Origin of the sequence: Nocardia vulneris (genome assembly GCF_001613425.1) — a bacterium.
GTDB classification, from domain to species: domain Bacteria; phylum Actinomycetota; class Actinomycetes; order Mycobacteriales; family Mycobacteriaceae; genus Nocardia; species Nocardia vulneris.
The window spans coordinates 571,136-628,695 of record NZ_BDCI01000002.1; the positions used below are offsets into that span (position 1 = coordinate 571,136).

Annotated in this window: 49 protein-coding genes (1 of these 49 cut by a window edge); 23 read left to right on the forward strand and 26 right to left on the reverse strand. The window is 66.5% G+C overall.

Annotation, left to right across the window (positions count from 1 at the left end):
• From NVU01S_RS04205 to NVU01S_RS04230, 6 genes are all read right to left on the reverse strand, one after another.
• Positions 1-904: the 5' portion of an FAD-dependent monooxygenase gene (locus NVU01S_RS04205; RefSeq protein WP_043665054.1), read on the reverse strand. The gene continues 539 nt to the left of window position 1, outside the view; 904 of the gene's 1,443 nt are visible here — the first part of the coding sequence; it begins with the start codon at positions 902-904; the stop codon falls past the left edge of the window.
• Between the two features lie 21 nt (positions 905-925).
• On the reverse strand, positions 926-1,582 hold the full coding sequence (locus tag NVU01S_RS04210) for a response regulator (protein ID WP_043665056.1): 657 nt from the start codon (positions 1,580-1,582) through the stop codon (positions 926-928).
• Complete coding sequence (locus NVU01S_RS04215; protein ID WP_052280219.1) at positions 1,579-2,721, reverse strand: sensor histidine kinase; 1,143 nt, start codon at positions 2,719-2,721, stop codon at positions 1,579-1,581. The genes NVU01S_RS04210 and NVU01S_RS04215 overlap by 4 nt, the downstream gene beginning before the upstream one ends.
• The gene (locus tag NVU01S_RS04220; RefSeq protein ID WP_063775928.1) at positions 2,718-3,497 is read right to left on the reverse strand and encodes a hypothetical protein; all 780 of its coding nucleotides are present in this window, start codon (positions 3,495-3,497) and stop codon (positions 2,718-2,720) included. Before NVU01S_RS04220 ends, NVU01S_RS04215 begins: the two co-directional genes overlap by 4 nt.
• A complete protein-coding gene (locus NVU01S_RS04225) occupies positions 3,494-4,408 on the reverse strand; it encodes an ATP-binding cassette domain-containing protein (protein WP_043665058.1) in 915 nt (304 codons plus the stop codon). Before NVU01S_RS04225 ends, NVU01S_RS04220 begins: the two co-directional genes overlap by 4 nt.
• Positions 4,409-4,499: 91 nt before the next feature.
• Entirely contained in the window at positions 4,500-5,384 is an 885-nt protein-coding gene (locus NVU01S_RS04230) for a hypothetical protein (RefSeq protein ID WP_218023625.1), read from the reverse strand.
• A 225-nt stretch (positions 5,385-5,609) separates the two neighbouring features.
• On the opposite strand from NVU01S_RS04230, the gene NVU01S_RS04235 reads away from it, so the two are divergent.
• The 3 genes from NVU01S_RS04235 to NVU01S_RS04245 all read left to right on the forward strand — a co-directional run bounded on the left by NVU01S_RS04235 (position 5,610) and on the right by NVU01S_RS04245 (position 10,280).
• Positions 5,610-5,987, forward strand: a complete 378-nt coding sequence (locus NVU01S_RS04235) for a hypothetical protein (RefSeq protein ID WP_043665062.1) — start codon at positions 5,610-5,612, stop codon at positions 5,985-5,987.
• Positions 5,984-6,646, forward strand: coding sequence for a hypothetical protein (locus tag NVU01S_RS04240; protein WP_156161434.1), 663 nt, complete (start codon positions 5,984-5,986; stop codon positions 6,644-6,646). Before NVU01S_RS04235 ends, NVU01S_RS04240 begins: the two co-directional genes overlap by 4 nt.
• Positions 6,647-6,797: 151 nt before the next feature.
• Positions 6,798-10,280 (forward strand): WD40 repeat domain-containing protein, encoded by a 3,483-nt coding sequence (locus NVU01S_RS04245; RefSeq protein ID WP_043665066.1) that lies wholly within the window; start codon positions 6,798-6,800, stop codon positions 10,278-10,280.
• A gap of 37 nt (positions 10,281-10,317) precedes the next feature.
• On the opposite strand, the gene NVU01S_RS43125 is transcribed toward NVU01S_RS04245, so the two are convergent.
• Positions 10,318-10,761, reverse strand: coding sequence for a hypothetical protein (locus NVU01S_RS43125; RefSeq protein WP_156161435.1), 444 nt, complete (start codon positions 10,759-10,761; stop codon positions 10,318-10,320).
• A 106-nt stretch (positions 10,762-10,867) separates the two neighbouring features.
• Between NVU01S_RS43125 and NVU01S_RS04255 the strand changes: the two genes are divergently transcribed.
• Together NVU01S_RS04255 and NVU01S_RS04260 are read left to right on the forward strand one after the other, a co-directional pair.
• Positions 10,868-12,124 (forward strand): sensor histidine kinase, encoded by a 1,257-nt coding sequence (locus NVU01S_RS04255; RefSeq protein WP_052280222.1) that lies wholly within the window; start codon positions 10,868-10,870, stop codon positions 12,122-12,124.
• Positions 12,106-12,768 carry a response regulator transcription factor gene (locus NVU01S_RS04260; protein WP_043665068.1) on the forward strand — a complete coding sequence of 221 codons (663 nt, stop codon included), beginning with the start codon at positions 12,106-12,108 and terminating at the stop codon, positions 12,766-12,768. The genes NVU01S_RS04255 and NVU01S_RS04260 overlap by 19 nt, the downstream gene beginning before the upstream one ends.
• A 15-nt stretch (positions 12,769-12,783) precedes the next feature.
• On the opposite strand, the gene NVU01S_RS04265 is transcribed toward NVU01S_RS04260, so the two are convergent.
• Positions 12,784-13,425, reverse strand: a complete 642-nt coding sequence (locus NVU01S_RS04265; protein WP_043665070.1) for a DUF6461 domain-containing protein — start codon at positions 13,423-13,425, stop codon at positions 12,784-12,786.
• Positions 13,426-13,651: 226 nt separating this feature from the next.
• Positions 13,652-14,377 carry a helix-turn-helix domain-containing protein gene (locus NVU01S_RS42265; RefSeq protein WP_082031851.1) on the reverse strand — a complete coding sequence of 242 codons (726 nt, stop codon included), beginning with the start codon at positions 14,375-14,377 and terminating at the stop codon, positions 13,652-13,654.
• Between the two features lie 512 nt (positions 14,378-14,889).
• Between NVU01S_RS42265 and NVU01S_RS04270 the strand changes: the two genes are divergently transcribed.
• From NVU01S_RS04270 to NVU01S_RS04290, 5 genes are read left to right on the forward strand one after another with little or no spacing between them, the layout of a single operon-like run.
• The gene (locus NVU01S_RS04270; RefSeq protein ID WP_082031852.1) at positions 14,890-15,915 is read left to right on the forward strand and encodes a DUF1702 family protein; all 1,026 of its coding nucleotides are present in this window, start codon (positions 14,890-14,892) and stop codon (positions 15,913-15,915) included.
• An 8-nt stretch (positions 15,916-15,923) separates the two neighbouring features.
• Positions 15,924-17,891 carry a CRTAC1 family protein gene (locus NVU01S_RS04275; RefSeq protein ID WP_082031853.1) on the forward strand — a complete coding sequence of 656 codons (1,968 nt, stop codon included), beginning with the start codon at positions 15,924-15,926 and terminating at the stop codon, positions 17,889-17,891.
• On the forward strand, positions 17,888-18,943 hold the full coding sequence (locus NVU01S_RS04280; protein WP_043665072.1) for a hypothetical protein: 1,056 nt from the start codon (positions 17,888-17,890) through the stop codon (positions 18,941-18,943). The genes NVU01S_RS04275 and NVU01S_RS04280 overlap by 4 nt, the downstream gene beginning before the upstream one ends.
• Positions 18,944-18,946: 3 nt before the next feature.
• The gene (locus NVU01S_RS04285; protein WP_082031854.1) at positions 18,947-24,874 is read left to right on the forward strand and encodes a type I polyketide synthase; all 5,928 of its coding nucleotides are present in this window, start codon (positions 18,947-18,949) and stop codon (positions 24,872-24,874) included.
• Positions 24,875-24,877: 3 nt separating this feature from the next.
• Entirely contained in the window at positions 24,878-25,357 is a 480-nt protein-coding gene (locus NVU01S_RS04290) for an acyl-CoA thioesterase (protein WP_043665076.1), read from the forward strand.
• Between the two features lie 32 nt (positions 25,358-25,389).
• On the opposite strand, the gene NVU01S_RS04295 is transcribed toward NVU01S_RS04290, so the two are convergent.
• The 6 genes from NVU01S_RS04295 to NVU01S_RS04320 form a co-directional block, all read right to left on the reverse strand.
• Entirely contained in the window at positions 25,390-26,088 is a 699-nt protein-coding gene (locus NVU01S_RS04295) for a winged helix-turn-helix transcriptional regulator (protein WP_043665078.1), read from the reverse strand.
• Between the two features lie 399 nt (positions 26,089-26,487).
• On the reverse strand, positions 26,488-27,402 hold the full coding sequence (locus NVU01S_RS04300; RefSeq protein WP_043665080.1) for a homocysteine S-methyltransferase family protein: 915 nt from the start codon (positions 27,400-27,402) through the stop codon (positions 26,488-26,490).
• Positions 27,402-28,529: a trans-sulfuration enzyme family protein gene (locus NVU01S_RS04305; protein ID WP_043665082.1), complete on the reverse strand. Its 1,128-nt coding sequence runs from the start codon at positions 28,527-28,529 to the stop codon at positions 27,402-27,404. The genes NVU01S_RS04300 and NVU01S_RS04305 overlap by 1 nt, the downstream gene beginning before the upstream one ends.
• 5 nt (positions 28,530-28,534) lie before the next feature.
• Entirely contained in the window at positions 28,535-29,407 is an 873-nt protein-coding gene (locus tag NVU01S_RS04310; protein WP_043665084.1) for a class I SAM-dependent methyltransferase, read from the reverse strand.
• Positions 29,408-29,420: 13 nt separating this feature from the next.
• The gene (locus NVU01S_RS04315; RefSeq protein ID WP_043665086.1) at positions 29,421-30,740 is read right to left on the reverse strand and encodes an aminotransferase class V-fold PLP-dependent enzyme; all 1,320 of its coding nucleotides are present in this window, start codon (positions 30,738-30,740) and stop codon (positions 29,421-29,423) included.
• A gap of 32 nt (positions 30,741-30,772) precedes the next feature.
• Complete coding sequence (locus tag NVU01S_RS04320) at positions 30,773-31,471, reverse strand: crotonobetainyl-CoA--carnitine CoA-transferase (RefSeq protein ID WP_244467121.1); 699 nt, start codon at positions 31,469-31,471, stop codon at positions 30,773-30,775.
• Between the two features lie 66 nt (positions 31,472-31,537).
• Between NVU01S_RS04320 and NVU01S_RS04325 the strand changes: the two genes are divergently transcribed.
• A complete protein-coding gene (locus tag NVU01S_RS04325) occupies positions 31,538-32,188 on the forward strand; it encodes an NHL repeat-containing protein (protein WP_043665090.1) in 651 nt (216 codons plus the stop codon).
• On the opposite strand, the gene NVU01S_RS04330 is transcribed toward NVU01S_RS04325, so the two are convergent.
• Both NVU01S_RS04330 and add read right to left on the reverse strand, forming a co-directional pair.
• Positions 32,175-33,473 (reverse strand): ABC1 kinase family protein, encoded by a 1,299-nt coding sequence (locus NVU01S_RS04330; protein WP_043665092.1) that lies wholly within the window; start codon positions 33,471-33,473, stop codon positions 32,175-32,177. The two genes, NVU01S_RS04325 and NVU01S_RS04330, sit on opposite strands and share 14 nt — an antisense overlap.
• Positions 33,474-33,491: 18 nt before the next feature.
• Positions 33,492-34,568 carry an adenosine deaminase gene (gene add / locus NVU01S_RS04335; protein WP_082031855.1) on the reverse strand — a complete coding sequence of 359 codons (1,077 nt, stop codon included), beginning with the start codon at positions 34,566-34,568 and terminating at the stop codon, positions 33,492-33,494.
• 348 nt (positions 34,569-34,916) lie between these two features.
• On the opposite strand from add, the gene NVU01S_RS04340 reads away from it, so the two are divergent.
• The 9 genes from NVU01S_RS04340 (at position 34,917) to NVU01S_RS04380 (ending at position 44,663) form a co-directional block, all read left to right on the forward strand.
• Positions 34,917-36,245: an aminotransferase class V-fold PLP-dependent enzyme gene (locus tag NVU01S_RS04340; RefSeq protein WP_043665094.1), complete on the forward strand. Its 1,329-nt coding sequence runs from the start codon at positions 34,917-34,919 to the stop codon at positions 36,243-36,245.
• Positions 36,242-37,999: an ABC transporter substrate-binding protein gene (locus NVU01S_RS04345; RefSeq protein ID WP_052280224.1), complete on the forward strand. Its 1,758-nt coding sequence runs from the start codon at positions 36,242-36,244 to the stop codon at positions 37,997-37,999. The genes NVU01S_RS04340 and NVU01S_RS04345 overlap by 4 nt, the downstream gene beginning before the upstream one ends.
• 13 nt (positions 38,000-38,012) lie before the next feature.
• A complete protein-coding gene (locus NVU01S_RS04350; RefSeq protein WP_043665096.1) occupies positions 38,013-39,638 on the forward strand; it encodes a sensor histidine kinase in 1,626 nt (541 codons plus the stop codon).
• Positions 39,639-40,322 (forward strand): response regulator, encoded by a 684-nt coding sequence (locus NVU01S_RS04355; RefSeq protein WP_014985448.1) that lies wholly within the window; start codon positions 39,639-39,641, stop codon positions 40,320-40,322. It begins immediately after the preceding gene.
• Positions 40,312-40,686 (forward strand): hypothetical protein, encoded by a 375-nt coding sequence (locus tag NVU01S_RS04360; RefSeq protein WP_043665099.1) that lies wholly within the window; start codon positions 40,312-40,314, stop codon positions 40,684-40,686. Before NVU01S_RS04355 ends, NVU01S_RS04360 begins: the two co-directional genes overlap by 11 nt.
• 340 nt (positions 40,687-41,026) lie before the next feature.
• Positions 41,027-41,560, forward strand: coding sequence for an EF-hand domain-containing protein (locus NVU01S_RS04365; protein ID WP_014985450.1), 534 nt, complete (start codon positions 41,027-41,029; stop codon positions 41,558-41,560).
• Between the two features lie 308 nt (positions 41,561-41,868).
• Positions 41,869-42,309, forward strand: coding sequence for an SRPBCC domain-containing protein (locus NVU01S_RS04370; protein ID WP_043665103.1), 441 nt, complete (start codon positions 41,869-41,871; stop codon positions 42,307-42,309).
• Between the two features lie 231 nt (positions 42,310-42,540).
• Positions 42,541-43,365, forward strand: a complete 825-nt coding sequence (locus tag NVU01S_RS04375) for an SAM-dependent methyltransferase (protein WP_043665105.1) — start codon at positions 42,541-42,543, stop codon at positions 43,363-43,365.
• Between the two features lie 41 nt (positions 43,366-43,406).
• Positions 43,407-44,663, forward strand: coding sequence for an MFS transporter (locus NVU01S_RS04380; protein ID WP_082031856.1), 1,257 nt, complete (start codon positions 43,407-43,409; stop codon positions 44,661-44,663).
• 43 nt (positions 44,664-44,706) lie between these two features.
• Here the strand turns inward: NVU01S_RS04380 and NVU01S_RS04385 are convergent, their stop codons facing one another.
• Complete coding sequence (locus NVU01S_RS04385) at positions 44,707-45,678, reverse strand: NAD(P)/FAD-dependent oxidoreductase (protein ID WP_043665107.1); 972 nt, start codon at positions 45,676-45,678, stop codon at positions 44,707-44,709.
• A gap of 106 nt (positions 45,679-45,784) precedes the next feature.
• Between NVU01S_RS04385 and NVU01S_RS04390 the strand changes: the two genes are divergently transcribed.
• Positions 45,785-46,327 carry an EF-hand domain-containing protein gene (locus NVU01S_RS04390; RefSeq protein WP_043665109.1) on the forward strand — a complete coding sequence of 181 codons (543 nt, stop codon included), beginning with the start codon at positions 45,785-45,787 and terminating at the stop codon, positions 46,325-46,327.
• 3 nt (positions 46,328-46,330) lie between these two features.
• Here the strand turns inward: NVU01S_RS04390 and NVU01S_RS04395 are convergent, their stop codons facing one another.
• From NVU01S_RS04395 to NVU01S_RS04410, 4 genes are all read right to left on the reverse strand, one after another.
• Entirely contained in the window at positions 46,331-47,683 is a 1,353-nt protein-coding gene (locus NVU01S_RS04395; protein WP_043665111.1) for a cytochrome P450, read from the reverse strand.
• A gap of 33 nt (positions 47,684-47,716) precedes the next feature.
• Positions 47,717-48,256, reverse strand: coding sequence for an SRPBCC family protein (locus NVU01S_RS04400; protein WP_043665113.1), 540 nt, complete (start codon positions 48,254-48,256; stop codon positions 47,717-47,719).
• A gap of 77 nt (positions 48,257-48,333) precedes the next feature.
• Entirely contained in the window at positions 48,334-48,822 is a 489-nt protein-coding gene (locus tag NVU01S_RS04405) for an SRPBCC family protein (RefSeq protein WP_029903449.1), read from the reverse strand.
• A 99-nt stretch (positions 48,823-48,921) separates the two neighbouring features.
• On the reverse strand, positions 48,922-50,649 hold the full coding sequence (locus NVU01S_RS04410) for an ABC transporter substrate-binding protein (protein ID WP_082031861.1): 1,728 nt from the start codon (positions 50,647-50,649) through the stop codon (positions 48,922-48,924).
• Positions 50,650-50,748: 99 nt separating this feature from the next.
• Here NVU01S_RS04410 and NVU01S_RS04415 point away from each other — a divergent pair, with 99 nt between their 5' ends.
• Both NVU01S_RS04415 and NVU01S_RS04420 read left to right on the forward strand, forming a co-directional pair.
• A complete protein-coding gene (locus NVU01S_RS04415) occupies positions 50,749-52,461 on the forward strand; it encodes an ABC transporter substrate-binding protein (protein ID WP_043665116.1) in 1,713 nt (570 codons plus the stop codon).
• Positions 52,458-53,717, forward strand: coding sequence for a DUF885 domain-containing protein (locus NVU01S_RS04420; protein ID WP_043665119.1), 1,260 nt, complete (start codon positions 52,458-52,460; stop codon positions 53,715-53,717). Before NVU01S_RS04415 ends, NVU01S_RS04420 begins: the two co-directional genes overlap by 4 nt.
• Here the strand turns inward: NVU01S_RS04420 and NVU01S_RS04425 are convergent.
• The 4 genes from NVU01S_RS04425 to NVU01S_RS04440 all read right to left on the reverse strand — a co-directional run.
• On the reverse strand, positions 53,704-54,342 hold the full coding sequence (locus NVU01S_RS04425; protein WP_043665122.1) for an NHL repeat-containing protein: 639 nt from the start codon (positions 54,340-54,342) through the stop codon (positions 53,704-53,706). The two genes, NVU01S_RS04420 and NVU01S_RS04425, sit on opposite strands and share 14 nt — an antisense overlap.
• On the reverse strand, positions 54,342-55,202 hold the full coding sequence (locus tag NVU01S_RS04430) for a class I SAM-dependent methyltransferase (RefSeq protein ID WP_043665125.1): 861 nt from the start codon (positions 55,200-55,202) through the stop codon (positions 54,342-54,344). The genes NVU01S_RS04425 and NVU01S_RS04430 overlap by 1 nt, the downstream gene beginning before the upstream one ends.
• 141 nt (positions 55,203-55,343) lie before the next feature.
• Positions 55,344-56,546 carry a DUF6004 family protein gene (locus NVU01S_RS04435; protein WP_043665128.1) on the reverse strand — a complete coding sequence of 401 codons (1,203 nt, stop codon included), beginning with the start codon at positions 56,544-56,546 and terminating at the stop codon, positions 55,344-55,346.
• Positions 56,547-56,750: 204 nt separating this feature from the next.
• Positions 56,751-57,560 (reverse strand): AAA family ATPase (locus NVU01S_RS04440; RefSeq protein ID WP_156161436.1); only part of this gene is annotated, 810 nt, incomplete at its 5' end.

Genomic DNA, 57,560 nt, shown 5'->3' on the forward strand with positions numbered 1-57,560 from the left:
CGGTGTTGAGTCCCTGCCCGCCGGTGGGCGGATGGACGTGGGCGGCGTCGCCGGCCAGCAAAACCCGGCCGGACCGGAATCGTCTGGCCAGCCGGATGTTCGGGCGCCACACGGTGCACCAGGTCAGGTCGGTCAGGCGGATATCGGAGCGGCCGGCGCAGGTGTCGACGGCAGTTTGGAGGAGGCCGAGGCCGGGTTCGATCCCGGCGGGTAGCGGCATGCCGACTTGGAAGTGCGGTCGCCCGGGTAGCGGGGAGAAGACGATCCCGGTGGCGGCGTCGGCGGATGCGAAACAGTGGCCGTGCGTGTGATCGAGGGCGTCGGCGCGAACATCGCCGAGCAGCAGACGCGTGGATTCGTCTGTGGAACCGTCGAATTCGATCCCGAGCGTGCGGCGCACGAGGCTGTGCGCGCCGTCCGCGCCGATCAGATAGTCGGCTCGGACGGTTTCGGTGGTTCCCGCGTGTGCCAGAGTGACCGTGACTCCACTGTCGTCCGCGGCGAAACCTGCTGTTTCCGTGGCGATTTCGACCTCGACACCGAATTCGGCCAAGCGTGCGCGCAGGATCGCCTCGGTGTCGGCTTGGCCGAGCGTCCACGGATTCGGGTAAGGCACAGCAGAACTCGGCGGTATCGGGTCGGTCATCCGCAGTTCGCGCTCCGGGGCACCGGCCCGGTAGGCGAGGACGATCGGCTGCGGCGCACCGGCTCGCAGCACGCGGTCGATGATGCCGAGGTCGTCGAAGACCTCGAGGGTGCGTGGCTGGAGGGTGTCGCCCCGGGAACCGGTCGGATGCCGCACCGCCTTGTCGACGATCCGGACCGGGATACCGCGGCGGGCGAGGTCGACGGCCAGGGTGAGGCCGGTGGGTCCGGCCCCGCTGATGAGGGTGTGGATGCGCATGACAATGTCTCCGAGGACGGGTCAGCCCGGTGTGACCAGACCGGTTTCGTAGGCAGCGATCGCGGCCTGGGTGCGGTCACGCAGCCGGAGTTTGGCCAGAATCCGGCCGACGTGGGTTTTCACGGTTTCCTCTGCGATGCCGAGGGTTTCGGCGATTTCGGCATTGGACAGACCGCGGGCGATCAGGGTCAGCACCTGGGTTTCGCGGTCGGTGAGGGCCTGTAGACGCGCATCGTCCGGTCGGTGCCGGGCGGGTAAGCGGGCGAACTCGGCCAGCAGCCGCCGGGTGACCGACGGCGCGAGCATCGCGTCCCCCAGCGCGATCGTACGGATGCTGTCCACGATCACGAGCCCACTGGCGTCTTTGAGCAGAAAGCCGCTGGCGCCGACGCGGAGCGCGCGGAAGACATATTCGTCGAGATCGTAGGTGGTCAGCACGATCACCCGGGCGGGTGCGCCGGAGGCGACGATGCGAGCGGTGGCTTCGAGCCCGTCGAGTCGCGGCATCCGGATATCCATCAGAACCACGTCCGGTCGGAGGTCGGCCGTCAGACGGGCCGCTTCGACGCCGTCGGCGGCCTCGCCGACCACCTCGAGATCCGGCTGGGCGGTCAGCAGCACCGAGAGTCCGTCGCGGATCAGGGCCTGGTCGTCGGCGATCAGCACGCGAATCGTCATGGCGCGTTCCGCTCCGTCAGTGGCAGGACGGCCCGGACGGAGTAGCCGCCCTCCGGTGTCGTCATGGTCTCCAGACCGCCGCCCAGGACGGCTACTCGTTCGCGCATTCCGATCAGCCCACGACCGCCGCTTCGCGACGGCGCAACGGCGCCCCCGGGCCCGTTGATCACCGATATCTCCAGTTCCGCAGTGCGATAACACAGTTCGATTCGAATGTCGGCGCCGGGCGCGTGGCGTACCGCATTGCTCAGCGCTTCCTGCACGATGCGGTACGCACAGATCTCCACGCCCGGCGCAAGCTCCCGCACCGTCCCCTCGCGGCCAAGGAGCACCTGCCGTCCGGCCGCATGGATGCCCTCGACCAGGCCGTCGATATCGGCGATGCGAGGTTGCGGCTGGGTGGGTTCGTCGGCTTCGGCGTGCAGGACACCGAGAATGCGCCGCATCTCGGTCAGGGCCGCCGCGGCTCCGGTGTGGATCGCGGACAGACTCGTCAGCAACTCCGGCGGCGGGTCGGCGATCCGGTAGCGCGCGGATTCGGCCTGGATCGCGATCACAGACATGTGGTGGGCGACCACGTCGTGCAACTCGCGCGCGATCCGGGCCCGCTCCTCGAGCAACACGGTGCGTTGCTGCTGGTGCGCCGATTCCCGCGCCTGCTCGTACGCGGCGCGGCGGGCGTCGATCACCGCCCGCACCGCCGCCGCGGCCACCAGTACCAAACCCGCCAGCACCGCGGACCCGACGATATCGGTCCACCGCGCGTGCGGCATCACCACAGTCAGCACCACGCCCATACCGGTGGTGGCGGCCCATACCACCGCGGCGGTGCGCCAGGGCACCCGAACCGCCAGCAGGGCGAGCACCACCAGGTAGCTGTTGAACATCGGCTCCACCCACGACGGCCCGCCCACCGCGACCGACGCGTACCCGACCGCTACCGCACTGACCAGCCAGCCGAGCACGGCGAACCGCAGCTGCAACACGATCGCCAGGGCTTGCAGCAACGCCAACCCGGTGGACTGCCGCAGGCCGAGGTCCGTGTCGGACACCAGCGTATGGTCGACCACCACGAACACGAACACCGCGACGACCAGCACCGCCGGCACCAGCCACCGCTCCCCGATCCGAATCGTCATACGTCCCTGCGTTCCAGCGCGCGACGCGCCGAGTACAGCGCCGACACCGCGGTGGCGGCGACGAGGGCCAGCCGTGGCCAGCCGCCGAGCGAACCCATGAGCTCGGGGGCGGCATCGGCGTTGTGCGACAGTTTCGCCACCACGGCGCTCGGCGCGGCCACGGTCGCCCACTTGTGCAACTCCCCGAACGCCTGTGCCGCCGTCAGCTGTGGCACCACGACATGTGCCGCCACCATCGCCACCGCAGCCACCGAACCGCGCAGCAGTACCCCGGCGCCGACGCCGAGCAGCGCGACCAACGGGAAACAACACCAGATACCGATCAGGCCCGGAAAAACCTCGCCGACTGGATATTTCGCCGCATCGATGGTCGCCAGTCCGATCAGCAGCGACGCCGAGGGCGACAGCACGCCCACGACGGCGGCCACCACGGCGACCACGATCGCCTTCGCCGCCAAGACCACGGTCCGCTGCGGCGTGGCGGCCAATACCGGGCGGATCGTGCCCGCGGAATACTCGGTCGTCACCACCAGCGCACCCCAAGCCGCGACCACCGCCAGTGCTGCCGACACTCCCGTCAGCGCGCCGCCCATCAGGGTGTCGCCCGGCGAGAGGCTGCCGGTCACCCCCACCAGCACCGCCGACACCGGGCCCAGCACCGACGCCGTCACGGGCAGCAGTGCCAGCGCCCGTGCCGACCTGATTTTGACTGTCTCCGAACGGATCTGGTCACCCAGCAGCGACCGGTACGGCACGGCGACGCGCACCGCGCTCATGCCGCCCACCCCGCGTCGCCGTGCGCGAACTGCTGATGCTGCTCGACCAGTCCGGTGAACACGTCCTCCACCGAAGCGTGTATCGGCGTCAGCTCATCGAGCACGATGCCGTTCCGCGCCGCCAACCGGCCGATCGCGCGCGACGAGATCCCGTGCACCACAGCGGAATCGCCATGCAGCTCGACCCGCGCTTCGGCGCCGATCGTCTCGACCAACACCGGGAGCTCGGCTGCGCGGACCCGCACCACCGGATCCGCATGCCGCTCGATGAACCGCGTCATCGGCTCGTCCGCGAGCAACGTGCCCGCGCCGATCACCAGCAGATGATCGGCGACCAGCTGCATCTCGCTCATCACATGGCTGGACAGCAGCACCGTGCGGCCCTGGTCGGCCATCGAGCGCAACAGTCCGCGAATCCACCGGATGCCCTCGGTGTCCAACCCGTTGACCGGTTCGTCCAGCACGACGATCGCCGGATCGCCGAGCAATGCCGCGGCGATACCCAGCCGCTGCCGCATCCCCAGCGAGAATTCGCCGACCCGTCGTCCGGCCACCTCGGCCAAACCGACCGCACCGAGCACCTCGTCCACGCGCGAACGGCGAATCCCGTTCGCCGCCGCCAGCACCCGCAGATGCGCGACCGCGGTCCGCGATGCCAGTACGTCACCGGCGTCCAGCAACGCGCCGACGACATGCAGCGGACGGACGAGTTCGCCATAGCGTTTGCCCGCCACCCGCACCTCCCCGCTCGACGGGGTAGCGAGGCCGAGAATCATCCGCAGTGTCGTCGTCTTGCCCGATCCGTTCGGCCCGAGGAACCCGGTCACCCGGCCGGGCGCCACGGTGAACCCCACGTCCCGCACCGCGACCATCCGGCCATAAGCCTTGGTCAAGCCTCTTGCTTCGATCACCTCCCGACCATAAGCGGCCTCCCCCACCACCCACATCCCACTGCAGAGCCCACTTCCGCGTAGCTCGCAGGAGCGACGAGCTGCCGTGCGCTCAGCGGGCGAATTCGTGATAGAGGCGGATGAGCTCCTCGGCGAGGGTGTTGGCGGCGGCGCAACCGCTGCGGGCGATGACTTCGACGGTCTCGGTTTGGACGCCGCTCTCGGTCTCGGGCGGGTCGGTCGCGATATAGATCGCGCAGGTGCCCGGTTCCGAGTCGATGGGCTTGGGGTCCTCCAAGGCCTGGAATCCGCCGATCGTCAACTCCCGCTGTCCGCGCAGCGGTTTCATGTGGCTGTAGCTCCGATACACGTAGTGGATCGCCTGGAAGCTCGACTCGTCTCCTTCGTCCAGGCGGAAACCACACCAGAACAGGAAGTCGTCGAAGTCCGGCTCCAGCACGGGGCGGTGTCCGGGGCCGACCTTGCCGAGCACGGCGCACGGGTCGATGACGGACAATCGCGAATTCATCTGCGGGTACTGCGATTCCGCGCGCAACGGGCGATCGGTGCGCCGGGCGGCAGGCGCTGCGGCGAGGTCTGCCGCCATGTTGCACGCTTCCACCGGCGTCGGCGGATCACCGATGTTCCGGCGCAGTGTTACACCGAAATCGACGCCATAGCTGTCATTCAGGCGCTGCTGGGCATAACACGAGTTGCCGGACTCGTCCGCGTGGTGGATCCACACCGTGGTGCCGCCGACCACGCGCGGCACGGCGTCGGCGACCACCTTGCCGATGTCGATCGTGATCCGCGGACCGTCGAACCAGATCTCGCACGGCCCGAAGACGAAGCCCGACGCACCGCTCATCACCGGCTTCCCGATCCGGCTCAGTGCCACGGCATCGACATACGCACAGGGATCCAGCGCTCGAATACTGTTGCGGAAGTTGATCTTTTCCCGGTCCGCCGCCGACAACTGATCCGTGTACGACGGCAACTCCGGCAGTTCCGGCCGTTTCTGGGGCGTTGCCGTGGCACACGAACACAGCGCCGCGGTAACAACACAGGACAACAAGATCGCCACAACGAGAACGATTCTCCGCTGAATGCGCGTCAACTCACGCGCGGGGATGAACATGCGGCAAAGGTAGTCGGTGGCCGATCGGGTCAGAAGACTGCTGTGCCGAAGATCGGCCCGCTGCCGTGGCTAGGTGGGGTAGCTTTGGACACCGTGAACCTGACTCTCGTCGCGGCCAGCGCGATCATCGCTGCGGTGACCGCGTTCGGTGCGGCGATGTACGAGTTGTGGCAATTCACCAGTAAAGAAGGCAGATGGCCGTGGCGGTCCGAACAGGAGTCCGCCGCAGGGGATCTCACTCGCCCGCCACCAGGTTTCTGGTGGTGTAGCAATGTCGGCCTGCGCATGCTCGCGACAGCCGTGCTCGCCGGCACCCTGGCCGGCGCAGGCTGGATAGCCGATGCCAAAGCCGGAATCGCGGTCGGACTCACCGGCGCACTGTCTTTGAGTTCCCTCGCGGGCGCCAAAGACACCGGCGTTGTCCCCGCGACACCAGCGCAACCAGCCGAGGGGGAGATATGAACTCCATCCTGAGCACTTGGCGGCGCCCTGCCGGACGTACGCTCGCCAGGCCTGCCACCTTCCTCGACCGGGTTGCGGCCGCCATGTCCAACCGTCCGCTTCCCAGCGCGTCCCCCACCTCACCCCCGGACATCGGCCGATCGCCGCACAACGATCGTCATGCGGGCGATAGATCCGAATACTCCGCACCGCTGATGGTAATTCCCGCCTGGCGCAGTGAACTTCAGGATGCGTCCACCACCGATGACCCAGAGCTGCCCACACATCACGTCCACCAGGACGGTAAAGACTTCGCCTGGGCACCATTCGACAATCGCTACCTGCTCACCGTGTCCCTGGCCCCGGGCTCGATCGATGCCGATCTCCTCAGAATTCACGCCGTCGGTCAGCCGACGACAGCCGACCTGCTGCTCGTGCTGCATCCTGGTCCGGACAACCGGCGCATCGGCCGGATCATCACCACCATCGCCGGTTACGACGAGCTGACACTCACTGCGATCCTGGCCACGGAACTCAACGCCGAGTTTCGCGAGCAGATCATCGCCGCGATCGGTGCGTCCCTCACCGGTGAACGCAACGCCTGGCGGCGAATCGCGCGCAACCTTCATGCCGACGACCCCGTTCGGCGCGCAATCGTCGACGGACTCGAGCAGACGTGAAACCCCGGCCGCGCTGTGCTCGCGTCCACTCCGGCGAAATCCCTGTGACACCAGCGGTCGAGATCACGGTGGCGTCGCCGAAATCGACGTGACTTCTTCACCTTTCATCGATTGACGACCGCCTCGTCGAGTCACGAGCGGGAAGGCACTGATGGTGGACCCAGAGCGGGCGCCCGACTATGACGAGCGAGCGTTACGTGAGCTCTATGAAAAGCTCACCGGCTCACGGGCACAACCGACTTGGCCAGGGCAATGCCGACATGCGTTCTCGGACAGCACGACACGCGATCTGCTCGACCCCACCACGCGCGAAGCGCATGCCCTGACGCGCTATTCACGGCAGTGGCGGACCGACCCGCTCCGGGACGAGGCCGAGACACCGAACCAGTCCGATAGTGTGCGTACTGCGTTCGACTACTCCGCCGCATTGGCGGTCGCGCATCTCACCGGCGCGATCGCCGGTACCTGTGACCCCGCTCAGGGTGTCCGGACATTCCTGGACCACTTCGCTGCCAGCGGACTCTGCTCGGTGGGCACCCCCTTCGTCGCCGGGCCTCGACCACCCGGTCCCGCCACACTGGTGCAGGTCTTCGCACAGCTGTGGCGCGATGCGCCGGCGCAGCTGCGGGGTTTCGCGATCCTGACCGCCCTGGAGGTCGCCGGAGTCCGCCCGGCCGGACGACGCACGACCGAAATCCCCGTCCTGCTCGTCGCCAGCGATCGCGACAGCAATGGCAACGAAAAGGGCGAGGTCGGCCGACTGACTCTGCACCTACTCGAATCCGGCCCCAGCGGAATGCATCCCGACCCGGCCTGGAGCGGATTCACCCAACCCGACCCCGAATTCATCCGAAGCCTGCACACCGCCTGGAACAGCAGCACACTCACGGACACCGACGCGTGCGTGGTCTGGTCGGTCACCGGTGAACACGGCGGTCCCTACGCGAGGCTGCGCGGCGCGTCGATGAGCGTCGCGATAGCGATAGCACTCAACGACCTCGCGCCCCGCCACCCGCGACTGCGCGCACTCAGGCCACACACGCTCGACCCCAAAACCACAGCCACTGCCGATCTGCACGCCGACGGCACACTCGCCCATGTAACCGGCTACGCGTCCAAACTCCCGGCCGCGAACAGCAAAGGCCTGCGGATCATCGTCCCCCTCGATGACCACGACGAAGCCAAAGGCTCTGTACCCCAAGGCTTCTGTCCGCAACTCGTACCTGCCCGCACACTGGCGGACGCAATCGCCGAGGCGAGAACCAGGCCCAACCCCACCCGACGGCTCGTGGCGCTCGCCATCGCGATGGTGGCTGTCCTGGTGGGCGCATGGACCTGGGTACTCGACGCGAACCACCGCACCGAACTCGAGGTGACGCGCTCGCGGCAACTCGCGGACACCGCGCGCACGCTGCGCGAGGTCGATCCCGCCATCGCCCAGCAACTAGCGCTGGCGGCGCTGCGCATCGCCGACACCCCCCAAGCGCGCACGGAGTTGCTCAGCTCCTCGGCGGGCGATGTGCCGTACCGCATCATCGAGGCCGGAACCATGCTCACCACCGCCCCGAACACCGACCGACTCGCCGCCGCCACCCCTGACGGCCGGGTGACATACGCAACGATCACCGCCAGCGGAATCAACGAATTGTATATATTCCCAATAGGTTTCGAGGTATCGGGCATCTCGCTCAGTCCCGATGGGCAGCGACTCACCGCCTGGCATCAGATCGATCGGAAGCAGTGCACGCCATTCGGCAACGATGCGGTCAGCTGTGCCGCCGTCCCGGGCACCGCGCGCGTCCAAGTGTGGGATATGAACGGTCGACCACGCCCGATCTATGACCTTCCCGTCGGGGACGACGAAGTCGTCTCCGCCGCGACCGCCGCGAACTCGCGCGAGATAGCCGTAGGGATGCGAAACGGCAAGATCCTGCGATGGGACATCAGCAGTGACGCCGCACCGGCGCCGCTCCCCACCCTCGAGCTGCCCAGTGGCTACCCCATAGTGGCGTACAGCCCGGCCGGAACACTGCTGGGTGCAGCCGGGACCGTGTCACCAGGGCAAACCAACCAGGTGCGCATCTGGGACACCACACGAGTCCGCACCGACGGCGCGGTCCCGGATTTCGATCGTCCGCCGACCGGCATCGCCGTCATGACGAACCAGACGCGCCGACTGATGTTCAGTCCCGACAGCCGAGCTTTGATCCTCCGTAACTCGAAACTTCCCGGTCTGGAATTCTTCGACCTCAGCAACGGACCAGCCCACGCCGAACCCACCAGCGTCGTCACATCGATCGGAACCAGCACCGACCGACAACCGCTGCAGGATCTGGACTACTCCAGCGACGGCGCTTACCAAGCCACCGTCGAACAAGGCCGAGTCGTCACTGTGAACTCCAGCGACGCAGACAAAGGCCGAACCCTGCACACACCCGCAGACATCTCTTCTGTGCACTTCTTGCGGCAAGGGCGCTCACTCGCAGCCGCAACCAGCGACGGAACGGTCTGGATATGGTCGTTACCGACGCAGCGCACAGACTTCGGCATTGCCATCGACGCTCTTTCGAACACACCGGGTCCGGGGAACTCCGTGAGTGCGCCGCTGCTACGTCAATGGAACTCCATCGGAGCGGGATTTCTTTCCGGCCGGCAACTCGACGCAGCGATCATCACCCGAGACATGGACGCTTGGAGGTCTGCCGAAACAGAAAAGAACTTCGATGGACTGCACACCGCCGTGTCGGCCAACGGCCGCGTCGCAGCGATCAGCGATGGCAGTAGCGGCGTATACCTATGGGATCCCGGAGCGCCCGGTCGGGACGCCGCACCCACGCCATGGCGCGCGACCCGGCGGCTACCCCCGGTCGATGGCCTATCGAGCGGAAGCGGTTCTGTCGTGATGAATCCCAGCGGGACGCTCCTCGCTGTCGCATCGCCTTCGAAGATAGCAATCTGGAACCTCGAGGAGGTCGCCGACGCGTCGACAAGCCCTCGCGTCCTGGACAACGGCAACCCGCTCGACCAGCCGGGCAGCTATCCTGAGCATCCGACCATGGCCATCACCGACACCGGCGTCCTGGCCGTACTCACCCGCGGCAACGATATCGATGTGTGGGATCTCCGTGGTTCTCCCGTCCCCCACAAGAAGACCATTGCGCGCAATGACATGACCACAGATCCGCGGGTGATGGCCCTCAATCATCAAGGTGTGCTTGCTGTTTCGAACGGCGCCGCAGTGGAGATCCGTCGCACCGACGGAAGCCGAGCAGTGACCACCATTGCGGGACCGTCAGGTGATCGAGCAAACATATCCGCTCTCGCTTTCGCAGCCCATGGCACCGAACTCGCGATCGGTCGCGACGGATCGATCGAGATATGGGACGTCGCGAACCCCGCATCACCACACGTGATGCTGGAGTTGCACACGGTTGACGACGGTCCCCGGCATGTCAGCTTCGCGGGAACTCCCGGCTATCTCGCGACCGCCACCAGCAATGCCTTCCCGGCCCGCGTCTACACCCTTCGAACCGAGGAACTCGCCGCAGCCATTTGCGAGAGTAAGACGGCACTCCTCACTGCGGCGGAATGGCAAACCTACGCCAAGGAAGTCCCCATGCCGGCCTTGTGCTGAGCGACAGCTCCACCCGTTCAGACTGTGCCGCCGTAGGTCAGTGGGCCGAGGCGGGGGTTTCGGAGGCCGGGGTGGCTGCGCGGGATCTGCGGTGGGCGGCGAGGAGGAGGGTGAGGATCGACAGCCAGGCGAGCAGGAGGGGGCTCGGGCCGCCGAGTAGGTCGCAGGCGGTGATCCAGAGGGCGAGGGTGCAGGTGAGGAGCGGGGGTGGGATCAGGTTGTGGTGGCCCATCCGGGTGATGGCCCAGCCGGTCAGGAGCAGTGGGATACCGAAGCTGGCCACCGAGACGAAGAAGGCGCCCAGGATCGGTTGGGGCGCTCGCAGATCCAGGGAGCTGTCCCAGAGATCGCCGGCCAGCCAGTCGTCGAGGAAGCCGCGGGTGAGGATGAGGGCGCCGACGGTGTGGCCGGCGCCGAGCAGGGTGATCAGACGGCCGGCCCAGACTACTGAGCGGGCGTTGTCGAATGTTTTGATTCTCATGGTTCGACTGTTCTGCACGGCGGCGTGCACCACTTCCCGCCGGAGAGTGAATCGACTCCCCCATTCGAGTGAATCGCCGTATCCGTTGTTCTGGGATGATCGACGTGTGCAATTCCGGCAGACGCTGCGCTCGGCGACGGGCCCGCTGGTGCGGCCGTCGACCTATCTGCGCGGCGTCTATCTGGCGCTCGGCGGGGTCGCGGCCATCCCCTACGTCGGCCTCGCGGCGACCTTCGTGATCGGTTTGCGGCGCGAGGGGGCCACCGCGGGTGACCTGGCCCTCGTCCTCGCGCTCGCCGCCGGTACGGCCGCGGTCGCCGTGGGCGTGACGCTGCTGCCGGCGGTGCGGGTGCTCGAAATCGTCGTTGTCCGAGCACTTTTGGGGGTCTCGCTGCCGGACCCGGACCCGTCGTCGAGTCGTGCGTGGGAGTCGCGGACGCGTGGAGCCGTCTGGTACTTCCTGACGCTGATCGTCGGTGGTTGCGCGACGAGTGTGTTCATTTGGGCCGTCCCGACCGCCGCGACGATGCTCGTCGTGCCGTTCGCCGGTTCACACGAGGCGACGCTGCATCTGACCGAGCGGTTCACGGTGTCGGCTCCCGACCTGCCGACGGCAATCCTGACCGGTTGTGCTGGTGCCGGGTTACTGGCTGTCGCGCTGTACGTCGTCGCGGGGGCCGGTTCGCTGCTGGTGTGGCTGGCCCCGACCTTGCTCGGACCGACCCAGGCCGATCAGATGGCCGCGCTGCGCCGCCAGGAGCGCAAGCTCGCCGCGGGCAACCGGCTCGCCCGCGAACTGCACGATTCGGTCGGCCACGCGTTGACGGCGATGACGATGCAGGCGGGGGCCGCCGGCCGGGTGCTCGACGCCGATCCGGAGTTCGCCCGGCACGCGCTGCGACAGATCGAGGTAGTCGGACGAGCCGCCCTGGACGAACTCGACCAGGCGCTCGGGATGCTGCGCCGGGGCGTGGACGCGGAGCTGTCCGGCTCGACCCTCGCGGGTCTCGAGCAACTCACCGCCGGCTGCCACGGCGCGCGGATCGCGACGACCATAGTCGGTGATCTGAATACCGTGCCCGACTTGATATCTCGCGAGGCTTTCCGGGTGCTGCAGGAAGCACTGACCAATGCCGTGCGGCACGGTGACGGTGGCGCAATCGATCTCGTCGTTCGTGCGGCGCCGCCCGTCGTTCAACTCGAGGTGTCGAACGGTGTGGCTCGTGGGTCGTCGGCCGGTCACGGCCGCGGCTTGATCGGCATGCGGGAACGGGTTCTGGTGCTGGGCGGTGAGTTACGCGCCGGTGCGACCGGTGAGCGATGGTCGGTCGATGCCACCCTGCCGTGGGTGGTGACGCCGTGATCGCGGTGCTCGTCGTGGACGACGATCCGCTGGTGCGCACCGGCTTACGCGCGATCCTGGATGCCGAGCGCGATATCGAAGTGGTGGGCGAAGCACAAGACGGCAGCGAGGTGCTCGACCGCGTCCGCGCAACGCGCCCGGACATTGTGCTGATGGACGTCCGGATGCCGACCGTGGACGGCATCGCCGCCACGAGAAATCTGTTGGCCGCCTTGACCATCCCCCCGAAGGTAGTGGTGATCACCACCTTCGAGAACGACTCGTACGTCTACGACGCACTGCGCGTCGGCGCGACGGGCTTCCTGCTCAAGCGGGCTCGGCCCGAAGAATTCGTGCAGGCCGTCCGCACCGTCGCGACCGGCGACTCGGTGCTGTTCCCGAGCGCGATCCGCGCGCTGGTCGCCGCCCGCCCACCGCTGCCGAACAACGTTCTGGCACAGGCGAAACTGACCGACCGCGAAACCGAAGTCCTCCACGCCATGGCGCGCGGCCTGACCAACGCCGAGATCGCAACCTCGATGTTCCTCGGTATCGAAACCGTCAAAACCCACGTCCGCAACGTGTTGATGAAACTGCGCGCACGAGACCGCACCCAGGCGGTCATCACCGCCTACGAATCCGGTTTCATCACACCCGGCCGCTGACCGGCGCAGTCCACCTCAGCCGAAAGGGGTGAGCAGCAACGGGATACGGCGGAGGTCGGCGAGGGTGGGTGGGAGGGCGGCCAGGGCGGTGACGGCGCGCATGCAGATGGCGTAGTCGGCGTCGCCCGGCTCGAGGTAGTCGAATTCGAGGGTGCCTGCGGCTTCGAAGGCCGCGCGGAGTTCGGCGGGGAGTTCGGCCAGATCGGTGTCGAGTTCGAGGTCGTCGACGTTGATCCAGGCGATCTCGTCGCCGTCGGCGCAGTAGGTCAGACTGGCGTCGGCATTGATGGAGTAATAGCTGGTCGCCGCGACTCGCCCGGCGGCCGACAGGGCTGCCACGTCGTCGGTGGCCCCGGCGTCGTCGTAGACGAAGGTCCATTCGCCGATCCGGCCCGCCAGCAGCGTCGCGGCGGCGTCGCCGCGCTCGCCACCGAGCGCCGCCGCGGGCAAGGAGGTCCACTCGTCCGGCTTGCCGACCGGTAGTTCGCACTGACGGAACAGCGGCGTCTTGGCCCCCAGCGCCTCCAGCGCCGCGGCGGGTTCGAGCCCACGGACGACGTGCACGCAATGATTGGGGTCGTCGTTCGCCAGCTCGCTGATCCACAGCGGGAAGCCTTCGGCATCAAGCGTATTCGGCGGGAAGCCGGGTGTTGCCATACATCCCTCATCTACCGGTGATCTTACGATGCGCTGTCGGTGCCACGGCACGACCGCGGTCTCGACCCAGTGAACATAGTTCACCTGATCTTTGTTCGCCAGGCCACGCCGGGGGTGCCGAAGCCGCCCGCGCCGGGACCGCAAGACGATTCGCCCCAGCACGATCAGTCCGGCCGGACTGGCGGGCCGGACTGAACGCGATCTTGCTGGGGTGCGGGTAGGAGGTTCAGAGCTGCGGCAGCGCCAGCAAGAATGGGGCACTCCGAATCGTCTGTTCGCTCAGGGTGATACCGATTTCGAGTCGATCGTTTTCCCGGAGCCGGAACTCGCAGATTCCCGTGCGGACATCTCTGGCTATTCGACGATTTCTGTCGTCACAAACGGTGGAGACCGCGATCGCGCGCGCGACCCATTTCCCTGGTGGTAGGCAGCTGATACTGAACGCTCCCCGATCCGGGACATTGAGTAACGCCACGGCGGATGTCAGCGGGTTTGCCGCGGAGTATATACTCATATACCTGCGGCTGGCCATGATTCCGCCCGGATCGGTCAATTTCCCACACAGCAACGGCCTGCTGGATTCTCTGCCACAATATGTGTGTTGCTCGGACCATCTCAGCGGAACATGTTCGCCGCGGATGTAGCGCCGATACTGCGACGGACTGAGTCCGACCGCTTCGGTGAATCGTGACGTGAAGGTCCCGTAACTCAAATACCCGACAGCATATGAGATCTCAGAAACTTTCATCGAAGTGGACGCCAATAATTTCTTGCTGCGCGCCAGCCGGATCGCCGCGAGAAACCGGACCGGCGACCAGCCGGTTTCTACGCGAAACCGTCTGACGAAGTGAAACTTACTGCATTTCGCCACGTCGGCGAGGTCGTCCAAGGAAACTTGCTGCCCACAATTTTCCCACATGTACTTGATGCTGTCAGCGATATGATCGGACACGAACTCTCCAAACTCATAACAATCCAGGATGCCCGAGCCGGCAGCAGAATCAAGCCTTCCGCAGCCGTACGGCTGCGGAATAGCTGCAAAATAGCGTCTTTGCTGGGACAGCGAAACGAGGCCGCTGCCGCTGATTTTTCACTGACCGGCCGCCTCCGGCACCGAGGTCGAACCATTCAGGTGTCGCTCCCAAGACCGCACGCTCATTACGAAAATGTCGGTGACCCATCGGCCGTGGGATGAATGCTTGATAAGTGAAGCCGTCGATTCCGCAGTGGCGGTTGCACTTCCGCTCGGTACCCCCTTGCCCCGTAGCCCCGACGCAAGCCCCACAGCCCCGATGCAGCGAGGCAGCGCGCGGAGTGCCGCTGGTGGCTCAGTTCGCCACCATCATTGTTAGATGTAACTGGACGGTAGAATACTTCTATTTTGTAGATTGAGCAACGAGGAAGAAGCCCCAGACGCGGCCGGATGGCAATCTTGAGTACAGGTTCCGCGAGGGAGGACTTCGGATGGTCTCCGCACTGGGAAAGCTTCGCCGGAAGATCTTTACGCCGGACACGCGGCAAGCATCGTTGAGGGTTCGGGGATTCCCCGCTCGCAATCCACACGCCGCATCCTGCCTGGAGACGGCCGGCTCGACGTTCCTCGAAGGGTTCGGGGTGGCCGCGGAGTGTGGCACAGCAGCCGAGGCTGCGCGGCGGTTATCCGAAATAGAAAGCAACAGAAGAGGTTTCGCATTCGAAGGCGCTGCGATGGCGCTGGCGATCCGCGACGGGCTGCCGTTCGGCCACAACCATCACGTGACAGATTTCATCGCGGCCGCCGACGAGCATCTCTACATGATCTACGTCGGCGTCGGCTGGGCGCTGGCCAGACTCCCCCGGCCGCTGCACCGGGCGGCGCTGACCGGCGCGCCGGATCCGGTTCTGCTGTGGCTGGCGCTCGATGGTTACGGGTTTCACCAAGCCTATTTCCACACAGATCGCTACGTGAAACAGCAGTATGTTGACGCGAAGCCGCCCGTCGTGTCGAACCGGCATCCGGGCTATACACCGCGCGCGATCGATCAGGGCATCGGGCGCGCACTGTGGTTCGTCTCGGGCGCCGATCCGGCGGCCGCGTGCACGCTGATCGAGGGGTTCGCGGCGGTCCGGCGCCCGGACCTGTTCGCCGGCCTCGGCCTGGCGGCGACCTACGCCGGCGGCGCCACCGCGGCCGAGCTCGCCATGTTGCGCGAGCGCAGCGCGGCCTACCGCCGAGACCTCGGGCAGGGTGCGGTCTTCGCCGCCGAAGCGCGTGCTCGCGCCCGCATCGTGCAGCCGAACACCGAGACCGCGCTGGCGGTACTCACAGGTCAGCGCGTCGCCGACGCGTCCACGATCGCGATCGAAGCCCGGCCCGTGGTGCACACGATCAACGGCCGCCCCGGTTTCGAACTCTGGCGCGAGCGGATCCGGCGCCGGTGCCTGACCGCGGAGCCACCCGACCCGACCGCTTCCGCAGAGCCGGAAACAACCGCAAAGGCCGAATCATGAACTCCCGCATGAGAGCCCTGGTACCCACCATCTGCGCGGTGGTGGTGCTGCTGGCCGCCTTCCTGATCGCGCAGGCACAGGTGGCCACCGATGATCCGGCCGACGTGGCCCAGGACTACGAGTTCGAGTCCATGTCGATCGCGATGCCGCCCGGATACGACCAGCTGCCTGCGAAATCCGTGCGCGAGGTGAACCCGGCGTATCAGAACATCCGCTCCTGGATCTCCTCCGTGGGTGCGTCGATCGCCATCAACGATCTGGTCGGACACGGGCGATCCAACGGCATGTGCATCGTCGACACGCGCACCGACTCGGTGATCGTGACCCACACACCGACCGCACCGCAGGCCGATCGGTTCACCCCGTTCCTGCTCCGGCCGGACCCGCTCATCATGGATTCGACGATGGCGCCGATGGGTTGCGCCCCCGGTGATTTCAACGGCGACGGCGGCATGGATCTGCTCGTCTACTACTGGGGACGCACCCCGATCATGTTCCTGCACAGGGACAATGCCGCCGATCCGGCCCCGGCGTACGTTCCGGTCGAGGTGGTCCCGCCGGGCAACACGCGCGGTCAATACAACGGTGAACGGTGGAACACCAACGCTGTTTCGATCGCGGACTTCGACGGTGACGGCCATCCCGACATCGTTTTCGGGAATTACTTCCCGAACTCCGGCGTCCTCGACCCGAACGGACGGCCCGACGTCGTCATGAACGACTCGATGTCGAATGCGCGCAACGCCGCGGGCGAGCGCGTACTGCGGTGGAACGGCAACGACCCCAACGGAAGCCCGATCTACACCGAAGAGAAGCAGGCCGTCCCGTATGCCCAGGCCACCGGCTGGACGTTGGCGCTCGGCGCCGGTGACCTGACCGGTGACCTGCGGCCCGAGCTCTATATCGGCAACGACTTCGGCCACGATCATCTGCTGTACAACCAGTCCACACCGGGCACTATCCGCTTCGGCATCGCGCGCGGACAGCGCACCTGGACCGATCCCAAATCCTTTGTTCTGGGCGCTGATTCGTTCAAAGGCATGGGTGTCGATTTCGTCGACCTGTACAACCGCGGGAAATTCGACATGCTGGTCAGCAACATCACGACCCCGTGGGGCATCCAGGAGAGCAACTTCGCCTGGCGCAACGACACCGCCTCCCCGGAGGACATGCGCCGGGAACTCGCCGACGGCCGAGCCCCGTTCTCCCAGCAGGCACAGCAACTCGGCCTGGCGTGGTCGGGCTGGGGCTGGGATATCAAGGCGGCCGACCTGCGCAATTCGGGAAACCTCAACGTGCTCCAGACGACCGGGTTCGTGAAGGGCAGCGGCGAGAACCGGTGGACCTGGCTGCAGGAGCTGGCCACCAGCAACGACGTCCTGGTACACGACCCGCGGGCGTGGCCGCGGGTCGCACCCGGCGACGACATCGCCGGTGATCACACCATGGCGTTCTATGCCAAGGGCACCGACGGTAAATACGTCAACATCACCGAGCAGCTCGGCACCGACGCGCCGATACCGACCCGCGGCGTCGCGATCGCCGACACCACCGGCACCGGGACCCTCGACTTCGCGGTGGCCCGCCAGTGGGGACCGCCCGCGTTCTTCGCGAACCGCTCACCGAGTATGGGAAATCCGTTGCAGCTGAGCCTTTATCGGCCGGCACCGCAGGCGAGCAGCGGGTCCGCCGCGGTCATCGGCCAGCCCGCGTACAACGCGACCGTCACGGTGCGCACCGCCGACGGCCGGACCATGCACAGCCAGCTCGACGGCGGCAGCGGCCACAGCGGTAAGCGCAGCTTCGACGTCCATTTCGGACTCGGCGCGAGCACCGGCCCGGTCACCGCCGAGATCGCATGGCTCGACAACAACGGTGTCCCACGGCACCAGACACTCCAGCTGAAGCCCGGCACGCACGCGCTGATGCTGACCGACACGGCCACCGAGATCGCCGAGGGGATCACCGCACCATGACTCTGCTCAACCGTAAACGAATCCAGCGCGATCATCCGTCGGTGACCACGGTCGCGGCGCCGACCACCAACGGTGCGGCGCCGAGCGACCGGCAGCGCGACCCCCAACCACCCAAGAAAGATGTGCGATACCTGGCGCTCCGCAATTTCGCCATCTCGCTCAGCGTCCTCAATATCATCGGCTACACCCTGCTCGGCTTCGAACAGCCGCCGTTATGGCCCATTCTGGCGCTCTTATCGGCTTACGTGCTGGATCTGGCCTTCGAAGCGATCACCGCGTGGTCGCGGCACGCGACCCCGCGGTTCCAGGGCCGCGGGGCCCGCGGCGTGTACGAGTTCCTCCTGCCTGCGCATATCACCGCGCTGGCAGTGAACATGCTGCTCTACGCCAACAACCAGTTCTGGCCGGTGCTGTTCGCCGTCGCGGCCGCGATCACCGGCAAGTATGTGTTCCAGGCCCCGTTCGCCGGGCGGATGCGGCACTTCATGAATCCGTCCAACTTCGGGATCACGCTCGCGCTGCTGTGCTTCAGCGCCTGGGTCAGCATCGCGCCGCCCTACGAATTCGGCGAGAACATCAACACCATGTTCCGGGTAGCGGTCCCGCTCGTGCTGCTTGTCGCGGGCTCGGTGATCAATGCGACGCTCGTCGGCCGGGTGCCGCTGATCGTCGGCTGGCTCGGCGGGTTCGTGATCCAGGCCCTGGTCCGCGACGGACTGTTCGATATCGCGCTCGTCGCCGCGCTCGGCACGATGACCGGTACGGCGTTCATCCTGTTCACCAATTACATGATCACCGACCCCGGCACGACACCGTTCCCGGCCCGACTGCAATTCATGTTCGGCGCCTCGGTGGCGACCGTGTACGGGGTGCTGATGGTCTTCAACGTGGTCTACACGTTGTTCTTCGCCCTCACGCTCGTTTGCGCGATCCGTGGCTGCTACGCGTGGTTCACCCACTGGCGCAAGGCCGCTGCGGACCGCGGTGCCGAACGCCGGCGCGGCGAACGAGTTCCGGCGCTGTCCCCCGGCGCCCCCACGCAGCGAGCATGACCGATGCCTCGGCTAGCGATCGTAGGTATGGCGTGCCGGTTTCCCGACGCCGCGACTCCGGCTCAGCTGTGGGACAACGTCCTTGCCCGCAGGCGCGCATTCCGGCCGATCCCGTCCGTCCGGTTGAACGCGGCCGACTACTACGCGAGTGATCCCGCGGCGGCGGACCGCCATTACGCGACGCATTCGGCGGTCATCGAAGGCTGGACCTTCGATCGAGCCCGGCATCGCGTCGCCGCCGGCACCTTTCGGGCCACCGACATCGTGCACTGGCTCGCCCTGGACACCGCCGCGGCGGCGCTCGAGGACGCGGGCTTTCCCGCGGGAGAAGGCTTGGACCGCAAGCGGATCGGCGTGATCATCGGGAATACCCTCACCGGCGATATGACCCGCGCTTCGACCATGCGGCTGCGGTGGCCCTACGTCCGGCGCACGCTGGCCGGGGCACTGCAACGCAAAGGCTGGCCCGCGGCGGAGATCGCCGTCTTCCTCGACGAATACGAGGCCGACTACAAGGCACCGTTTCCGGCGATCACCGAGGACAGCCTGGCCGGCGGGCTGGCGAACACGATCGCCGGGCGGATCTGCAACCACTTCGATTTCGGCGGCGGCGGTTTCACCATCGACGGCGCCTGCTCGTCGTCACTGTTGTCGATCGCGCAGGCCGGTGACGCCCTGAGCGCCGGGCATATCGACGCCGCGGTCGTCGGTGGCGTCGACCTGTCCATCGATCCGTTCGAACTGGTCGGGTTCGCGAAGACCGGCGCGCTGTCGCGGTCGGAAATGCGCGTGTACGACGAGCGCTCGAACGGCTTCTGGCCGGGTGAGGGGTGCGGGATCCTCGTGTTGCTGCGCGAGCAGGACGCGATCGCCCGGGGCGCGCGCAGTTACGCGACGATCGCGGGCTGGGGTATCTCCTCCGACGGGCGCGGTGGTATCACCAGACCCGAACGCAACGGCCACCTGCGGGCCATCGAACGCGCTTACCGGATGGCGGGATTCGGGATCCATACCGTCGACTATCTCGAAGGCCACGGCACCGGTACGGCGGTCGGCGACCGAACCGAGCTCGAGGTGTTCAACACGGCCGTCGCCGCGCGGGATGCGGGCAGGCCGCCGGTGGCGATCGGATCGATCAAGGCGAACATCGGTCACACGAAGGCGGCGGCCGGCGTCGCGGCGCTCATCAAAGCCGCACTCGCCGTGCACCACGGCACCATTCCGCCGATCACCGGAACCGATCGGGCCCATCCGGTCCTCGCCGGTGCCGAGAACCGACTCCGGCTCCCCGACCGGGCACTCGAATGGCCCGGTGCGCCACAGCTTTCCGCGGCCGCGCTGCCGTCCGACCCGGGCACCGTGCCGCCGCGCCGGGCCGGTATCTCGTCGCTGGGTTTCGGCGGCAGCAACGCCCATGTCGTGCTGGAGAGCCGGATGCCGCCGCGCGCGCTGTCGCGCACGGCCGGTACCCGGCTGGCACGCAGCGCGCAGGACGCCGAACTGTTCATCGTGTCCGCGGCGACACCGCTGGAGCTGGCGGACAAACTGCGCGCGGCCGCCGCACTCGCCGCGCGCTGTTCGTTCGCCGAACTCGGTGATCTCGCCGCCGAGCTGACCCGGGTCGACTCCCGGCTGCCGAGCAAGGCGGCGGTGGTCGCCGCCGACCAAAAACAAGCGGCGGACCGGTTGACCGAACTGGCCGACGCGCTCGCTGCCGGTGAACGGCACCGGTTCGCGCCGGGCACCGGCCAATTCCTCGGCGCGGACCTCGGTTCCGCGCCGCGCATCGGACTGATGTTTCCGGGGCAGGGTGCGCCGGGGCACGGCGACGGCGGCCGGCCCGCACGCCGCTTCGCGGGCATCGCCGACCTGTATCGACAGGTCGGCGTGCACGCCGAAGGCGAAGCCACCGAGGACGCGCAGCCGCGCATCGTGACGGCCTCGCTCGCCGGCCTGCGGATGCTCGATGCCGCCGGCGTGCACGTCGTCGGCTGCGTCGGGCACAGCCTGGGCGAATTGACCGGGCTCTACTGGGCCGGCGTGTTCGACGAAACCGAACTGGTGCGCGTCGCGGCGTTCCGCGGCCGGGCGATGCAGGCCGCGGCCGTCGACGAGCCCGGCACCATGGCGACGATCTTCGCGGCCGCCGATCATGTCGCGCCGCTGCTGCACGACAGCCCCGTGGTGATCGCCGGATACAACAGTCCCAAGCACACGGTGGTCGCGGGCCCGGCCCATGCCGTCGACGCGGTGCTGGTGAGCGCGCGCGCCGCCGGCCTGCGCGGCCACGCGCTGCGGGTCTCGCACGCGTTCCACTCACCGCTGGTCGCGCCGGCCGCGCACGCCTTCCGCCGCTACCTCGACGAACTCGATCTCGGCGAGATCAAACGATCCGGCCTCTTCTCGACCGTCACCGCGGGTCCGCTGGAGGCGGGCTGCGCCGTGGCCGATCTGCTCGAGCGCCAGGTGCACGCACCCGTCCGGTTCGCCGACGCGCTGTCCCAACTCGCGCAGACCTGCGATCTGCTCGTCGAGGTCGGTCCTGGTGCGACGCTGTCGGCCCTCGCCGCCGAGGTCTGCCCCGGAGTACCCACGCTCGCCATGGAAACCGACGGCAACTCCGTCGCCGGGATCCTGCGCACGCTCGCCGCGTGCTACGTCCTCGGCGCCCGGCCCGATCTGGACGGATTCGCGGCCGAACGTTTCACCCGCTCGCTGCCGCTCGACAAACAGTTCGTTTTCCTCGAAAGCCCTTGCGAGCAAGCACCGAACGACTCGTTCCTCGCCCAGGCCCGGTCCGCGGCGCACGCGGAAGTCGCACCGGCTGTTGCCGAGCAAGCGGATGCGGTAGCGGTCGACGACACCTCGACCTTGCAGACGCTGCGGCGGTTGATCGCCGAGCGCGTCGAACTTCCCGTCGAAGGCATCACCCCCGAGACCCACCCGCTCGACGATCTCCATCTGAGCAGCATCACGATCACCCAATTGGTCGCCGACGCACTGCAATTGCTCGGCACCGAGATCCCGGAGCCGACCACCAATGTCGCCACCGCGACGATCGCCGAACTCGCCGAGGCGATCGACGAGATCGTGCACGCCGCTCGCGACGACGCACCGCCGAAGCCGGCCGACGATCTCACCGGGGTCGATATCTGGGTGCGGCCGTTCACGATCGACCTGGTCACCACCTCGGCGCCGGCCGCCGTCCGTGGCGACGAGCCGGGACAGTGGCGGGTGTTCGCCCCACCGGACGACGAACTCACCGCCGCCCTCCGGCACCGGCTCGACACCGCCCACCTCGGCGACGGTGTGCTGCTCCGCCTCGGCGCGGCAACCGCGGAATCAACCGAAATCGCCATCGACAGAATGCTTTGCGCGGCCCGCGCAGCGATCGACACCGGATCTCGCCTGGTCGTCGTCGTCGACGACGGCCGCGATGCGGCCGCACTGGCCAAGACGGTGCATCTGGAGGCGCCTGCGGTCCGCACGACCGTCGTCCACCCGGCCGCCGAACTGACGCCCGCGGACAGCGCGCGGCTGATCTGCGCCGATATCGCGGCGACCAGCACCTTCCGGGAAGTGCACTACGACCGGGCGGGCATCCGGACCGAACCGGTCCTGCGCGAGTTGCCGATGGTCGGTGCCCGCCTGCCGCTCGGCGCGAGCGACGTGGTCGCCGTGACCGGCGGGGTGCGCGGCATCGCCATCGAATGCGCGGTCGCGCTCGCCAGACAGACCGGATGCGTGCTCGCGGTCATCGCGCGCACCCCCGCCGACGATCCCGATATCGCCGCGAACATGGTTCGGCTACGCGAATCCGGTTTGACCGCACACTATTACACCGCCGACGTCACCGACCGGAACCAGGTCGCCGACGCGACCGCCACGATTCGACGCGAACTCGGTGCGATCACCGGCATTCTGCACGGCGCCGGCATCAACGTTCCCGCGGCGATCGGATCACTGACCGAGGACCATATGGCGCGAACCATCGCGCCCAAGGTCGACGGCCTGCGCAACCTGCTCGAATCGCTGCACCCGGCCGAACTGCGTCTGGTGGTCGGCTTCGGCAGCATCATCGGCCGGGCCGGTCTGCGCGGTGAGGCGCATTACGCGATCGCCAACGACTGGTTGCGCTCGGCCATCGATACCCTCGCGGGCGAACTGCCGGAGTGCCGGTGCGTCACCATCGAATGGTCGGTCTGGGCGGGAACCGGGATGGGCGAACGGCTCGGCGTGCTGGATTCGCTGGTCCGCGAGGGTATCGAGCCGATTCCGACCGACGTCGGCGTCGAACTCATGCTGGATCTGCTGCGCACTCCGGCCTGTCCGAGCAGTGTGGTGGTGATCGGCAGAACCGGCGGCTTGCCGACGATCCGGTTCGACGAGATCGAACTGCCGCTGTTGCGCTTCCTGGAACGCCCACGCCTGCATGTCCCCCGGATCGAATTGCTCGCCGACGCCGACATTTCGACGGCGACCGACCCCTATCTCGCGGATCATCAATTCTCCCGCGACGCACTGTTCCCCGCGGTGCTGGGGATGGAGGCGATGGCGCAGGCCGCCACCGCCCTTTTCGGCGAACAGCATCCGGTGCAGTTGCACGACCTCGAATTCCTCCGGCCGATCGTCGCGGCACCGGACCGGGTCACCACGATCCGGGTCGCCGCGTTGCGATCGGGAGATACGGTCCGCGTGGCCATCCGGTCGAACACCACCGCATTTCAGCTCGACCATTTCCGCGGCGTTTGCCGACAAGCCAGGCAGCGCAACGACATTGCCGCCGGCGCGACGCCGTCCATGCCGGCGGCGGCGACCGAACCGCTGCAGCGACTTGTCGAATTCGCGCACACCGCGCGCACGGCGACCGCCGGCCTGGGGATGGCCGTCGACACCGACTTCTACGACCGAATCATGTTCCACGGACCGATGTTCCGATCCATCGAGGATTATCACCATCTGTCCGCGCGACAATGCGTGGCCCGGATTCGCGTGCGCGACGAACGCTGGTTCTCGCCGATGCTGCCGGGTGCGCTCGTGCTGGACGATCCGGCGGCGCGCGACGCGTTCATGCACGCCATCCAAGTCTGCGTACCCGATTCCACCCTGCTGCCCTCGAAAGTCGCACGCGTGCTGTCGTTACCGGTGGCGCCCGACGTCCGGACCGTCGTATTGGCCGCCCGCGAACGGTCCCACGAACAATCGACCTATATCTACGACGTCGTCGTGCACGACGAGAACGGCGCGGTCGTCGCGATCTGGGAGGCGCTGGAACTCACCGCGGTCGCGCCTATCTCGTCGCCGTCCGGGTGGACGCCCGAATTGCTCGGCCCGCACCTGCAGCGGCGTCTCGAAACCCTGCTGCCCCGGCCTGTTCAGCTGGCGATCGTCCGGGATCAACCGCGGCCGGTCACCGACGACGACACCGACCCGCGGGTCCCGGGACGCCGTGCCGCAACCCGGCGCGCGCTGGCCGCCGCCCTCGGACGCGCGGCCGTCCTGCGGCACCGCCCCGACGGACGCCCGGAGATACCGGACGGCTACGCGAGCTTCTCGCACGGCGCCGGACTCACCGTCGCCGTGGTCGCCGCCTGCCCCGTCGGCTGTGATATCGAACCCGTCCAGGCGCGCACACCGGCGCAATGGACCGGCCTGCTGGGCAATTCGGGTGTCTCGCTCGCCCAGCTGTGCGCCCGCGCCACGGGTCAGTCCTTCGATACCGCCGCGACCCGGGTGTGGAGCGCGCGCGAGGCCGTCACGAAACTCGGCGTCACGGTGAGCCGGGCGCGACTGACCCTGGACAACCGGTCCGCGGCCGACGGGTGGCTGGCGCTGCGGCACGGTACCGATGTCATCTGGTCGTTCAGCACCACCCTGGCGTTACCGGCATTCCAGCAATCGATGGTGTTCTCGGTGACCGAGAAAGGTTGATACGTGCGCGCTTACGAGATCTCCCATATCGTCGGCTTCGAGGAGACCAACCTCGTCGGCAACGTCTATTTCGTGCACTATTTCCGCTGGCAAGGCCGCTGCCGGGAAATGTTCCTGATGGAGCACGCCCCGGACGTGCTCGACGAGATAAACCGGGACCTGAAGCTTTTCACGATCAGGTGCGAATGCGAATACTTCGCCGAACTGACCGCGTTCCAACACCTCACCATTCGGATGACCCTGGTCGACCTCACCCAGACGCAGATCGAATTCGAGTTCGCCTACCTCGACATCGACGACCAGAGCGCGGTCGAGCACCTGGTGGCCCGCGGACGGCAACGGGTTGCGTGCATGCGCGACAACGGAACTCGGGTCGAGCCGACCCGGGTGCCGGAAAGCCTGCGGCGCGCGCTCGAGCCCTACGCCGCATCCGACCACCTGAGAAGCGGCGTGCGCGTCCCGGCCGGTCGTCGCGCCGACTGAATCATGGTCGGTCAGTCGCGCGCGGAACGCGGTCAGGACACGTCGGCGTGGGCCTCGGCCGGCTGCGCCTTCGAGGTGAGCTCGAGGTCGAGCAGGCGCAGGCAGCGCGTCAACGAGGTGGTATCGCCGCTGACCGTCAGATTGCCGGACAGCATCGCGTCGAGAATACCGATCTGCTCGGTGCCGATGCGGATGAACGTCTCCGGGTCGGCGGTGACGACGAGCGCCGGTTCGTCCGGTGGGGTTCCGTCGACGACGCGCGCCGTGTGCTCCTCGCACCGCACGTGGAACACCTCGTCGCCGATCCGGAACTCGTACGCCTCGTCGACCTCGGGCGGCGGCCCGACCGAGATCATCGCTTCCAAGGCCAAGCGTCCCCACTCGGAGCGGACCAGCCCGTCCTGCTCGTAGGAGGAGATGTGGGTGAGACCCCACGACGCCAACCCGATGATCACCGGCCGGAGCGCTTCGCCACTGGCCGTCAGCCGATACTGGACGCCGCGGCCGTCGCCGGAGACCGGCTCGCGCTGGATCACCCCGTGTTCGGTGAGCATTTGCAACCGCGCGGCCAGCAGGTTCGGCCCGATGCCGACCAGCGTCTCTTCGAGCAACTGGTTGTACCGCTTCGGACCTGTCGTGAGATCGCGAATTATCAGCAGGGTCCAGCGCTCGCCGACCAAGTCGAGCGCGGCCGCTACTGCGCACATCTGCGCGTAGCGCTTCGTTCCCATGTGGGCACCTCGGGTGTCGGGTCACTACAACTTACTAGTGACATAGATACTACGTTAAGTGTTTCCCTTCGGTAGCTGCGGCCGACCCGCCGACCGCCAGTACCTTCCGAGCTAACGGGGTGGCAACGGCGGTGCCGGACCGGTCCGCAGGCTGTGCCACGAGAACTGATCCATCCGGAAATAACACTTCGACGCGGGGGCCGAAGCGCGAGCGGCCGGCCCGGACCGCGTCCGCACCGGCCCCGGGCCGCAGTCCTCGACCGACTGTCGGACGCGCGCCCGACAGCCCGCAGCACATCTCCCCGATAAAAATATCTTAATATATAGTTATCTATGCTAAGCCTACGCCTCGGCGCAGGCTGTGACCGATCGAGCCGAGATCGCCGTCGAACCGAGACCTCACGTCGTGACAGCCGCGCTCAGCAGCCCTTTCGCCGCCGCGAGGTGCGCGGGCGAAGTGCCACAGCAGCCGCCGACGATGTCCAGGCCGTAGTCGGTGCGCCACCGCGCGATCAGTTCCGCGTACTCCTCGGGAGACAACGCCGCGGGCACGGCGCGATCGACATGTTCGTAGGGCGGCAGGCCGGTCCGGTCCTCGATATTCGGATAGGCCCCGATCAGCCCCGCCCGCCCGCGGCACAGCACCCGCAGCGCGACCTCCGTGCCGTGCGGTGAGGTGCAGTTGATGAGCACGGCCTCGGCGCCGTCGCGCTGCACCGCGTGTACCGCACCGGTCAACGGCTCCCCGGACAGCAGCGTCGCATCGTCCGCGCAGACGAACGACACCCAGGCCCGCCCGCCCGCGGCGAGCACCTGCGCCAGCGCGATCCGGGCCTCGCGGATGGTGTTCATCGTCTCGATCAGGAACAGGTCCACACCGGCCCGCGACAGCTCGCGCACCAGCCAGCCGTGCTCGGCGCGCAACTCCTCGTCGGAGGGCACCAGGTCAGGTCGATAGCAGTCTTCGACCGGGCCGATCGAGCCCGCGATGCGCGCCTCGGGCACGCGGGCATGTTTGCGGGCGGCCCCGGCCACCCCCACGGCCGCATGCACCATCCAGGCCCGGCCCGCGTCGTCGAGCTTGGTCCGGCTCAGCGCGCGCAGGTTCGCCCGGAAGGTGTTCGCGGTGATCACCTGGGCGCCGGCGGCGAGATACGCCTCGTGCACCGATTGCAGCACGCTCCGGTTCGCGTCCGTGAGCATGGCCCGCGCCGTCCACCACGGCGGGCGCACCGACAATCCGGCGCGTTGCAACTCGGTCGCGCTGCCGCCGTCGAGCAGCACGACCCCTTGGCCAGCATAGGAATTCGTCATCAGTCACCCTCCAGCGCAGTCGTCAGATCCTCGACCAGATCGGCCGGATCCTCGATCCCGATCGAAAGCCGAATCAGGTCGTCGGTGATGCCGGCGGCGTTCCTGATCGCGCGCGGTATCGGCCGGTGCGTCATCAATGCCGGGCACTCGATCAGCGAGCGCACCCCGCCGAGACTCACCGCGCAGGCGAACAGCTGCGTGCGCGCCATCAGTTTCTCGGGATCGCCGCGGTAGCGGAAGCTCACGATCGAACCCGGTCCCGACATCTGCCGAGCGGCCAGCCGATACCCGGGATGCGACGGGAGGCCGGGATAGCACACGCCGACGACGGCGGGATGTCCGCACAGCTCCTCGGCGATCGACCGCGCGGTGGCGGTCTGGCGATTCACCCGCAGGGACAGCGTTTTCACGCCGCGATGCACCAGATAGCAGTCCAGGCCGCCGGATACGGCACCGGTCACGGTCCGATGCTCGACGAATCGGGCATGCAGCGCTTCGTCGCCGCACACCAGCGCACCACCGAGCACATCGGCATGCCCTGCAATGAATTTTGTTGTGCTGTAAAGGCTTACATCAGCGCCCAGCTCCAATGGCCGCTGCAGGGCCGGGCTCGCGAACGTGTTGTCGACGACCACCACCGCACCCCGCGCACGGGCCCGCCGGCTGACCTCGGCCACATCCGTGATCTTCAGCAAGGGGTTGCTCGGTGTCTCCACCCACACCATCGCGGTGTCGGTCGCCAGCGCACGCCGCACCTCGGCCGGATCGGTCAAGTCCGCATAGTCCACCTGGATGCCGAAGCGCCCGAGGGTCGAGAACAACGCGTAGGTGCCGCCGTACACATCGTCGGACGACACCAGACGCTGCCCGGGCGACAGCACGGACAACGCCGTGGTCGCGGCCGCCTGCCCCGAGGAGAAGGACGCGCAGTACCGCGCGTCCTCCAGTGCGGCCAGACATTCCTCCAAGGCTTCCCTGGTCGGGTTCTCGCCACGAGAATAGAAGAGCCGCAACGGTTCCTGCGCGAAGCGATCGTAGGTGGTGGCGACATGGATCGGCGCCACGATGTCACCGGTGCCGGGCGCGGGTCGCTGCCCGCTGTGCACGAGCCGGGTATCGAAGCGCATGGCGATCAGCCGATCGGCGCGACGGCCCGCACCAGCAGGGCCTTGCTCGGCAGGGCGATCTCGCCCGCGGACGTGCGATACGGCTCGACGGCCTCGCCCACCGCGGTCCAGGTTTCCGGATCGTCGGCACTGCCGAACTTCTCCCGCAGCATGGTCTTCAGGCCGGGCGGACTGACCACCTTGCTGAATTCGATGTAGTGCTGCGGGGATTCGAGCACGAACGGAACGCGGAACGGGGTCACCTCGACGTCGGTGAAACCGGCCTTCGTCACCTCGGCGGCGAGCGCCTGCGGGTCGCCCATGCTGAACGGCCCCGGCGTGCCCGGTGGCGCGGGTGGCAGCTCGAGCCGTCTGCTGAGGACTTGAAAGGCCAGCGACATCATGGGCACTTCCGACCCCGGAACCGCCCACACGGCGGCGGCGAACAGCCCGCCGGGCACCAGCACCCGCGCCAAGGCCCGGAACGTCTCGACGTGATCGACCGCGAACATCAGGCCCCATCGACTGAGCACGACGTCGAAGGACGCCGCGGGAAATTCCAGCGATTCGACGTCACCGACCGCGAATTCGACATTGTCCAGACCGCGCGCCCGCTGCCGAGCCCGGCTGATCATCTCCGGGGCGAGGTCGATCCCGACGACCGCGCCGGTCGAGCCGACGACCGCCGCGGCCGACAGCGCCGGTTCTCCGGTGCCGGTGCCGACGTCGAGCACCCGCTGACCCGGCCGCACGCCGGCGAGTTCGAGCAGTCGCGCGGTCACCGGCGCGCCGCCCCGCTCGAAGTCGGCCGCACACGACATCCAGCCGTCGCTGATCGCGTTCCAGTTGGCTCGTTGCGTCCGTTTGAAACTCACCGGATCGAAATCGGCAGTGGTCATGACACCTGTCCCGTCAGTTCTGGTGCGGGGTGGACGGATCGATCGCCAGGAACCGTTCGGTGGGATGCTCTTCGGTCCAGAAACCGGGCCGCACGGTCGTCAGTGCGCGCCGCACCAGATCTATTTCGGCTTCGGTGTTGTAGACCGCGAACGACAGGCGAACCGTGCCGACTTCGCCGAAGCTGTCGAGGAATACGTTGGCGCAGTGCACGCCGCTGCGCACCGCCACGCCATGCGCATCCAGGTGGCCGCCGACATCGTAAGGGTGGATGCCGTCGACGACGAACGACACGATCCCGCTCGGCCGGGCTGCCGGGTCGCCCAGAATACGCACGCGCGCAACACTTTCCAGCGCATCGACGGCGGTGCGCACCAGCAGGTCGTCGTGGCGCTGAACGTCGTCCCAGCCCAAGCGCTCGACGTAGGCGAACGCCGCGGCCAGTCCGATCGCGCCCGCGATGTGCGGCGTGCCCGCTTCGAGCCGGGCCGGCACCGGAACATAGGCGACCGGCTCGTCGAAGGTCACGCCCTTCACGGTGCCACCGCCCACCTGATACGGCGCCAGTCGCGACAACAGCTCGCGCTTGCCGTACAGCACACCGATACCCATCGGACCGTAGATCTTGTGCCCGGAGAAGCAATAGAAATCGGCGCCGAGGGCGCGCACGTCCACCGGCCGGTGCGGCACCTCCTGGGCACCGTCGACGAGCACCGGAATGCCGTGCCGATGCGCCGCGCCGATCATGTCCCGGACCGGGTTGACCGTGCCGAGCACATTGGACACCTGCGCGACCGCGGCCAACTTGACCCGAGGCCCGAGCGCTGCGGCGAACCGGTCGAGCGCCACCCGCCCCCCGGCGCCGACCGGAACGACCACCAGCTCGGCGCCGGTCGTCTCGCACAGCCTGCGCCACGGCAACATGTTGGAGTTGTGTTCCATTCCGGTGACGACGATTTGGTCGCCGGCGGTCACGGTGGACCGGCCGAAGGTATCGGCCAGCAGGTTGACGGCCGCGGTCGTGCCGGGGGTGAAAACTACTTCGTCGGCGTGCTCGGCGTTGATCGCCTGCCGAATGGTCTCGCGTGCCGCTTCATAGGCATCGGTGGCCGCCATGCTGAGCTGGTAGTAGCCCCTGCCGATATTGCTGTTGACACCGGAGTAATAGTCCACGAGCGCGTCGAGCACGGCGCGCGGTTTCTGCGTCGTCGCCGCATTGTCCAGGTACACCAACGGATTCGGGCCGAAACGCCGCTCCAGGATGGGAAAGTCGCGCCGGACGGACTCCCCCAGAGTCGAAGAGCTGATCTTCCCATTACTCACCAGATCAGTCATTAGATAACCATATCTAAATGAAGTTACTTTGCCTAGAGCTGGAACAGTTTCCGGAACTCGGTCAGATAGCGGCGCGGGAACTGGAACACCTTCTGCGGCGGGTACCGGCGCTCGTCCGCGTAGGGACCGAAGAAGTACCAGCAGATCTGGGCGACCTGCTCGGTGAACAACACCGGATGCACACTCGGGGGGTACATCCCCATATGACAGAAGGCCGCCCCGAACTCACCGCGCGCCGAGAACCCGTGCCCGGACAGCACATGCCCGAAGACGTCGTGCACGACCCGGAACACGTCGTTGTGGCAGAGCTCCACGCCCTCGACCACGATGCCGGAAGGTTCCAGCAGTGGGTGGAACTCCTCGTCCGGACCGGACCCGTGCCCGGCACTCGTCAGATAAACGTACAGCTCACCGCGCGTGCGCACGGACGCCCGCAGCTCGGCCGAACTCCGGTAGGGCTGCCCGGGCGCCAGCCAGGGCCGCACCGCGACGCCCGCATCGACGACCACCGCGTACTGCTGCAGGTTCTCCCGCTTGAACCGGTCGTAGCGCCGGGCCAGCGGCGGGTCGTAGGCCAGCCGCGGCGCCTGATCGAAATACGCGGCCACCCGGCGGCAGTAGTCCTCGTCCCAGTCGAGCGTGCACGCCGCCGAGGCAGCGAGCGCGCACCCGTCAGCGGGCAGGTGATGATCGACGTACGCCTGCGCAAGATCGGCCAGTTCCGCTGCCATCAACATCACCCCTGATTCACAATATATTCTTGAAGTGAGATCGACGCCAGGTCAGGAGAGACCGAGATGACCTACTCCGAATCCATACCCGTCGCCAAGACACTGCATGCGCCCACCGGCTATCTGTGCGGGCTCACCTGGGACGGCTCGATGCTGTGGCATTCCGACCAGAACGCGAAAGCGATCTATGCCCTCGACCCGTCCGACGGCACGGTCCTTCGAACGTGGGCCTGCGCCCGGGTCCGAGCGGACCTCGCCTACGACGGCGCCCGGCTGCTCCAGGTCGGCGGGCACCCCAAGCGGCTCGTGCTCCTCGATCCGGACACCGGGGAATCCGTCGGCGAGAAGGCGGTACTCCCGTCCAGTGGCAGGCTGACCGGAATCGAGTTCGGCCCCGAGGGACTGTGGCTGTGCTTGCGCGGGCCGACCGTCGTGCAGCTGCGGAACTACGCGACCATGGAGATCGAACGCGAATACCCGACCGGTGGCGAATCCCCTTCGGGTCTCACCTATGTCGACGGCATGGTGCTGCACGGCGACTTCGGCGATGCGCTGGTGCGCGCGCTCGACGCGCGCACCGGCGCGCAGATCGGTTCGTTCCGCGTCCCCGGCCATCCGACCGGAATGACCTGGGACGGTAGTCATCTCTGGTATTGCGACTTCCCCGCCCGCGCGCTGCGCGCCGTCGAACTCGACGCCGTGCTCAATCGAGCATAGAACGGCCGCCTTCGGTACCGAACAGGCCGCGCATGAGCTGCGGCTTGGCCGCCTCCTGGAAATCCATGTCCGGATCGAGGTCCCGGATGGTCCCCTCGATCACCAGCAACGACAGCAGCGGGAAGACCAGCTCGGACGCGGCGTTGATGCCGAAGCGGCGCTGCAGGTCGAACATTTCCATGGCGAAGGCGATCAGGCTGAATTCGCTGGCCGCCTGACCGTGGCTGCGTTCGACCAGGTCGGCCATCCGCACCGTGAACCCCTCGAGATCGGCGTCCGCGGCGATGTGGGCGGCACTCTGGATCACGATCTCCGCGGCATGCCGCCCGCGTCCGATCGCCATGTTCATGAAGAATTCGGCGAACAGGCGCCGCAGGCGATCGGTGAGCTGGACGCTGAAGCCCGCGTCGAGCACCACCACCTGGGCGCTGCGGGTGAAGTAGAGATTGCCGGGATGCATGTCGCAGTGCACGAATCCGTCGACGAAGAGCATCTGGTACATCGCGGCCATGCCCGAAGCCGCGAAGCGCCGGCGGGCCGCCGGGGAACAGTGCTCGGCCGTGTCCACCGCCAAGCCCGGGATGAACTCCATCACGATGCATCGGGGACGGCAGGCCTCGGGGTAGACCTTCGGCACCCAGACCCGCGGCACCTCGGAGAGGTTCTTGCGCAACCGCCGCAGATTGTCGGCCTCGCGCTCGAAGTCGAGCTGACCCAGGATGGCGTCCGCCATATTCGCGACGACCTCCGTCACCGGAACGCCGCGAAAAATCGGTAGTCGAGCGACGAAGGCTGCACCGCCGCGGATCAGCGCGAGATCGGCGGACATGGTCTGCTCGATACCGGGCCTGCGCAGTTTGACCGCGACATCCTGGCCGGAGCGCAACCGCGCCCGATACACCGAGGCCACGCTGCCGGAGGCGACCGGCCGGGTATCGAGCGAGGCGAAAACGTCGTCCACCTCCGCGCCGTAGGCCTCGGTCAGTGCCACCGCGGTGTGCGCGGCGTCCAGTGGCGCAACGGAATCCTGCAGCAGCGACAGCTCGTCACACAGCGCCGGCGGCAACAGATCGCGGCGAGTGCCGAGCACCTGACCCGCTTTGACGAAGGTCGGACCGAGCAACATCAACAGCGCGACGAGCCGCCGATAGACGTGCCGCCGACCGGACTCGGGGCCGTAGCGCAACCGGCGGACCACACCACCCGGTATCGCCGGGACGGCCACCGCGACAACGGTGCCGGTGACGCGCATTGCCCGCAGCGTGAGCGCGAATCCTGCTCGCATATCTCATCTCCCTGTTCTCTACCGTTGTTCGAGCCGCGCCCGCGCCTGCGCGAGATCACGACGAATTTCCGCGGCCACGCCGGGCGGACAGAAGGCCGCATCGATCCCGGTCGCCACCAGGTCGACGAGTGCGGCGACCGACATGCCCAGCCGGTCGTGGCACAGCTGGTATTCGCGGTTCAACGACGTACCGAACATCCCCGGATCGTCGGCGCCGAGCGTGACCGGGACACCCGCGGCGAGTAGCGCGGGCAGTGGATGCTCGTCGAATGTCGGCACCGCACCGGTGCGGACATTCGACGACGGGCAGACCTCGAGGGTGATATTCCGTTCCGCCAGATAATCGAGCAGCTCACGGTCGGTCACAGCCCGGATGCCGTGCCCGATCCGCTCCGCGCCCAGATCCCGCGCGGCAGACCAGATTTCACCGGCGTCGGCGACTTCTCCTGCATGCGGCACCGCGTGCAGCCCACTGGCCCTTGCCTTTTCGAACGCGGCGCGGAACAGCCGGCGCGGTGCACCGAGTTCCGGACCGCCCAGCCCGAACCCCACCGTACCCTCGGGCTGGTGGTGCAGTATCCAGTCCAGGGTGGCGAAGGCACCGGCGATACCGTCATCGGCCGACGCGTCGAAGATCCAATTCAGGTGGATGCCATGGCGTTCGGCCACTAGCCGGCGTCCGGTCGCCAGCGCCTCGGCGAGTTCGACCGCGGCGATGCCCCTGCGCAGATGCGACAGTGGCGTCACGGTCACCTCGGCATAGCGCACATTGTCCAGCGCGAGCTGGTCGCCGAGACCGGTCACCAGCGCCACCACCGCGGCACCGCTGGTGACCAACCTGTTGACCGCGGTGTACACCTCGATGAAATGCGCGAAATCGGTGAATCGGTAATACCGGCGCAATTCGGCGGGCTCGGCCGGCACCCCGACATCCGGTCGGCCCGCGGCCAATTCGGCCACCGTCTCCACCGTCGCCGAACCCAGCAGGTGCACATGCAATTCCACCTTCGGCAGCGCCGCGAGCAAGGCCGCCGCGGACTGCCCGTCGCCGGGCACCGCGCCGCCGCTCGGCTCCGTCCGGTGCGGCGTGACCATCCGAAACCCCCTGGATAGCAGCGGCATCCGCTTCGCACGGCGTGCCACGAGGCCGACTCGGGGCCGGAACCGGCCGCCAGATACACCATAGCTTTTTGAAGCCAACTGCCGAGGCGGAACGAATAGCCCAATCGGACCGAACACCGCAGAACCCCTGCGGCAGCCGCCACGAGGATGCCCGACGGCAGAACCGAAAGGGGCAGAGCCGCAGAATCTGCAGAAAACTTATGTAACATATAGCTAGTTGGAATGTCGCGGACGCACGGCGGCGATGGCTGGCCGACCGGGCGCACAGGCGACGGAGTTGAACGGCTCATCCGGCCGAGCCCATCGTGGAAGAGGTCCCCCATGAACGGCGCCGTGGATCCCACCCTGCAGCATCGAGCGGCGACGATCACCGCCGAACCGCCGCGCAGCCTGCGCACCGCGACCTGGCCCGAGATACGCAGGTTGTTCGCACTGGATCCGGGCGCCATCCATCTCAACACCGGCACCGTCGGCGCGATGCCGCACGCCGTGCTCGACACCGTCGACCGGGTGACCAGACACTGGGCCGGCGGACTCGGCGATGTCTATCCGCCGGGGATGTACCAGGACCACCGGGCGGTGATCGCCAAGTCCTACGGGGTCGATCAGGACGAGATGGTGATCACCCACAACGCGACCGAAGGCGTCGCGCGGGTCATCCACGGCTTGGATCTGCACGCCGGCGACGAGGTCGTCACCACCACGCACGAGTGCTACTCCGTGCTGTCGAATTTCAACCTGCTGCGCAACCGTTTCGGCGTCACGCTGAAGACGATCACCCTGCCCACCGGATTCGACGTGCGCGCCGAACAGATCGTCGAACTGTTCGAGGCGGCGATCACCCCGCGCACGAAAGTGCTTGCCTTCGCGGGGATCACGCTGTTCACCGGCACCAAACTGCCGATGCGCGCCCTGTGCGAGCTCGCGCACCGGCACGGACTGATCACGGTGATCGACGGCGCGCTGCTACCCGGCATGCTCGATATCGACATGCGGGCCATCGGTGCGGATTTCATCTCCTGCTCCGGCTCCAAGTTCCAGTGCGGCCCGCTGGGCACCGGATTGCTCTACGTGCGCAACAAGATTCATCCCGAACACAATCCGCTGCCGCTGCCCACCTTCTGGCCGATCATCTCCACCTGGTATCCGATGAAGGGCAGCCCGCCGCCCCGGACGCGGACCTCGATCGAGAGCGACAACATGGCCGACTATCTGCAGAGCGCGGGTAGTGCCAGCATCGCCCGCGGGGCCGCGCTCGCCACGGCCTGCCAGATGTGGGACGAGATCGGCCGGAGCCGGATCGAACGAAGGATCATGCGGCTGGCGGATTATGCGCGCGATCGCGTCGCTCAGCGTTTCGGGCGCGAGGCGATGTACTCGCCCGGCGCGGACCCCCAGTTGCAGTCACCGTTGATCGCCTTCCATCCCTTCCGCCGGCCGGAAGACGCGTGGAATGTGAAAAAGATCCACGAATTCACCATGCGGCTGCAGCGGGAGCACCGGCTCTTCACCAGGTGGACCGAGTTCGACGTGGCCGGATCACCACACCAGCATTACGCGTCGCGGATCACGACACACATCTTCAACGACTACGACGAGATCGATCAGGCCGTCGACATCATGGCCAGGCTTGCCGAGGAGATGTCATGACCGAGCCTGCGGCCCTGCGGCTGTACGGTCCCGGCGTGCTCGACCAGTTGGATCCGGTGTGCTGCCCGAGATTCCCGATCGACCAGGTGGTCCGGCTCTTCGCCCGGCAGCTGTTCACCTATCGGACGCAGGCCGATCTGCGGAATTGGCAGGCCGTGGCGCCGACACCGGATCTGGCCGCCGAGATTCCCTCCATGTACAACGCCGGAATGGGCGCGAGCCACACGAGCTACGTGGTCCATCTGCGCCCGGACGTCTGCTGGGACAGCGACCCCGAGCGCCCGGTCACCACGTCCGACGTGGTCCGGGGCTTCAAGCGAATGGGTAACCCGCTGCGCCGCAGCGCGTTGCTGTCCTACTTCACCGACACCATCAGAGGCATGGCGCAGTTCTGCGACGACTACGCCGCCGCGTTCGCCGGTGCCGACCCCACCGCGCACGAACTGGCCGAGTATCAGCGGGCCCATGACATTCCGGGCCTGCTGGTGCTCGACGACACCACGATCGTGTTCGAATTGCGCAGGCCCGCGTTGGATTTCATCGATATGCTGACGCTGCCCTGCACCTCCCCCGCGCCGGTCGAATACGACTCGTTCGTGCCGGGCAGCGTGGAGCTGAGCCGCAATATCCGATCCACCGGTCCGTACCGGCCGATCGATTTCACCCCCGGCCGAGAACTACATTTGAGCCGGAACCCGGTGTGGCGCGCGAAGTCCGATCCCGTCCGGCACCGGCATGTCGAAGCCGTCGAGGTCATCGCCGAACAGGTCACCGCCGCCGACGTCGCACACCGAATCCGCTCGGACGAAGCGGATCTGGCGTGGGGCCTGCGCCTCGCGGATCCCGCGATGCCCGCCGACCATGATCTCGGTTTCGCCCTGGACCCCTACCTGGTGTTCAACACCCGCAGCCCCCATGCCGCGGGGGCGTTGCGGAAAGTACAGGTGCGCCAGGCGATATCCCTGGCGATCGACAAGGCCGCCATCGCGGCCGGCGTCGCCACCCTGGGCCGCAACACGATCATCCGGATCGCGGGCTCGATCGTCCCGCCGCACAACGACGGTCACCAGGACCTCGATCCCTATGCGACGCCGGATCATCGCGGCGACCCGGCCACGTGCGCGGCGATGCTGGCCGCCGCAGGTCATCCGGACGAGCTGACGCTCACCGCGGTCCATCCGGGCACCGAGCACGCTCGCCTGGTCGCCCAGCGCTACGCCGCCGACCTGGCCGAAGCCGGAATCACCGTCGTGCCGGTCGAATTCACCGTTCCTGAATATCTGGATCTGCTGGCGGACCCGGCCCGGGCGGCGGCCGGCGAATGGGATATCGCCCTCGCCTCGTGGGCACCCACCTGGATGCACGACAACGGCCGCGTCTTCCTCCAGCCGTTGCTGCACTCCGACTCCCCCGCCAACCTCGGCCGCTATCGCAATCCCGAAGTGGACGCCCTGATCGAACGGGCACTCGCCGCGGCGGAGGACCGCGTGACGGCCGAGGCCGCCTGGCGCAAAGCCGAACTCGTCGCACTGGCCGACGCCCCGATCATCCCGCTGCTCTTCCAGGTGCCCGCGTCCCGGGAACTGTGCGGTCGCCGCGTGCGGGCTGCCGCCATGCTGCCCGCGCACGGTTTCGCGATCGACCTGACCACGCCGCGGCTGGACCCCGCCCTCGACGGCATGAACGGGCACTCCGACCAGGAGATGCCCGCGATGATCCTCACCCTCATGGGCGCCATCGAAAAGTGGATGTGAAGGGAGCGCGGAAGTGGACGAGTACGACGCCCAACTGCTCACCACGATTGCCGCAGGCACCGCCGTATCCCTGTGGGCGGCAGCGGGTCCGGAAGCCAACTATGCGGTGAGACTGTGGACCCGTGGCGCCGAAAGGCTGTACGGGTACTCGAGTGCGGAGATCCTCGGCGAGAGCTATATCGACCTGTTGATCAATCGGCTCGAGCATGACCGGGCGATCGCCGAGCACAAAGAGATAGTGCGATCCGGCGTCGAGATCCGGAGCCTGGTCGACGATGTGATGCACTCCGGCTCGGAGCGCTTGCTGCTGACGATTCGATTTCCGCTGTTCGACAGGGCAACCAACGCACATCTGCTCGCCGAGGCGGGTATCGACGTCACCGATATCTCCCTCGAGGATGCGGCGCGACTCACCAAAACCCGCGCAGAGGCCGTCCACATCAGCGAAAGCGCTGCGCGCGAGGACCTTTCGGAGCAGCTGCGGCGGCTCGTGGGCGCGATGACACTGTCCGGAACCGGCGAGGACGAGCGCGCCGCCCTCGCCCTGGGCATGGAGCTGCTGCGGCAGGCGCTCAATGTGCCGGCCGAATCGAGTGTCTGGCACGCCGACGAGGGCGGGCAATTCAGCGAAGTGTTCCGTAGCGGCGGCTGGGTCATGCCGGCCGGCTTGGACATCGGCCGCGCGCTCGACTGGTTCGCGTCGAACACCAAATCCATTCTGCACGACTCGAAGTCCCGCCCGCACCGGCTGCTCAAGCAACTCTTCGACACCTACCAGGGGCCGTTGGACACGGTCGGTTTGATTCCGCTGCACGCCGAAGGCGAGTTCCTCGGACTGCACGTGCTCCGCGTGGCCGCCCCCCATGCTTTCACCCAGCTGGAACGTGACGCGCTGCCGGTCTTGTCGTCGACCGTGCTGGCGAGCGCGCGCCTGGCCGCCGAGATCCGCAGGCGGCGGGAAGAGGCCGCCGAATCGCGCGCCGAGGCGACCAGACTACGACTCAACGGTGACTTCGCCCATCGCATACGCAAAGCGGTGGACCCGATCCTGCGCAATGTCCATGCGATACGCGAGGAACTCCATCTGCGCGGGGTGGAGATAGACGGCGAACTCGCGCAGTGGATCGACGATATCACCGAGGGTTGCACCGAGCTGGCCCGCGCGCCCGCAGAACTGCATCGTGCGCAGAAGGTGGCGCAAATCAGTGTGCGCGGCGTATTGACCGCACTGCGCAATCGACTCGGCCTGGAATTTCCGGACAGCACCATCGAACTCGATATCGATGGCCTCGCCGGCGTTCTCGTTCGTGGTGTCAAAGGCGATGTCACCGCCTTGTTCGAGAACCTGCTCTACAACGCGATCGAAGCCATGCACACCAGAGGACGGGTGTTCGTGAGCGGGACGGTGACCGGCAGGTCCGTCTCCATCGTGGTGTCGGATGAGGGCCCGGGCATCAAAGCCGAGGACGTCGAAGGAATCTTCCAATTGGGATTCTCGCGAAAGGGCGAAGGTCGCGGGCTCGGCTTGGCGCGGGCCAGAGAAATCGTGACAGACCTGGGCGGCAAGATCACGGTCGATATCGACCGTGCACCCGGCGCCACTTTTCTGATAGTGCTGCCAACCTGCAGGAGGTCGTAGATGGCGATCGTGTTGTTACTCGAGGACAATCTCAAATTCGCCCGGGCGGTACAGCGGGTGCTGCGCGGGCACGAGGTCCGGCATGTAACCAGAGTCGATGCGGCGATCGACGAACTCCAGCGCCCCGACGTGGATTGCGCATTGATCGACCTCAATCTCACCGACGAGGACGATTATTCGGGTTATGAGGTCCTGTCGTACATCCTGCGGAACCGACCCGATCTGCCGCGCGCGGTGGTGACCGGCTCGCGTCTGAAAGGTGCGATCAGCAAGAACATCCTGCTCCGGTACGGTGTCGGCGATATCGTGATCAAGGGCGATGTCGACCGGGAGGGTTACGGCACAACGGATCTCATCGACACGGTGAGTGATCTGCTCGTGGGCTCGGATCGGCGGCGGCGGGAAACGGCGCGCAACGAGGTCGCATCGATATCGCTCGCGGCGCAGACCGAGCTGCGCCGGCGCATCGCCGGGCTCCAGCAACTCGCGGAGCAACTACGCAGCGGCGCCAAGCGCCGCGACCCCACGGTGAACAGCCGCACCGCGCTGACCCGGCGGGCCGAGAAACTGATCGAGCTGGAGGCGGCGGCGAAAGCCAGGTGCGACGTCGTCGCCCTGAGCGAGCTGGCACACGAGGTGGAATTGTTCGAGGCGGAATCGGCGAGGGTACTCGGTGATTCGTAGGATCAGTGCCAGTCTCGGCCAGGTACATCCCGGCGCCTACTACCTGGCCAGCGCAGTAGTACTTTCGCTGGCGGCGAATACGTTCACCGAGGCCTACGGCGCGGTGCCCGCTCCGCCGAATCAGTTGTCCCTGTTGCTGTGTGCGCTCGCGGCATTCGTGTCGTCGGTGGCATTGTCGACGTTGGGCTGGCGCATCGAAACCATCCGCTCGCTGGCCATGGAGCGTTCCGCGGACGTCGGTCTGCCGTCGCGACATCTCATCGGCGAAGCGACGCAGGCGTTCTTCGTCGAGGTATTCGCGAAAATGACGGTCGGAGTTGTCACAGCGATAATGTCGATCGTTTTCATGCTCGCACGCTGGTAGGCAGACTCTCGCAAACATTCAGCACAATTCGACCCCCGCGCGATAACGGCTGTCTCGCATCGATGCACGACTCGCAGAGCAGCTTTCGATGCGGGGGTTCCAGCGCGCGCCGGCCCCGGCGTGGTGCCGCGCCGCGCATCGCGCAGCAATACTCTGCACACCGCGCTGACCACCTCTTTTCACCGATATCGAGACTCGGAAACACTCTTGCTTCACTTCCATGGCGACCTTCAAGTAACTTCACTAAAATATAATTACCTCTTGAAGAGCCGCCCCACCGGCAGTAAAGTAGGGGTAGTAGAGGTCCGCAGACTGAAGACCGAATGAGATAGGGAGTCCCATGGTCACGCAAGCCCGGCACCAGAAATTCGCGAAGCACTTCGAGCGGTACGACGCAGACAATGACGGCAAGATCGATCAGTCGGACATCGACGCGTTGATCAACAAATGGTGCGACGCATTCAAAATTCCCCCCGGTTCCGACAAATGGCGGATCACCATCAAACGCGCCAATCGACTATGGCAGGACCTGCAGGGCCATGCCGATGCCAACGGCGACAAGGAAATCAGCAGGGAGGAATGGATCGCCGCGCACGAAGACCCCCGCTTCGTCGACGAGGTCGCAATTCCCTTGGCGCAGCTCACCTTCGAACTCGGCGATGTCGACGGTGACGGCGCGGTGTCGTTGAGCGAATGGATGACCCTGCAGTCCATCTCGGGGGTCAATCAGATCGACGCATTGAAGATGTTTCAGATGCTCGACGGCAACGGCGACGGGTATATCACGACCGACGAACACGATGCGGCGCTTCGTGACTTCTTCGGCAGCGACAACCTCGAAGCCGCGGGAACTCAATTGGCGGGGCGTCTGTAACAGGATCGCACCCGACCACGAGATCCGGGACCTGCACGGGGTCGCCGGCCCATCATGACACCGGCCCCCGTGCAGTTGCCGTCGCCATCGACAGCACGCGGCTGCGTACCACCGTCTCGCGGTCGGGCCGCCGCGGCACCGGCGGCAGCGCAGAAACCTTCCGACGCCAGGGTTTTGGGCCAGACCTGGCGTCGACATCCGATTCCCGCTCGGCAGGACGGCGAAACGCGCTACCGTGGGGTTGCACTTCTTCGCCATAGTGAGCAGCTCGCCACGAACAGTCATGCCGACCGAAGAGGAGATTCCCGATGATCACCACCGACAAGATCGAGCACGAGGTGGACATCAACGCACCCGTCGCGCGGGTGTGGGAGCTGGTGACCGAGCCCGGCTGGTGGGTGGGCGACGGCGACAGATCGGGTCAGAGTCGTTCGCGGGACGGCGATTTCGAGGTGATCGAGGATCCGAAGTACGGCCGGTTTCCCGTCCGGGTAGAGACGGTGGCGCCGCAGGAATCCTACGCGTCCTACCGGTGGGCCTCCGCCTTCCCCGGCGCGACGCCGGGCGAGGGCACCGCCACGCTGGTGGAGTTCCGGCTCGCCGAACACGACGGAGGCACGCGCGTACGCGTGATCGAGAGCGGCTTCGCCGCCCTGGACCTGCCCGAGGAAGAGCAGGCGAAGCGGGTCGACGACAACCGCGGTGGCTGGAAAATGCAGCTGGACGTGCTGAAAGCCAACGCGGAGTAACCCGATCGAGGGCGGCCGAGCGCCATGACCGCACAGGCCGCCTACCCGTTTCTCGCCTGGCCATAGCTGTATCTGAGCTAAACTAGCTATAGTTTTTAGAAGTATCTTTTCCGTAGGTCGCCTTAGGTCACCTTAGGTCTCCCTGGGTCACCGCTGCGCAGCCTGCGGAAGTCGGCCGAACGCTGCGGCCCGAATCGAACAGCGGACCGGTAAGAGAACGCGGAGATCGTAATGGCCGAGAAATCATCTGACATGACCGACGAGGTCGCCGAGTACTACGACGGTGTCGGCGAGCTGGTGGAGATCGTCGGGGGGAACCTGCACCTCGGGTACTGGGATGACGACCAGGACGATACGCCGTTTCTCGAAGCCATGGGCAGGCTCACCTGGATGATCGCCGAACGACTGCCCCTGCAGCAGGGTCAGCATCTGCTCGATGTGGGTTGCGGCGTGGCCGAACCGGCGATTCGCCTGGCCGAGCGCCTCGGCATCTCGGTCACCGGGATCACCATCAGCGGTTGGGAGGTCGCGGAGGCGAGCAGGAATGTCGCGCGGGCCGGGCTGTCCGAACGAATCGCCATCACCTTGGCCGACGCCGCCGCACTTCCCTTCGCGGACGCCGAGTTCGACGCCGCCATCGCCTTCGATTCGGTGCCCAACGCCGGGGACAAGCACAAGTGGTTCGGCGAGATCCATCGCGTGCTGCGCCCCGGCAGCCGTCTCGTGTACTCGGAATACCCGCTGATCGCGGACGTGACGGCGGCGCAACGGGAGGTCCTGCGGGCGAATACCGTGCCGGATCCACCGACCACCATGCGCGAAGCGGTGGCGCCGGCGATCGCAGCGGGCTTCGAGGTGCTCGAGGAGCTCGACTGCAGTGATCGCGTGCGCCGGTTCTACCGGGCGTTCCTGCAGCGCCTGGCCGACCAACGGTCCGACTTGGCCGCGGCCTACGGCAAGGAACGGATCGATGCCTTCGAATCCGGCATGACCACGATGTTCGAACTCTGTCGCGAAAAGATCGGTTACTACCTCATTGTGTGCCGAAAGACGTAAGGTCGGCGGCACAACTATATGAACAAGGAGTGTGATCGGGCGTGTCCGAGATCCGACGGCGGCTGTTCAAAACGACTAATCGTGACGATCAAGCCCCCGCGGAACCTCGCGTCTCCAAACGCCTACCGATCGGCGTGTACGTCCTCGGGGCGAGCGTATTCGCCCTGGGCACTTCGGAATTCATCGTGTCCGGCCTGGTCGATCAGATCGCGGGTTCGCTCGACATCTCGGTGTCCCAGGTCGGCCAGCTGATCACGGCGTTCGCCATCGGCATGCTGGTCGGCGCGCCCACCATGGCCGTCCTGACGCTCGGACGGGACCGTAAGACCGTGATGGTGGCCGCCGTGGTCGTCTTCTGCATTTCCGATCTGCTGACGGTGATCCCGGTCTTCCCCGTCATGTTCGCGATGCGGCTGATCGCGGCCGTGGCCTGTGCGACCGCGCTGACCGTCGCCCAGGTGATGGCCGTCGCGCTAGCCGGTCCCGGCCGGATGCCGCAGGCGATCGCGGTGATCCTCGGCGGTATGACGCTGGCGAACGTGGCGGGCGTACCGCTCGGCAGCCTGGTCGGCGCGGTGTTCAGCTGGCAGGTCATCTTCGTGCTGATCGGCGTGATGAGCGCGGTGGGCGCCCTGCTCGTCACGATCTTCGTACCCCGGCTGCCGCGCGACCGCGGCCCCGAGGTCGGGCTGGGCACCCTGGTCGCGCGCGAACTGCGATCGCTGGTGCAGACCCGGGTCTTCGTCGCCCTCGCCACCACGGTGCTGTTCGAGACCGCACTGTTCAGCGTGTACGCCTACATCCAGCCGATCCTCACCGACGCCAGCGGTATCAGCGTGCATCAGGCGCCGATCGTGCTGTTCCTGTTCGGTGTCGGGTTGTTCGTCGGCAACACCCTCGGCGGCCGGCTGGCGCAGTGGTCGGCCATGAAGAACGTCATCGGCAGTCTGGTGGCGATGATCGTCATGATGGTGGTGCTGCGGACCGTCGTGCACCACAGCATCGCGGCGGCCGCGGCGATCACCGTGCTCGGCGTGTGCGCGTTCTCGATGACCGCCGCGCTCAGCTCCCGGGTGATCGGTTTCGCGGTCGGAGCGCCGACGCTGGCGGTCGCAATTGTCATGTCCGCCTTCAACATCGGCAACGCGATCGGCCCGGCGATCGGCGGCGTCGTCATCGCGCACCGGGCGATCGAGGACGTCATCTGGGTCGGCGTGATCGTCGCGACGCTCGCGCTGGCCACCGCGTTCGTCTCCGTCGCCATCGAACGCCGGCATGCGCTCGCACCGGCCCCGTGAGGACGACCGGCGTCGGCGGCCGCGACCGCCGACGCCGGGTCGGCTACCGCGAGCCGGCAGCGGCCCGCCGGGAGTCGACGGCGCCGCGCACCTCCGCCGAGATCAGGTCGTCGATGATCGCGACGGCGACCTCGGCGCCCATCGCCGCGGCGCCGATCAGCTGTTTGGCCGGATCGGCGACATTGCCCGCGGCCCACACCCCCGGCACGGCGGTGCGGCCGGCGGCGTCGACGGCGATGTGGTCGCCGATGCCGCTCGGGTGCGCGGTCGGGGTGAGTCCGAGCGGAGCGAGCAGGTCGGCGCGCGCGGAGAAGCGCGGGCCGCACACGAGCGCCTGCAATTCGACGATCTCACCGGTCCGCAACCGGACTCCGGTCAGGTGATCATCGCTGACCTGCACCGCTTCCACCTCGCCGGGAATGATCTCGATATCGCGCGCGGCCAACTGCTCGACCTCGGCCTCGGTCAGCGCGGGTCCGGTGTGCGACAGGAAACGGAGCCGCGGCGACCACTGCCGGAACAGCATGGCCTGGTGCATGGACATGGCCGTGGTGGACAGCACGCCGATGACCTGATCCCGCACCTCCCAGCCGTGACAGAAGGGGCAGTGCAACACATCCCGGCCCCACCGCTCGGCAAGTCCCGGCAGCTCGGGCAGATCATCGGTGAGTCCGGTCGCGACGAGCAGGCGGCGGCCGCGAATGCTGCCGGAATCGGCGACGTCCACGCCGAAACCCCCATCTACGGCCGATACGGCCGTCACCTCGCCGGTGACGAACTCGACGCCGTATCCCGCCACCTCCGCGCGACCCGCCACCAGCAACTCCCCCGGTGCCACACCGTCCCGGCTCAGGAACCCGTGCATGTGCGCGGCGGGGGCGTTGCGCGGCAGGCCGCTGTCCACCACCACGACCGAATATCGCGCCCGGGCCAGCATCAATGCGGCATTCAAGCCCGCCGCGCCACCACCGACGATCACTACATCGCAGTGATATCCGGATTCTCCGATCGTCACTCCAGCCTCCCGTAGTCAGATAGGTATACAAGATGATAGCATTTGTGGGTTGATCGAGTATCGACAGCATTCCCACTATCCGGTTCGAATACACGGAGATTTCGCGATGACCAGTGCACTGAGAACGACCAAACTCCGCAAATTGTTCAGCGCCTATGATGTCGACCAAGACGGTGTCATGGACGAACTGGATGTCACGGCACTGGCCCAAATGTGGTGCGACACATACGATCTGCCACCACGATCGGCGGACTGGAGCAGCATTCACCGGCAGGCCCACCGTATGTTCCGGGATATGCCCGGATCGCTGGATGCCGAGGGCGACAAAAAGGTGACCATCGAGGAATGGGTGGCCTGGGGCGACGATCCGGAATTCCAGAAATTCGTCGAGAATTCCGCGATACCGTTCAGCATGGCGGTATTCGCCGCCGCGGACAAGGACCGCGACGGACGAATCAACGCGCAGGAAATGATGGCCGCCCAGATCAAAGGCGGGATGTCCGAAGAGGAAACGAACAAGGCATTCGCCCTGTTGGACGCCGATGGTGACGGTTACGTCACCACCGACGAATACGTGCAAGCCTCCAGAGAATTCTATTTGAGCGACGACCCGGCCGCCCGGGGAAATCACATCGCCGGCGAACTGTAGGTCCTAGGCCGTGGCGGCGGACCTGCGGTGCACCGTCATCGGAAGAGCGTCCACCGGCATCGTGACAGCCGGTTTAGGCCGGGGCTGGTGCCCCGGCACGGACGCCAGCCGCCAACGCCCCGTGATCGTCGCGAGCACGATGATCAGCTCGGTCCAGGAGAACGTCTCACCGATACAACCGTGCACGCCCGCACCGAACGGCATGAACGCGTTGCGCTGCGTCGCGGTCAGCCGCTCGGGCAACCACCGGTCGGGATCGAACCGCTCCGGCTCGGCGAAGATTCCGGGATTGTGCATGAGCGCGTAGAAGCTGTAGAGGATCGCCTCGTTACCCGGTATGCGGTAGCCGCCGAGTTCGGTGTCCTCGGTCGTCATCCGGGTCTGGAAAAACCCTTGCGTGCGCAGGCGCAACGTTTCGGTGAGCACCCGGCGGGTGTATTCCAAGCGGGCGACATCGTCGAATTCCGCGGCCCGGCCGGCGAGCACGCTGTCCACTTCCTCGTGGAGCTGCTTCTCGACCTCCGGATGGCTGGCGATCTCGTGACAGGCCCACGCCAAGGTATTGCTGATGGTGTTGCTACCGGCGATGAAGAAGGTCAGCACCTCGTCGTGGATCTGCTGATCGCTCATGCTCGGGCTGCCGTCCTCGTCGCGCGCGAGCAACATCATCGACAGCAGGTCGCCGCGATCCTCGCCGCTGGCCCGATACTCCCGGATCGTTTCGTGAATGGTCCGCCGCAGATAGTCTTCCGACTCCCGGTAGCGGCGATTCGCCGCGGTCGGCAGCTTCGTCAGCACGCCGGTGGTGTCCGCGATGCGCCGGAACAGCCCGCCGAGCACCACACCGGTGGCGTCCATGAACCGGCGCTGATCCAGCGTGGTGCCCGGCGCGAAGATCACCTGGGTCACATTCGCCAGGGCGAGTTCGTCCATGTCCCGCTCGATCCGCCGGGTTTCGCCGTCGGACCAGCCATCGATCCGCGCCGCGACCAATTCACTGATGAGCGTGCAGTAGTGGATGATCCGCGTGCGATGGAACGCGGGCTGCAGCAGCCGGCGCTGGCGCCGATGAAAAGCGCCGTCGGAGATCCCGAGGCCGTTGCCGAACATGACCCGGAACCGTTCGGTGATCGGGCCGCCCCTGGCGAAGATCTCCGGTGCGCGCATGACCTGTCGCATGAGGTCGGCGTCGTTGACGACATACATCGGCCTGCGGCCGAGCCGGATCATGGTCACCGGGTCGCCGGACTGCAAGGAGAGCAGCAGTTGACCCGGATTTCGCTTCATCTCCAGCCCGTGGCCGAGCAGCGGCAGTCCGCCGGGAGTGATGGTCGGCTGTCGGGAAATAGTGGTCATCGGTTCGCCACTTTCTGAATCGATCCGCGTGGGCTATTCGTCGCCGCGAATGGCATGCGCGGCCGACGGTGTGGCGGCGAGAACCGTGCCGGTCTCCAGCAGCGCCTTCAGATTGTTCATCAGTCCCGGCCAGCCGCCGCTGCCCGGGAGTTGGCCGCTGATCGCCTGGTACATGACGCTGCCGGGTTCGAAGCCGTCGTGGGTCACCGTCAGCCGGACCGCGCCGGCGCCGTCGGGTGCGATCTCGAAGGTGACCATCGTGCGCGGTTCCTTCATGTACTCGGCGAGTTCGGCGTCCGACCAGCCGAAGAGCATGGCGTGCGCGGGTTGCAGCAGGTGCCAGCTATAGGAGAGGACGCGATAGGGGTCGGCCGCCAGCACGACCTGCCCCAGATCCTGGGGCTCTTCCTCGGGCATGTTCTGCCATTTCACCGGCGAGCCGACCCGCCAGTCCGAATGCATGGCGACGCCGAACCAATATCGACGGGTGAATTCCGGCTGGGTCAACGCCGCCCACAGCTGCTCCGGTGTCGTCGCGATGCGTGTCGTGTAGGTGAATTCCATGATGCTCATCCTCATTCACTGTGTGATTTCCACACCGCATCGCGACGCCACCCGTCAGCCGAGTTACCGCAGCTGTGAATTAACGATCAGTGCCGTTGCAGATTCGGTGGATTCTCGTCCTGCACCAACCGAAGTGTCACGTCGTGTTCGAGGGCCGCTTTCAACGCGGCGATCAAATAGGCGAATCCGGCCGTGGAATCCCGGACGCCGTCGACCTGAGCTTGGAGATCGCCGCCGTAACCGGTTTCGGTGATATGCAGATACGTGGTGTCGTTCTCATACGGTATCAAGGTGAATTCTACCGTAGTCGGCTCCTCGGGATTGTAATTATCCCAAGTGAATTGGATTTTGCTGTCGGTGTCGAACTTCTGGACCCGAATCGTGCGGGCGACGCCGTACATTTCCCATTCCCAGGTGAGTTCGGCGCCCTCGGCCATGCGGCCGCTGCTCTTCGTGTACCAGAATTTGGACGTTATCGACGGGTCGGCCAGGGCCTCGAAGACGTCGTGCGGTGGCCGCCGGATGAGCATGCCCAGATCCACGGACGGCGGTTCGATCGGTTGCGATGCAACCATGGTGCCTCCTCTACGTTGATGAGATTCGGTAAAGCTTTCGATAGTAGTTCGGACACACAGTAACGGTGGATGGGCGTTACCGTGGGCCGTTCCAGCATGTCAACGGCTCTTTCCCGCGAGGCTCTTTCCCGCGAGCCACAGGTTGGTGAGATCGCCGTTGAGCACCGGGTAGGGCAGCCAGTTCCGGACGGTCGTGGCGTGGAACCAGTACTGGTGCGCGAAGAGCACCGGCACCACCGCCGCATCGTGCAGCACCTCGGCCTCCATCCGGCGGAAGAGCTCGGCGGCGCGCGTCTCGTCCGCCGAGGTGAGCGCGGCGCCGAGCAACTCGTTGACCTTCGCACTGCGATAGCGGCCGAAGTTCGAACCCCAGTCACCGCCCTCGACCACACCACGGCTGTCGAACAGAGGCTGCAGATAGGTGCGCGCGTTGTTGCCGTACCAATCCGGTTCCCAGCCGGTGAGGGCGATATCCCAGCTCGTACGCGTGACCGACGACGAAAAGTAGTCGGAGAACAGTTCATTGATCGAGACGCCGACCAACTCGACGCGGATTCCGGCCCGCGCCATCGCCGCCTTGACCACCTCGGCCGTTTCGGGATGGATGTCGCGGTCGCGGAATATCAATCGCAGTGTCAGCCCGTCCGGATAACCCGCGTCGGCGAGCAGCCGCCTGGCCAGTTCCGGATCACCGCGGCCGCCTTCGGTCCCGTACGGACGAAATTCCCGGTGCGCGGTGCACAGCGGCGGCAGGATCTGGTCGGCGATATCGTTCAGGCTCGGCCCGCCCCACACTCGCGACACCGCGGCCTTGTCCACCGCGTACTGCAGTGCGACGCGCACCGCGCGGGCGGTCATGACGGGACTGGAAAAGTTGACCACGATATAGGGACTGAACAATCCGGCGGGGTATACCTCCAGCCGTGGATCAGCGCTGCCGAGCAGCTGCGGGAGTTCCTCGGTGAGCGGCTGAATGTCCCACAGCATTTCGGCCGCGCCGGTGGCGACCAGTTCATGGGCCGCGCGCTCCGACATTCCCTCGCGCACGACGATGGTGTCGACGTAGGCGGCACGCAGCCGATCGGATTCCGGTTCCCAGGCGGGATTCCGCTCCAGCACGATCTGTTCTCCCGGAACGTAATTCACCACCTGGTACGGACCGTTGGAGGCGAGCACCCGGTTGAACTCGGGACTGCCGGGGACGAAATCCAGGTACTCCACCGGCGCGGGCGTGGCGAACGGCAACGCGAGCATGTTCAAGAAGTCCGAGGACGGATGCCGGGTGGTGAAGAATATCTCGCGGTCTCCTTGCGCCCGGACACCTTTGATCTCCGTGTGTTCGAGCCGAGCGGCGACGGACTCGGCCGGCGCGCCCGCCACGGCGTCCCGGAACTCGCGCATGCCCTCGATCGTGCTCAGGTAGTAGGCCAGGCCGGGGCTGCTCGCGAGCGGATGGGCCAGTCGCTTGATCCCGCGCACGATATCGCCCGCGACCAGTGGGCGGATGCCCCGAGGCGTATTCCACCGCAGGCCTTCGGTGAGGGTGAACCGGTATTGCGTTCCGCCGGCGCTGATCCGGCCGTTCGCCACGGTCGGCACCTCGGTCGCCAGGTCCGCGACGATCTTTCCGGCCTCCTCGCGGTTGCGGCTCGCGACGCAGCCGACCAGTTGCCGCGTGTAGCCGCGCACTATCCCGCGGGTAGCCGTGTGATATGCCAGCGCGGGGTCGAGATAGTCGACGTCGCCGGCGCCGACCAGGGTGAGCGTGCCGCCGCGGCGGGGCGCCCGGGGCTCCGCGGAGCCTGCTCGCGTGGTTGTTTCCCGCACTGCCGCACCACCTTTCCGCATTCGCCCCAAAGTATACTTCTATTACATATAGTGATCTAGAGGATCTTTCGGCACGGTTCGGACCAGGAGGTCGGAGCAATGAACGGTGATCAGCCAAAGTACGGCGGCACCCTGCGCCTGTACGGGCCGGGAAGCATGGACCACGTGGATCCGGCGAGCTCCTACTACATGCTGTCCGGGCAGATCATCAGGCTGTTCACCCGCCAGCTGTTCACCTATCGCCCGGTCGCGCACCTGCACGACTGGAATCAGGTGACGCCGGTGCCCGATGTCGCGCTGGAGATTCCCACGGTCGACAACGGCGGCCTCAGCCGTGACCACCTGACGTATACCGTGCACCTGCGCCCGGATGTCCTGTGGGACACCACTCCCCCGCGCGAGGTGACCGCACACGACTTCGTGCGCGGGTTCAAACGCATGTGCAACCCCGTGCTCCGGGCCGGTGCGATCCACTACTACACCAGCACCATCAAGGGAGTGGCCGAATACTGCGACGACTACGCCGCCGCAGTACCCGATCGGAACCCGGCGCCCGCCGAGCTCGCCCGCTTCCAGAACTCGCGCGATATCCCGGGGATCACCGCGGTCGACGATCGCACCCTGGTATTCGAATTGATCCGCCCCGCCCTCGACTTCATCCACATCATCTCGATGATGTTCGCGTCACCGGCCCCGGTGGAATACGACGACTTCGTCCCCGACAGTCCGGAGTTCCGGCGCAACGTCAGGTCGCTGGGCCCCTACCGGCTGACCCACTACAGCCATGGCAAGCACCTGCGCATGGCCCGAAACCCGGTGTGGCAGCAGGACACCGATCCGGTGCGGCACCAGTATCTGGACGGTGTCGAGGTGGTCATGGAGAAGGCGACGCCGCAGCAGGTCGGGCAGCGGATCAGGGCCGGGCACGCGGACCTGTCCTGGGCGTCGCCGGTCACCGAGACCTATGACGAGAACCCCACCGATCCGGGCAACAACCTCGGTTACGCGCTGAACCCCTACCTCGTGTTCAACACGGTCAGCCCGAACGCCGCCGGCGCCATGGGCAAACCCGAAGTGCGCCAAGCGATCTCCTATGCGATCGACAAGACGGTGATGGTGCGCATCTTCGACGAGCTGAGCGTCGGCACGGTGATGTGGCCCGCCCGCTCCGCGATTCCGCCGGGCAACTACGGCTACGAGGACTTCGATCTCTACGCGACGCCGGGCGACCGCGGCGATCCGGAGAAGGCGCGGGCACTCCTGGCCGCCGCGGGCTATCCGGACGGCCTGACGCTGACCATCGCGCATCGCGATGTCGACGCGAACCCCGAAGTCGCTGCCGCGGTGGCGATCGACCTCGCCAAGATCGGCATCACACTGCGTGTCGTCGCCCTGGGACACACCGACTTCTACCCTTTCCTCCGGGATCCGGCCAATGCGCGCGCGGGCGCATGGGATATCTCCACCCCGGCCTGGACACCGGACTGGTTCGGCAACAACGGACGCGCCTTCTTGCAACCGATGTTGCAGACCAACGAGATTCGCGGCACCGGCAACTACGGGTGCTACAGCAACCCGGAGGTCGATCGCATGATCGACGAGGCGCTCTCGGCGACCGATCCGGCCCACGCGCACGCGGCCTGGCACGCGGTGGATCTACAGGTGATGAAAGACGCGGCCATCGTGCCGATCCTGGTGCACGCGCCGACCATCCCGCACATCAAAGGGGCGCGGGTACGCAACGCGATCGCCATGCCCACCATCGATCGCTGGTTCGACCTGTCCAACCTCTGGCTCGACCCCGCCGAATGAGCGTCCCCGGATCCGAGCGCCTGGCCTACGAGCCCGTAGTCCGCGAATACCTGCTGCTGGGGCTGCGTCTGGGGAAACTGATCGACGGTTTCGTGGACTGCTGGTTCGGCGATCCGCGACTCTCGGCGCGGGTCGCGGACGAACCACCGGCCGCCCCAGCCGATCTGGCTCGGCAGGCGGCCCGGCTGCGTACCGAACTCGCCGACTCGGGGCTGGCCGACGCGCGGCAGCGGTATCTGTCGGCGCAACTCACGGCGCTGGAGTGCGTGGGAAAACGACTGTCCGGCACGGACATACCGTTCCAGGACGAAATTCGTCAGTACTTCGACGTCGAGATCACCCTCGGCGATCCGGCGTGCTACGCCGACGCACACGAGGCGATCGCCGAGTTGCTACCGGGCAGTGGCGGATTGCGGGAGCGGCTCGACGCGTACTACGAGCGCAATCGCATTCCACCGGACCGCTTACAGCAAGCCGCACAGGCTGTTTCCGACGAACTGCGGGGGCTCACCCGACCGCTGTTCGGCCTGCCGGCCGGCGAACGCGTCGACTACGAGGTGGTGCACGGCAAGCCCTGGAACGCCTTCAACCGGTATCTGGGCGGTTTCCGCTCGAAGGTCGCGCTCAACGACGAGGCCGGGCGCGCGATCGCGGCCCTGCCGATCCTGGTGACCCACGAATCCTATCCCGGCCATCACACGGATCACTGTCTCAAGGAGGCCGGGCTGGTGCGCGAGCACGGACACGGCGAGCAACTCATCGCACTGGTGAACACGCCGCAGTGCCTGATCTCGGAAGGCACCGCCGAACTCGCGCACGTAGCGGTCCTGGGCGCGGGCTGGGGCGAATGGACGGCGCAAATCCTTGCCGCGGAAGGGATTTTCAGCGACGGTGAACTGGTCGAGCGCGTGCGGACCCATCTGCAGCGGCTGTTCGCGGCTCGCCAGGACGCGGCGATCATGCTGCACGACCGGGGCGCCACGGTCGACGACGTCACCGACTACCTCGAGCGGTGGTTGTTGCTGCCGCGCGACCGAGCCCAGCACATGGTGCGTTTCCTGACCGACCCGCTGTGGCGGGCGTACACGGTCACCTACATCGAGGGCGCACGGCTGGTCGGCGCCTGGCTGGCCGCCGGGCCGGCGGATCAGCCGGTCGCCGAACGCTATCGGAGCCTGCTGCGAGAACCGTTGCTGCCCTGCGACCTACAGCGCGATCTGGACGCGACGAAGGCGAAACCTGCTATCCGGCGCTGATGCCGGGCACCATGATCGCCCGCAGCTGCAAAGTGGTGTGGTCGCAATACCAGATCCGGCTGCCGTCCCAGGTCAGTCCGGTCGGATTGCCCGCGACATGGTAGGAAGCGACCTCGCGCCGGCTCACCAGGCTGACCAGATTGATCATGGCGTTCTTGTAGTCGGCGTAGGCGAGGTAGTCGTCGGAGACGGTGACGCCCGCGGGCTTGGCGTGCACCGGAATGGTGTCGACCAACTGCAGACCGTCTGGCGTGCGCAGATCGATCGCCTTCCGATTCTCGTAGCCGAGCCACACCCCGTGCTGGGCCGCCTCGATCCCGGACAACCCTTCGCCCGGACGGGGATTCGGCAACTCCGCGACCGTATCCGCGGTCGCCGGATCGATCACGCGCAAGGCACGCTCGTCACCGACGACCTGGATCAGATGGCCACCCATCGTGGTCAGGTCGGAGCGGACTGCCGCACAGGGGATTCGGTGTTCGACCGCGCCCGTCGCCGGGTCGATCGCGATGATCTGGTTGAGCACGCCTTCGGAGAACCAGAGCAGATCCCCCGACCAGGTCAGGCCGCACAGCTTCAACGCTCGTACCGGGATGTCGCGCACAGTTCCGACGGAAATCGGCATCAGCCCTGACCTCCCCGAGCGATCGTGCAGTCCAGCCGCCATTCGGTGACCACCCTGGACCGGGCCGAGCCGGACGGCCGATGCACCGTCGCCTGGATGGCATCGCCGGCGCGCACCGGCGTGTGCCGTAGCGGCCAGATCCACACCGCCCAGTTACATCCTTGGTACGAAGGGAAATTCGACAGGGAGACGCCCTCGATCAGGTCGGCGGTGAAGAACCCCATGACGGCGTGCAAGCTGCCGGACCGTGCGATGGGCAGCCGCACCCGGTCCGCGATCGGCACGGGCTCGCTGAGCAGCCGCGGCGCACGCTGGAAGAAGTGCAGCTGGGCGCGTGGCTCGGCGAAATCCTGCACGGCGTCCAGCCGGAAGCCGTGAAAGTCCTGTCCCCACATCCCCCAGCCCTCGTCATCGAATTCGATGGCGGCCAGGGTGGTGGTCAACTCGCGCGGAATGATCCGGCCGTTCGGCGCCAGGTTCTTACGAGCGACACTGTCCAGCACGCGCATCATGTTCTCTTCCGGGCCGAGATTGCCCATCATCTCCGAGACGATGACGTCGGCCTTGCGCGGCAGCCGGACCGCCCGCGCGTCACCCTGGATCAGGGTGAGCTGTTCTTTCAGATCGTTGGTCGCGATGATGCGTTCGGCCACCGCCGCCATATCCGGGTCCGCCTCGATCGCGTACACGTGCTCGGCGCCGTGTTTCAGCGCCAGCAGCGACAGCGCCAAAGTGCCTGCGCCGACGTCGATCACGATCGAGCCGGGCGCGACGACCTGTGCGAGCGCCTGCTCGTAGGCAGTCATCCGGGGCCGATCGGAGAGCATCACCTGGTGCATGAGAAGGGTCAACGGGTCCACAGTGCCTGCCTCCGGTCGTGGACGCTGGTCCCTCCCGACAACGCGGTGAGGGACCAGCAAGGCTGAACTATCGCTATTGATAACTCAAGGGAACTCACCCGAGCGGCCCGCGTCAAGCAAAGACCGCTCGGGAAAGCCCGCCTATACGTTGACGGCCGCGTGCTCGCCGACAAACGAATCCCGCATGACCAGGTTGATGCCCGTCAGCCTGGCCTTGACCTCGTCCTCCGTGGTGACCAGCGCGGTGTCCGTGCCGTTCATCTGGAGTTCGGTGCCCGTGGCCTCCATGCTCGACAGCTTGCCGAACACATGCACCGGGTTCGTCGCGTACAGCGTCACGTCGGGCGTGACCAGCTCGAACTCGGTGTCGATGTGCAGCTCGCTGGGGTAGCGGATGCGGCTCAGGCTGTCTTCGCTGCCTTCGCCGAGCGTGCCACCGGACACCCGCGGGAAGCTGACGCGCAGCATCACGCGGCCGCCGAGCGCGGCGCAGTGGCCGGAGATCGCGATGCGCGAGATCTGTGCCAGCACGCCGGCACCCTCGTCGTGCTTCTCCGGTCCGAACAGCAGGATTTCCGTGCCTGCGGCGTTCTTGTAGTCACCGGCCAGGTCGACGGTCACTTCCTTACCGCCCACCTCCAGCTTGGCCTGGCCCTCCAACGACACCTGCATGATCATCGACGGATCGACCAGCATGGAGATGCAGGGTCCGGCGCTGGGCATGAAGAACATGCTCGGCGTGATGCCTACCGGCTCGTTCTCGTCGTTGGCGGGGTACCAGGCCTCGGGCAAGGTGGTGCCCCGGACCACGTTGGGCCCGACGATCACATCGAACGGTCCGTCACCGCGCGGCTTGCCGAGGTACGGGCCGGTCAGTGGCTTCTTGAACGGCGGGATGTGGTCGACGACCCCGTAGATGTCGATCACGTTGCGGTGTGCCAGGCGCAACGTGCTGGACTCCAGGATGCCGAACCGGCGAATGTTGAACTCCGCGGGGAAGTTCTTGCCGGGCGTGATCTGCCGTACGTGACCGGTATTGGGCAGGAACGGGTTGGACAGCACCTGGATGCGGTCGTCCAACTCGTAGCTGAAGCCCTTGATACCGACCTCGGGCGCCGAGATCAACTCGGTCTGGAACTCCGCGTATCCCCTTTCGTCGACGCGGTGCTCGAACCCGGGCATCGGCCATTTGTTCAGTTGAACGAAACCGGAGAGATTGATGGTCTCTTTCCGTGCCGCGTAGTAGTCCTCGCCGAAGGCCACGGTAGCGGCGGCGAGGATGTGCGGACGGATCGGCTTCGGTTCTAAGTTCAGCGATTCGTACGTCTCTTTGATGGCGCTCAATCCAGACACCTCCAGCGTCTGCGGTACTAGTTGGAACGATCCTCATTAACTATATGTTTTTTAACTTATCTAGGTCAATGATATGAGCACAATCAAAAGGCGAAGTATCAAGATTAATTTCCGGACCCCCCTGGATCAGCGCTGACAAATTGCATGCCGAAGCCGCACAACACGTTGTGTGTTGCGCGGCGGATTACAGCGGAATCAGGTCAGCGAAATCTCCCGGCTGTCAACTCGAAATACCAAGCTCGCGGTTTCCGCGCCGTCGGGATCGGCGACACGGTCCCAGCCTTCGACATCGACGATGACGGTCTGGCCGGGGCCGATCTCGCCGAAGAGGATCTTCTCCGAGAGCGCATCTTCGACCTCGCGCTGGATGGTGCGCCGCAGCGGCCGGGCGCCCAGTACCTGATCGAATCCACGTTTGGCCAGTAAGGCTTTCCCCTGCTCGGTGAGCTCGATTTTCATGTCCTTGTTCTTCAGTTGCTTGGCGACGCGGCCGATCATCAGGTCCACCATTTGCACGATCTGGTCGGTGGTGAGCTGGTGGAAGACGATGACGTCGTCGATGCGGTTGAGGAACTCGGGGCGGAAGTGTTTCTTGAGTTCGTCGTTGACCTTGAGTTTCATCCGCTCGTAGTTCGAGCCCTCGGCGTTGGACTGGGTGAAGCCCAACCCGACCGCCTTGGAGATATCGGAGGTACCCAGGTTCGAGGTGAAGATCAGCACGGTGTTCTTGAAATCGACCGTGCGACCCTGACCATCGGTGAGCCGGCCGTCTTCGAGGACCTGCAACAGGGTGTTGTAGATCTCCTGATGCGCCTTTTCGATCTCGTCGAACAACACCACCGAGAACGGCTTACGCCGCACCTTCTCGGTGAGCTGACCACCCTCCTCGTACCCGACATAGCCAGGAGGAGCACCGAACAGCCGAGACGCGGTGAACCGGTCATGGAACTCGCCCATATCGATCTGGATCAACGCGTCGTCGTCACCGAACAAGAAGTTCGCCAG

Excerpts from the sequence above, each read along its gene's own strand:
- NVU01S_RS04405 (WP_029903449.1), bottom strand. The coding sequence starts at position 48,822 with ATGGTTGCATCGCAACCGATCGAACCGCCGTCCGTGGATCTGGGCATG.
- NVU01S_RS04275 (WP_082031853.1), top strand. The coding sequence starts at position 15,924 with ATGAGAGCCCTGGTACCCACCATCTGCGCGGTGGTGGTGCTGCTGGCC.
- NVU01S_RS04415 (WP_043665116.1), top strand. The coding sequence starts at position 50,749 with ATGAACGGTGATCAGCCAAAGTACGGCGGCACCCTGCGCCTGTACGGG.
- NVU01S_RS04400 (WP_043665113.1), bottom strand. The coding sequence starts at position 48,256 with ATGAGCATCATGGAATTCACCTACACGACACGCATCGCGACGACACCG.
- NVU01S_RS04220 (WP_063775928.1), bottom strand. The coding sequence starts at position 3,497 with ATGAGCGCGGTGCGCGTCGCCGTGCCGTACCGGTCGCTGCTGGGTGAC.
- NVU01S_RS04245 (WP_043665066.1), top strand. The coding sequence starts at position 6,798 with ATGGTGGACCCAGAGCGGGCGCCCGACTATGACGAGCGAGCGTTACGT.
- NVU01S_RS04315 (WP_043665086.1), bottom strand. The coding sequence starts at position 30,740 with ATGACTGATCTGGTGAGTAATGGGAAGATCAGCTCTTCGACTCTGGGG.
- NVU01S_RS04210 (WP_043665056.1), bottom strand. The coding sequence starts at position 1,582 with ATGACGATTCGCGTGCTGATCGCCGACGACCAGGCCCTGATCCGCGAC.
- NVU01S_RS04340 (WP_043665094.1), top strand. The coding sequence starts at position 34,917 with ATGAACGGCGCCGTGGATCCCACCCTGCAGCATCGAGCGGCGACGATC.
- NVU01S_RS04365 (WP_014985450.1), top strand. The coding sequence starts at position 41,027 with ATGGTCACGCAAGCCCGGCACCAGAAATTCGCGAAGCACTTCGAGCGG.
- NVU01S_RS04375 (WP_043665105.1), top strand. The coding sequence starts at position 42,541 with ATGGCCGAGAAATCATCTGACATGACCGACGAGGTCGCCGAGTACTAC.
- NVU01S_RS04280 (WP_043665072.1), top strand. The coding sequence starts at position 17,888 with ATGACTCTGCTCAACCGTAAACGAATCCAGCGCGATCATCCGTCGGTG.
- NVU01S_RS04320 (WP_244467121.1), bottom strand. The coding sequence starts at position 31,471 with ATGGCAGCGGAACTGGCCGATCTTGCGCAGGCGTACGTCGATCATCAC.
- NVU01S_RS04215 (WP_052280219.1), bottom strand. The coding sequence starts at position 2,721 with ATGACGATTCGGATCGGGGAGCGGTGGCTGGTGCCGGCGGTGCTGGTC.
- NVU01S_RS04395 (WP_043665111.1), bottom strand. The coding sequence starts at position 47,683 with ATGACCACTATTTCCCGACAGCCGACCATCACTCCCGGCGGACTGCCG.
- NVU01S_RS04425 (WP_043665122.1), bottom strand. The coding sequence starts at position 54,342 with ATGCCGATTTCCGTCGGAACTGTGCGCGACATCCCGGTACGAGCGTTG.
- NVU01S_RS04240 (WP_156161434.1), top strand. The coding sequence starts at position 5,984 with ATGAACTCCATCCTGAGCACTTGGCGGCGCCCTGCCGGACGTACGCTC.
- NVU01S_RS04295 (WP_043665078.1), bottom strand. The coding sequence starts at position 26,088 with ATGGGAACGAAGCGCTACGCGCAGATGTGCGCAGTAGCGGCCGCGCTC.
- add (WP_082031855.1), bottom strand. The coding sequence starts at position 34,568 with ATGGTCACGCCGCACCGGACGGAGCCGAGCGGCGGCGCGGTGCCCGGC.
- NVU01S_RS04370 (WP_043665103.1), top strand. The coding sequence starts at position 41,869 with ATGATCACCACCGACAAGATCGAGCACGAGGTGGACATCAACGCACCC.
- NVU01S_RS04420 (WP_043665119.1), top strand. The coding sequence starts at position 52,458 with ATGAGCGTCCCCGGATCCGAGCGCCTGGCCTACGAGCCCGTAGTCCGC.
- NVU01S_RS04270 (WP_082031852.1), top strand. The coding sequence starts at position 14,890 with ATGGTCTCCGCACTGGGAAAGCTTCGCCGGAAGATCTTTACGCCGGAC.
- NVU01S_RS04355 (WP_014985448.1), top strand. The coding sequence starts at position 39,639 with ATGGCGATCGTGTTGTTACTCGAGGACAATCTCAAATTCGCCCGGGCG.
- NVU01S_RS04325 (WP_043665090.1), top strand. The coding sequence starts at position 31,538 with ATGACCTACTCCGAATCCATACCCGTCGCCAAGACACTGCATGCGCCC.
- NVU01S_RS04345 (WP_052280224.1), top strand. The coding sequence starts at position 36,242 with ATGACCGAGCCTGCGGCCCTGCGGCTGTACGGTCCCGGCGTGCTCGAC.
- NVU01S_RS04300 (WP_043665080.1), bottom strand. The coding sequence starts at position 27,402 with ATGACGAATTCCTATGCTGGCCAAGGGGTCGTGCTGCTCGACGGCGGC.
- NVU01S_RS04390 (WP_043665109.1), top strand. The coding sequence starts at position 45,785 with ATGACCAGTGCACTGAGAACGACCAAACTCCGCAAATTGTTCAGCGCC.
- NVU01S_RS04285 (WP_082031854.1), top strand. The coding sequence starts at position 18,947 with ATGCCTCGGCTAGCGATCGTAGGTATGGCGTGCCGGTTTCCCGACGCC.
- NVU01S_RS04305 (WP_043665082.1), bottom strand. The coding sequence starts at position 28,529 with ATGCGCTTCGATACCCGGCTCGTGCACAGCGGGCAGCGACCCGCGCCC.
- NVU01S_RS04330 (WP_043665092.1), bottom strand. The coding sequence starts at position 33,473 with ATGCGAGCAGGATTCGCGCTCACGCTGCGGGCAATGCGCGTCACCGGC.
- NVU01S_RS43125 (WP_156161435.1), bottom strand. The coding sequence starts at position 10,761 with ATGAGAATCAAAACATTCGACAACGCCCGCTCAGTAGTCTGGGCCGGC.
- NVU01S_RS04265 (WP_043665070.1), bottom strand. The coding sequence starts at position 13,425 with ATGGCAACACCCGGCTTCCCGCCGAATACGCTTGATGCCGAAGGCTTC.
- NVU01S_RS04310 (WP_043665084.1), bottom strand. The coding sequence starts at position 29,407 with ATGACCACTGCCGATTTCGATCCGGTGAGTTTCAAACGGACGCAACGA.